This window comes from Spirilliplanes yamanashiensis, from assembly GCF_016863475.1.
Classification (GTDB): domain Bacteria; phylum Actinomycetota; class Actinomycetes; order Mycobacteriales; family Micromonosporaceae; genus Spirilliplanes; species Spirilliplanes yamanashiensis.
The window spans coordinates 56,306-112,325 of sequence record NZ_BOOY01000026.1 but is presented as its reverse complement, the minus strand read 5'-3'; the positions used below and the strand labels follow the sequence as shown (position 1 = coordinate 112,325).

The following is a 56,020-nucleotide window of genomic DNA, read 5'->3' as shown; positions in this document are numbered from 1 at the left end:
GCGCCCTCGTGGACCTCACCGATCTTGTACGTGATGCCGGTGTAGAACAGGATCCGCTCAGTGGTGGTGGTCTTGCCGGCATCGATGTGCGCCATGATGCCGATGTTGCGTACCTTGGCGAGCGCGTCTGCGGCGGCCACGTCAATCCCTACTTTTCGTCGTCGTCTTCGTCGGGGTTACCAGCGGTAGTGCGCGAACGCCCGGTTGGACTCCGCCATCTTGTGCGTGTCCTCGCGCCGCTTGACGGCGGCACCGAGGCCGTTGCTCGCGTCGAGCAGCTCGTTCTGCAGGCGCTCGATCATGGTCTTCTCGCGGCGCGCCTTCGAGTACGTGACGAGCCAGCGCAGGCCCAGCGTGGTGGCCCGGGCGGGACGCACCTCGACCGGCACCTGGTAGGTCGCGCCACCGACGCGGCGGCTGCGGACCTCGAGGGTCGGCTTCACGTTGTCCATCGCACGCTTGAGCGTGACCACCGGGTCGGTGCCGCTCTTCTCGCGGCAGCCCTCGAGGGCCGCGTACACGATGCGCTGAGCGAGCTGACGCTTGCCACCCAGGAGGATCTTGTTCACCAGCTGGGTCACCAGCGGCGAGTTGTACACCGGGTCGGCGACCACTGCGTGGCGCTGCGCGGGGCCCTTGCGAGGCATGTCAGCTCTTCTCCTTCTTCGCACCGTAACGGCTGCGAGCCTGCTTGCGGTTGCGGACACCCTGGGTGTCGAGCGAACCGCGAACGATCTTGTAGCGAACGCCCGGGAGGTCCTTCACCCGGCCGCCACGCACGAGCACGATCGAGTGCTCCTGCAGGTTGTGGCCGACACCGGGGATGTACGCGGTCACCTCGATCTGGCTGCTGAGCTTGACACGAGCGACCTTGCGCAGGGCCGAGTTCGGCTTCTTCGGGGTGGTGGTGTACACGCGCGTGCACACGCCGCGCCGCTGAGGGCTTCCCTTCAGCGCCGGCGTCTTGGTCTTGCTCGTCTTCGCCTGGCGGCCCTTACGGACCAGCTGCTGGATCGTGGGCACCGGGTTTCTCCGCTCCCTTCGGCCGCCGGGTCTCGGCGGCCGCACCGTCTCATCGTTACCGAGTCACCGCTCGGGTGACCTGTTTTCGTGCATGTCCGCGCAGTCAGGGGGACCGCCGCCGACACCCGCGGTCGGGCGTGTCGCCCGGCTCACGGTCCCGCCGCACGCTCACGCGTGCCGCGGGCTTGGTCTGTGTCCGTGGTGCCGCCCGGTCACCGTGACCGGCTCGAGCGCACGCACGAGTTGCCCGGGCAAGCCCAGGCACGAGGGGAAAGACTACCCACCGGAGGCACGCAGGTCAAAACGACCCCCAATACACCGGGCCGACCACCCTGCTCACCACGTATGGACATCTTCAACGACAAGTGTACCCGGCCCCGCGCGGCGCATCCCCCGCGCCCCGGCACCCGGGCGCTCAGCTCAGCTGGACCAGCGCCGTGAGGCCCAGCGACAGCAGCGTGAGCAGCAGTCCGGCGGCTCCACAGACGATCGCCGCCAGGGCCGGACCGCGCCCGGTGAACCGGATCGTGCCGGTGCCGGCGGCCCGCCGGATCTGCCGCCGCGCGCCCACGCCGAGGCCCAGCCCGGCCAGGCTGACGGCGCCCGCGAGCAGGGCGAACGCGCCGGCCGCGATGAGCCCCCAGCCGTCGGACGCCCCGGCGACGCCGAAGCACAGCACCAGGGTGGACGCCAGCACGCCGCCGATGCCGGCGACGAGGCCGCCGATCGCGTACCCCGACGTGACCGGCGGAACCTCCAGCTCGACCAGCCCGAACGGGGTGCCCGGCACGGCGGACACCGACCGCGGCCGCCACCGCTCGTCGGCGGCGGGCGGCCGCGCGGGAGCCGGCTGCACGGGCGGGACGGCGGGCGGGCCCGCCGGGTCCACGGAGTACGGCCCGGGCGGCGAGTGGTAGCCCTCCGGCGCCGGGGCGGGATCCGCCGACAGCGGCCGCGCCTCTGGCTGCTCCGTCACGGACGCCCCTCCCCCGGACCCACACGCGCCGCCGGCGGCGGCAAGATCGCCAGACTAGTCGACGTCGGTGCCGAAGTCCGTCCCTGCCGGGGTGCCCGCCCAGTCGAGCAGCCCGGCGATGGCCGCCACCACCACGGCCGCCAGTGCCAGCGCCAGCCCGATCCAGGCCAGCCGCTCGCCGCGGCGGATGGTCGCGCCGCCGGTGAGGAAACCGCCCGCGGCGTACGCCTCACGGCGGGCCTGGCGGCCCAGCAGCAGCGCGAGCGTGGCCGGCACCACCCCGCCGACGAACGGCCCGGTGAGCACGGCGATGACGCCCAGCGCGTAGACCGCCGAGGCCTTCGTGGAGCGCACCGGCTCGGGATCGAGCGGGTGCCGGCCCGGCGCCGCGGCCATCGGCGGGATCGTCTCCACGTACCCCATCATGCCCGAAGGGCGGCCGCGCACGCGCGACCGCCCTTCGAGAACAGCAGACCCTTAGCGGTACGACCCGAAGTCGAAGTCGTCCAGCGGCACAGCCTGCCCGCTGGCCGGCCCGAAGCCGTAGTCGGTCTCGGGGTACCCGGTCATCGAGTACACCTTGGCCTTGGCCTCCTCGGTCGGCTCCACCCGGATGTTGCGGTACTTGCTGATGCCCGTACCGGCCGGGATGAGCTTGCCGATGATGACGTTCTCCTTGAGGCCCACCAGCGAGTCGCTGCGCGAGTTGATCGCAGCGTCGGTGAGCACCCGGGTCGTCTCCTGGAAGGAGGCGGCCGAGAGCCAGGAGTCCGTGGCCAGCGAGGCCTTGGTGATACCCATCAGGACCGGGCGACCGGCGGCGGGCTCGCCACCCTCGCCGACGAGCCGGCGGTTCTCCGACTCGAACAGCGCGCGGTCGACCAGCACACCCGGCAGGAACTCCGTGGAGCCCGAGTCGATGACCGTCACCCGCTTGAGCATCTGGCGGATGATGATCTCGATGTGCTTGTCGTGGATGAGCACACCCTGCGAGCGGTAGACCTCCTGGACCTCGCTCGTGAGGTGCACCTGCACCGCGCGCGGGCCCATGATGCGCAGCAGCTCGTGCGGGTCGATGGTGCCCTCGGTGAGCTTCTCGCCGACCTCGACGTGGTCGCCGTCGTGGGCACGCAGGCGGACGCGCTTCGAGATCTTGTCGTACACGATCTCGTCGCTGCCGTCGTCCGGCACGACCACGATCTTGCGGGAGCGCTCGCCGTCCTCGATGCGGACGCGGCCGGGGGTGTCGGCGATGGGCGCCTTGCCCTTCGGCACGCGGGCCTCGAAGATCTCCTGGACACGCGGCAGACCCTGGGTGATGTCCTCACCCGCGACGCCACCGGTGTGGAAGGTACGCATCGTCAGCTGCGTGCCCGGCTCACCGATCGACTGGGCCGCGATGATGCCGACGGCCTCGCCGACGTCCACCGTCTTGCCGGTCGGCAGCGAACGGCCGTAGCAGGCCGCGCAGACGCCCAGCTTCGACTCGCAGGTGAGCACGCTGCGGACGCGGACCGTGTCGACCCCGGCGGCGACGATCTTGTCGACCAGGATCGAGTTGAGGTCCGAGCCGCGCTCGACGACCACGTTGCCGGCCTGGTCGCGGATGTCGTCCGCGATCGTCCGGGCGTGGACGCCGGTCTCGGCGTGCTCGTGCACCTGCAGGACGCTGCCGCCCTCCGGGATCTCGCCGACCTGCATCGGGATCGCCCGGTCGGTGCCGCAGTCCTCCTCGCGGATGATGACGTCCTGCGAGACGTCCACCAGACGCCGGGTCAGGTAACCCGAGTCGGCGGTCCGCAGGGCGGTGTCCGCGAGGCCCTTGCGGGCGCCGTGGGTGGAGATAAAGTACTCCAGGACGGTCAGGCCCTCGCGGTACGAGGACGTGATCGGCCGCGGGATGATCTCACCCTTGGGGTTGGCCACGAGGCCACGGATCGCCGCGATCTGGCGGAGCTGGAGCAGGTTGCCTCGCGCGCCGGAGTTGATCATGACCCAGAGCGGGTTCTCCTGCGGGAGGGCGGTCTCCATCTCCTTGGCGACCTCGTTCGTCGCCTTGGTCCAGATCTCGATGAGCTCGCCGCGGCGCTCCTCACCGGTCATCAGACCGCGCTGGTACTGCTTGTCGATCCGGTCCGCCTCGATCTGGTAGCGGGCGAGGATCTCCGGCTTGCGCGGCGGGCCGATGACGTCGCCCATGCCGATCGTCACACCGGACCAGGTGGCCCAGTGGAAGCCGGCCTCCTTGAGCGCGTCCAGCGTGGCGGCCAGGGCCACCTTCGGGAAACGCTCGGCGAGGTCGTTGACGATCTGCGAGAGCTGGCCCTTGCGGATCTCGTAGTTCACGTACCGGTAGCCCGGCGGGAGGGTTTCGTTGAACAGGACCCGGCCCAGCGTGGTCTCGACCAGCAGCGGCTCGCCCGGCGTCCAGCCCTCGGGCGCCTCCCACGGCGTCTTGCCGGGGCCGTTGTCGACCTCGACGACGTCGTGCATGCGGATCTTCACCGGCGACTGGATGTGCAGCTCACCGTTGTCGAACGCCATCTGCGCCTCGGCGTCCGACGAGAACACCCGGCCCTCGCCCTTGCCACCCGCGGTCAGGTGGGTCAGGTAGTACAGGCCGATGACCATGTCCTGGGTGGGCATGGTGACGGGCTTGCCGTCCGACGGCTTGAGGATGTTGTTCGACGACAGCATGAGGATGCGCGCCTCGGCCTGCGCCTCGGCGGACAGCGGCACGTGCACCGCCATCTGGTCACCGTCGAAGTCCGCGTTGAACGCGGTGCAGACGAGCGGGTGGATCTGGATCGCCTTGCCCTCGACCAGCTGCGGCTCGAAGGCCTGGATGCCCAGGCGGTGCAGGGTGGGCGCGCGGTTCAGCAGCACCGGGTGCTCGCTGATGACCTCTTCGAGGACGTCCCACACGACCGGCCGCTGACGCTCGACCATCCGCTTGGCGCTCTTGATGTTCTGCGCGTGGTTCAGGTCCACCAGGCGCTTCATCACGAACGGCTTGAACAGCTCCAGCGCCATCTGCTTCGGCAGGCCGCACTGGTGCAGCTTGAGCCGGGGGCCGACGACGATGACGGAACGGCCGGAGTAGTCGACGCGCTTGCCGAGCAGGTTCTGCCGGAAGCGGCCCTGCTTGCCCTTGAGCATGTCGGACAGCGACTTCAGCGGGCGGTTGCCCGGGCCGGTGACCGGCCGGCCGCGGCGGCCGTTGTCGAACAGCGCGTCGACGGCCTCCTGCAGCATCCGCTTCTCGTTGTTGACGATGATCTCGGGCGCGCCCAGGTCGATCAGGCGCTTGAGCCGGTTGTTCCGGTTGATCACGCGGCGGTACAGGTCGTTCAGGTCGCTCGTGGCGAAGCGGCCACCGTCGAGCTGCACCATCGGGCGCAGGTCCGGCGGGATGACCGGGACGCAGTCGAGCACCATGCCGAGCGGCGAGTTGCGCGTGTTCAGGAACGCCGCGACGACCTTCAGCCGCTTGAGCGCCCGGATCTTGCGCTGGCCCTTGCCGCTGCGGATGATCTCGCGCAGGTTCTCGGCCTCGGCGTCCAGGTCCATGTTCGCCAGCAGGGCCTTGATGGCCTCGGCGCCCATGCCACCGGTGAAGTACTCGCCGAACCGGTCGCGCAGCTCGCGGTACAGCAGCTCGTCGGTGACCAGCTGCTTGCTGTCGAGCTTGCGGAACGTGTCGAGCACCTCGTCGAGGCGGTCGATCTCGCGCTGCGCCTTGTCGCGGATCTGGCGCATCTCGCGCTCGCCGGCCTCCTTGACCTTGCGGCGCACGTCGGCCTTCGCACCCTCGGCCTCGAGCTCGGCCAGGTCCTGCTCCAGCTTGGCGGCGCGCTTCTCGATCTCGGAGTCGCGGGCGTTCTCGGCCTGCCGCTTCTCGGCGAAGATCTCGTTCTCGATCGTGGACAGGTCGCGGTGACGCGCCTCGGCGTCGACGCTCGTGACCACGTACGAGGCGAAGTAGATGATCTTCTCGAGGTCCTTGGGCGCCAGGTCGAGCAGGTAGCCCAGCCGGCTCGGCACACCCTTGAAGTACCAGATGTGCGTGACGGACGCCGCCAGCTCGATGTGGCCCATGCGCTCACGGCGGACCTTGGACCGGGTCACCTCGACGCCGCAGCGCTCACAGATGATGCCCTTGAACCGGACCCGCTTGTACTTGCCGCAGTAGCACTCCCAGTCCCGCTGAGGACCGAAGATCTTCTCGCAGAAGAGCCCGTCCTTCTCCGGCTTGAGCGTGCGGTAGTTGATCGTCTCGGGCTTCTTGACCTCGCCATGGGACCACTGTCGGATGTCGTCCGCGGTCGCCAGGCCGATGCGCAACTCGTCGAAGAAGTTGACGTCGAGCACTTGGTCTATCCCTCGTGTTTCTTTGCTCGGTGGGGTTCGATGACCGGCGGCGGCGTCCGGGGCGGCTCAACCGCCCCGGACGCCTTCCGTCAGATCTCTTCGACGCTGCTGACGCCCTCGTTCGGGCGGCGGGACAGGTCGATGCCGAGTTCCTCCGCGGCCCGGAAGACCTCGTCGTCGGTCTCGCGCATCTCCAGGGCCACGCCGTCGCTGGACAGCACCTCGACGTTGAGGCACAGCGACTGCAGCTCCTTGAGCAGCACCTTGAACGACTCCGGGATTCCCGGCTCCGGGATGTTCTCGCCCTTGACGATGGCCTCGTAGACCTTCACGCGGCCCAGCACGTCGTCGGACTTGATGGTCAGCAGCTCCTGCAGCGCGTAGGCCGCGCCGTAGGCCTGCATGGCCCAGCACTCCATCTCGCCGAACCGCTGGCCACCGAACTGCGCCTTACCACCCAGCGGCTGCTGCGTGATCATCGAGTACGGGCCGGTCGACCGAGCGTGGATCTTGTCGTCGACCAGGTGGTTCAGCTTCAGGATGTACACGTAGCCGACAGCGATCGGGTCGGGCAGCGGCTCGCCGGAGCGGCCGTCGAACAGCTGCGCCTTGCCGTCGCGGTTGACCAGCCGCTTGCCGTCACGGTTGACCAGGGTCGACTCCAGCAGACCCTTGATCTCGTCCTCGCGGGCGCCGTCGAAGACCGGCGTGCCGACGTTGCTGTCGGCCGGCGACTCGTGGGCGTCGATCGCCCGCAGCGCCCGCTTCCACTCCTCGTCGTCGCCCTCGACCGACCAGCCCGTCTTGGCGATCCACCCGAGGTGGGTCTCCAGGACCTGGCCGATGTTCATCCGGCTCGGCACGCCGAGCGGGTTGAGCACGATGTCGACGGGGGTGCCGTCCTCGAGGAACGGCATGTCCTCGACGGGGAGGATCTTCGAGATGACGCCCTTGTTGCCGTGGCGGCCGGCGAGCTTGTCGCCGTCCTGGATCTTGCGCTTCTGGGCGACGTACACCCGGACCAGCTCGTTGACGCCCGGCGGTAGCTCGTCGCCGTCCTCACGCGAGAACGTGCGGACGCCGATGACCGTGCCGGTCTCGCCGTGCGGCACCTTCAGGGAGGTGTCGCGGACCTCGCGGGCCTTCTCGCCGAAGATGGCGCGCAGCAGGCGCTCCTCCGGCGTCAGCTCGGTCTCGCCCTTCGGCGTGACCTTGCCGACCAGGATGTCGCCGGGGACGACCTCGGCGCCGATCCGGATGATGCCCCGCTCGTCCAGGTCCGCCAGCATCTCCTCGCTGACGTTCGGGATGTCGCGGGTGATCTCCTCCGGGCCGAGCTTCGTGTCGCGGGCGTCGACCTCGTGCTCCTCGATGTGGATCGAGGTGAGGACGTCCTGCTGCACGAGGCGCTGCGACAGGATGATCGCGTCCTCGTAGTTGTGGCCCTCCCAGCACATGAACGCGACGAGCAGGTTGCGGCCGAGGGCCATCTCCCCCTCGTCGGTGCACGGGCCGTCGGCGATGACCTGGCCGGCCTCGACCCGGTCACCCTCGAACACGACCGGCTTCTGGTTGACGCAGGAGCCGGCGTTGGAGCGGCGGAACTTGTGCAGCAGGTACGTGCGGCGGTGGCCGTCGTCCTGGTGCACCGTCACGTAGTCGGCGCACAGGTCCTCGACCACGCCACCGACCTCGGCGACGACGACGTCACCGGCGTCGACCGCGGCGCGGTACTCCATGCCCGTGCCGACGAGCGGGGCCTCGGCCTTGACCAGCGGCACCGCCTGACGCTGCATGTTGGCGCCCATGAGCGCGCGGTTGGCGTCGTCGTGCTCGAGGAACGGGATCATCGCGGTCGCGACGGAGGTCATCTGCCGCGGCGAGACGTCCATGTAGTCGACCTCGGTGCCGGGCACGTAGTCGACCTCACCGCCCTTCCGCCGGACGAGGACGCGGTCCTCGGCGTAGGTGCCGTCGCTCTTGAGCGGAGCGTTGGCCTGCGCCTTGATGAACCGGTCCTCCTCGTCCGCCGTCAGGTAGTCGATCTGGTCGGTGACCCGGCCGTTCTCGACCTTCAGGTACGGCGTCTCGATGAAGCCGAACGGGTTGACCCGCCCGTACGTCGACAGGGCGCCGATGAGGCCGATGTTCGGGCCTTCCGGCGTCTCGATCGGGCACATGCGGCCGTAGTGCGACGGGTGCACGTCGCGCACCTCGAAGCCGGCCCGCTCACGCGACAGACCACCCGGGCCGAGCGCCGACAGGCGGCGACGGTGGGTCAGACCCGCGAGCGGGTTGGTCTGGTCCATGAACTGCGACAGCTGCGACGTGCCGAAGAACTCCTTGATCGCCGCCACGACGGGACGGATGTTGATCAGGGTCTGCGGCGTGATCGCCTCGACGTCCTGGGTCGTCATGCGCTCGCGGACGACGCGCTCCATCCGGGACAGGCCCACGCGGACCTGGTTCTGGATGAGCTCGCCGACGCTGCGCAGGCGACGGTTGCCGAAGTGGTCGATGTCGTCCGCCTCGTAGCCCTCCTCACCGGCGTGCAGCCGGCAGAGGTAGTCCACGGTCTTGACGATGTCTTCCTCGGTCAGCGTGCCCCGGACGATCGGGACGTCGATGTCGAGCTTCTTGTTGAACTTGTACCGGCCGACCTTGGCGACGTCGTACCTCTTCGGGTTGAAGAAGAGGTTGTCGAGCAGGGTCTGGGCGTTCTCGCGCGTCGGCGGCTCGCCAGGGCGCAGCTTGCGGTAGATGTCGAGCAGCGCCTCGTCCTGGCCGCCGATGTGGTCCTTCTCGAGCGTGGTCATCAGCAGCTCGGACCAGCCGAACCGCTCGCGGATCTGGTCCGCGGACCAGCCGATGGCCTTGAGCAGGACCGTCACGGCCTGACGGCGCTTGCGGTCGATGCGGACACCGACGGTGTCGCGCTTGTCGATGTCGAACTCCAGCCAGGCACCCCGGCTCGGGATGACCTTGACGCTGGAGAGGTCGCGGTCGGAGGTCTTGTCCGGCTCCTTGGAGAAGTACACGCCCGGCGAGCGGACGAGCTGGCTGACCACGACGCGCTCGGTGCCGTTGATGATGAAGGTGCCCTTGGGCGTCATCATCGGGAAGTCACCCATGAACACCGTCTGGCTCTTGATCTCGCCGGTGGTGTTGTTGGTGAACTCCGCCGTCACGAACAGCGGGGCGCAGTAGGTCAGGTCCTTCTCCTTGCACTCCTCGATCGAGGCCTTGACCTCGTCGAAGCGGGGTGCCGAGAAGGACAGCGACATGGTGCCGGAGAAGTCCTCAATGGGACTGATCTCGTCGAGGATCTCCGCGAGACCGGAGCGAGCGTGCGGGTCGTCCGCCGACCGGGTCTGCCACGCATCGTTGCCGACCAGCCAGTCGAATGACTCCGTCTGGATGGCGAGGAGGTTGGGAACCTCAAGATGCTCGGCGATCCTGCCGAAAGAGATTCGACGGGGAGCGAATGCGCTCGACGTGGTCTTCGCAGGGCGGGAAGCTGCCAAGATGCGTCCTTCCGAGGACCGGTAGTGCGAGATGCGACTGGTGCGCGTGCACTCCAATGAACCCCCCAGAAGTACGCCCACAGGGGCGTTTCCAGCAGGGCTCAAGACGGAAGGCAGCGCAAACAAGCAGTCTAGCCGGTAGGCTAGCCGCTGTCCAGTCTCACCGCAGGGCTCCGCGGAACGTGTCCCCTCCAGGCACCCGGCCGGTGCTGTGCGGGACCGCTCGAAACGCGGCCTACCTCGGTGTCACTGCGGATCGTGATGGCCTCATTACCCGCAGGACGGCTGTCGCAAGCGCGGAAGTCTTGCAGGAATCAGCGTGGCTGACGCCGGACGGACAGTCAAGGGCTGTGCCGCGGGTCGGACAGCTCATACACATTCCGGACACGACGAAGGGCGGGACCCGTGCGGGTCCCGCCCTCCGAAAGGGTGTACCTAGATCACTTGAGGGTGACCTTGGCGCCTTCGCCCTCGAGCTTGGCCTTGGCGGCCTCGGCCTTCTCCTTGTTGACCTTCTCCAGGATGGCCTTCGGCGCGCCCTCGACGGCGTCCTTGGCCTCCTTGAGGCCCAGGCCGGTCAGCTCACGCACGACCTTGATGACCTGGATCTTCTTGCCACCGTCGCTCTCGAGGACGACGTCGAACTCGTCCTGCTCGACAGCGGCCTCGGGGGCAGCGCCACCCGCGGCGGGGCCGGCGGCGACGGCGACCGGCGCGGCGGCCTTCACGTCGAAGACGTCCTCGAACTGCTTCACGAACTCCGACAGCTCGATCAGCGTCATCTCCTTGAACGCGTCGAGCAGCTCGTCGGTGCTGAGCTTCGCCATGTCTGGCGTCCTTTCCTACTGCTTAGCTGGTGAAAAACGTCGGTCTTCGGTGCGTGACGGCCGTCAGGCCGCGGCCGCACCGTCCTGCTGCTCGCGCTTCTCCTGCAGGGCAGCCGCCAGGCGGGCGGTCTGCGTGAGCGGCGCCTGGAACGTGGCCGCGGCCTTGCTCAGGTTCGCCTTCATCGCGCCGGCCAGCTTGGCCAGCAGCACCTCACGGGACTCGAGGTCGGCAAGCTTGCTGACCTCCTCCTTGGTGAGGCCCTTGCCCTCGAAGACGCCGCCCTTGATGACGAGCGCGGGGTGGGCCTTCGCGAAATCGCGCAGGCTCTTCGCCGCCTCGACAACGTCGCCGCCGACGAACGCGAACGCGGTAGGACCGGCGAAGAGCGCATCGTCCAGGCTGAGGCCCGCGTCGGCCGCCGCACGCTTCGCGAGCGTGTTCTTGGCGACCGAGTAGGTGGTCTCCTTGCCGAGCTTGACCCGCAGCTCAGTGATCTGCGAGACCGTGAGCCCGCGGTACTCGGTCAACACGGTGGCTCCCGAGTCACGGAAGTGCTCGGTGAGCTCGGCGACGGCAGTGGCCTTGTCGGCCCGGACCGGCTTGTCCGCCATGTCCCTCCTTCCTCGTTGCTCCGCCGCTGATGCGGCACCACACACGAGAAACGCCCCGGCGCAGGGCGCACGGGGCGGGACACGGCCGGAGCCGCGAGACGCTTGCCGTTCACATCCTGCGCGGGCCGCCCGCTCGTGGCGGGACCTTCGACTGCACCGGGGTGCAGCGACCAGCGGTCTCTGGGTGGAACTTCGCGTTGAAGAGTACGCGACGCCGGGCGCCCCACCAAATCAGGCCCGGCGGCGGCGCAGCCAGGCGTAGCCGGCGATCACCGCCGCCGCCCACGCCACCGCGTGCGCCGTCAGCAGGCCCACCTCCGCCGCGGTCGGGCCGGTGTCCGTCAGGGCGCGGGCCGCCGGCATCAGCGGGGGCACCAGCCACGGCGCGATCGACCCGCGCAGGCCCAGCACGATGCCGAGCACCCCGCCCGTGACCAGCACCGCCACGCCCGGCAGGACGCCGCGGGTGACCGCCCGGCACGCCAGCGCGCCCAGGGCCACCCCGGCCGCCAGGGCCAGCAGGTGCGCCCAGACGCCCAGCGCGAGGCCGACCGCCAGGGGCGGCTCGGCGCCGCGGGGGGTCCGCATGCCGCCCGTCACCCACGGGGCCGCCATCGCGATCGCCGCCGTCACCAGGCCGGCCGCCAGGGCCGCCAGCAGGCCGGCCGTCCACTCGCGGCGCTCGCCCAGGGTGACGCGGGCCAGGTGGCGCTGGACGTCGGGTTCGGCGTCCAGCAGCAGTTTGCTCTGCCAGGCCAGCACCGGGAACAGCACCGCCGCGGAGACGCCGTAGCCCTCGGCCACGCCGGCCTGGCCGCCGCCGTACAGGACGCCCAGGACCACCAGGGCGGCGATCAGCGGCACGGCCGCGCGGCCGCCCCGGACGAAGGCCGTCAGCCGCATCGCGACGAGCGCGCTCACCCGCGTACCCCCAGGATCGTGTGGCCCTCGGCCCGCAGGCGGGCGACGGTCTCGCCGGCCGCGGCGCGCTCCACGCCGATCTCGACGACCACCGTGTCGGCGGCGGGGCCGGAGGCGTGGATCTCGCCGTCGGCGAGGGTCCAGCGGGTGGCGCCCGGCAGGGCCGCGATCTCGCCGCGGTGGTCGCTGACCAGGACCGCGCCGCCGGCCGCGGTCACCTCGGCCACGATCTCGGGGACGAGGACGCGGGCGCCCGCGTCGAGGCCCTCCCACGGTTCGTCGAGCACCAGCAGGCCGGGCGGCGCCAGGACGGCCTGGGCCAGGCCCACCTTCTGCGCGGTGCCCTTCGACAGCGCCGCCAGGCGGGTGTCCAGGTACGGGGTCAGCCCCAGCCGCTCCGCCCACGCCGCGACGGCGTGCGCGGGGGCGCGCCGGACCGCCGCCGCGCGGGCCAGGTACTGGCGGGCGGTGAACGGCTGCCCGGCCGGGAACCGCTCGGGCACCCAGCCGACCACCGCCGGCCGGTCGGTCACCCGGCCGCGGACCGGGCGCAGCACCCCCGCCGCCAGCTGCAGCAGGGTGGACTTGCCGACGCCGTTGCGGCCCAGCAGCACCACCGTCGAGCCGGGCTCGGCGGCCACGGCGGCGCCGCGCAGCACCCAGTCGGCGCGCCGCCCGTAGCGGAACCAGACATCCTCGAGCCGCACGGCCCACCCCCGGAGAACGACCACGCCCCCGGCACCGGACGGTGTCGGGGGCGTGCGCGGAACGGACCGATCAGGCCTCGACGGCCTCGCCGGTGAAGTTCTTGACCACGTTCGGGTCGACCGGGACGCCCGGGCCCATCGTGGTGGCCACGGTGACCTTCTTGAGGTACTTGCCCTTGGCCGCGGACGGCTTGACGCGCAGGATCTCGTCGAGCACCGCCGCGTAGTTCTCGATCAGCTTGTCCTCGGAGAACGAGGCCTTGCCGATGATCAGGTGCAGGTTGGAGTGCTTGTCCACCCGGAAGGTGATCTTGCCGCCCTTGATCTCGTTGACCGCCTTGGTGACGTCCATGGTCACCGTGCCGGTCTTCGGGTTCGGCATCAGGCCACGCGGGCCGAGGATGCGGGCGATGCGGCCGATCTTGGCCATCTGGTCCGGGGTGGCGATGGCGGCGTCGAAGTCGAGCCAGCCCTCCTGGATCCGGGCGACCAGCTCGTCGGTGCCGACCTCGTCGGCGCCGGCCGCGACGGCCTCCTCGGCCTTCGCGCCCTGCGCGAACACGATCACGCGGGCGGTCTTGCCGGTGCCGTGCGGCAGGTTGACCGTGCCGCGGACCATCTGGTCCGCCTTGCGCGGGTCGACGCCCAGCCGCATCGCGACCTCGACGGTCGCGTCGAACTTGGTGCCGCTGCCCGCCTTGGCGAGCTTGATCGCCTCGGCCGGGCCGTAGAGCTTCGACTTGTCGATCTGCTCGGCGGCCTTCTTGTACGCCTTGCTGTGTGCCATTGCGGTTCGTACTCCTGTGGTTGATGGCGGACCCGGACTGGGCCCTCCCACGACGTGAATCAGATCTTGGCGACCTGATTGAAGTTCAGCTCGACCGGGGTCTCCCGGCCGAAGATGGAGACCAGCACCTTCAGCTTCTGCTGGTCGGCGTTGATCTCGCTGATGCTCGCCGGCAGCGACGCGAACGCGCCGTCGGTGACGGTGACCGAGTCGCCGACCTCGAAGTCGAGCACCTTGACCTCGGGCTTCGCCTTCTTCTGCTCGGTCTCGACCGCCGGGGCCAGCCACTTCAGCACCTCGTCGAGCGACAGCGGCGCCGGGCGGTCGGCCCGGTCCGTCGCGCCGACGAAGCCGGTGACGCCCGGGGTGTTGCGCACGCAGGAGTAGGACTCCGGCGTCAGGTCCATGCGGACCAGGATGTAGCCCGGGAAGACCTTGTTCTGCACCTGCAGGCGCTTGCCGTTCTTGACCTCGACCTCTTCGCGGGTCGGGACCTCGACCTGGAAGATGAACTCCTCCATGTCGAGGCTCGTGATGCGGGTCTCGAGGTTCGTCTTGACCTTGTTCTCGTAACCGGCGTACGAGTGCACCACGTACCAGTCGCCCGGGGCGAAGCGCAGCTTCTGCCGCAGCTCCTGCACCGGGTCGTAGTCCTCGTCGGCCTCGGGCGCGACCTCGTCGGCCGGCTCGCCGGCCTCGGTGGTGTCAGCCGCCTCGGGCTCTTCGCTCGCTGCCTCGACCGACTCCGTGACCTCCGCCGTGGTGACCGCGGACAGGCCCTCGGTCGGCTCGGCGGTCTCGTCGTACTCAGGCACGCTCGCTCACTTCCGTCACTGATCAGTTACCGAAGACCCACAGGACGCCCTTGGCGAACGCGTAGTCCAGACCCACCACGATGGCCGTGATGACGGAGAGGAACGAGACCACGACCGCGGTGTAGGTCAGCAGCTCCTTGCGCGTGGGCCAGATGACCTTACGCAGCTCGGCCACGACCTCGCGGAAGAACCGCCCGATGCGGCCGAAGAAGCCCACACCCTCGCGGCGCTTCTTCTTGTCGGTCTCGGGCTCGGACTCGGCCAGCGCGACGCCGCCGTCCTTGCCGCGAGCCGGCTCGTCCTCGACGATCTCGACAACCTCGTCGTCGGGGCGCTCGTCCGCGGAGTCGTCCGCGGGTCGATTCCTCTCGGCCATCTCGCCCTCTTCCGTCATCGGTGGTCGATCGCGTCTTGGTGTCTTTTCCTGGCCTGCCGGCCGCCGCCACGGTACGGGCGCGGCCCGCGGGCCGACGCAACACACCGGCGCGGCGCCGGTCAGGCCTGAGGCGCAGGGGTGACAGGACTTGAACCTGCAGCCTGCGGTTTTGGAGACCGCTGCTCTGCCAATTGAGCTACACCCCTGTGCGGGACGGCGACCCTGCCCATGCTCGAGCAGGGGTCACTTGCCCCACGGCCGACCAGTGTACGGGTACAACGGCCGGTCCTGCCAACCGCCCCCCGCGCCCCGGTCAGCGCTTGCGGATCACCGCCCTCGCCTGCGCGAGGACCTTCTCGCCGTGGCAGGTCGCGGTGATGTCGAGGCGGGTCAGGCCCTCCTCGCCGGCGTCCCGCTCCCGGGCGCTGACCTCGATCACGGTGCCCTCGTCGTCGTCCGGCACCACGACCGGCCGGGCGAACCGGACCCCGTACTCGACCACCGCGTCCGGCGCCCCGGCCCAGTGCGTGACCGCCCGGCCGACCAGCGCCATCGTGAACATGCCGTGCGCGATCACGCCCGGCAGGCCGACCTTGGCGGCAACCCGGTCGCTCCAGTGGATCGGGTTGAGGTCGCCCGACGCCCCGGCGTAACGGACCAGGTCCGCCCGCGTGACCCGGTAGCTCTGCGGCTCCATGCTCACCCCTCCCCCCGCACGACCAGCTTCGACCACACCGTCACGACCGGCTCGCCGGCGGCCGTGGAGACCTCCGTGCGGGTCGTCACGAAGTCGTGGCCGCCGCGCGACGTCGCGTCCTCCAGCGTGTTGACGCACACCAGCTCGTCACCGGCCACGACCGGCCGGGTGTACGCGAACCGCTGCTCGCCGTGCACCACCCGGCTGTAGTCGATGCCGAGCGCCGGGTCGTCGATGATCTGCCGGCTGGCCGCCATCGTCAGGACGATGGGGAACGTCGGCGGCGCCACCACGTCCGCGTGGCCGGCCGCCCGGGCCGCCGCCGGGTCGTGGTACTCGGCGTCGTCGGCGCCGATCGCCGCCGCGAACTCGCGGATCTTCTCGCGGCCGACCTGATAGGGCTCGGTCGGCGGGTACGTGCGGCCGACGAAGGAGGGGTCCAGAGGCATGCGGCGAAAATACAACGTGCCGGTGAGCCCCTCGCGGGGTCACCGGCACGTGTGTGGTTCGAAGGCGCGCGGCCGCTGGGTCAGCGGGTCTCGCGGTGCAGGGTGTGCTTGCCGTCCCGGGGGCAGAACTTCTTCAGCTCGATGCGGTCCGGGTCGTTACGGCGGTTCTTACGCGTGATGTAGTTGCGCTCCTTGCACTCCACACACGCCAAAGTGATCTTCGGACGGACGTCGGTCGCCTTGGCCACGGCGGGGTGCCTTTCTGACTAACGGGGTAGGTACGGCGTACCAGCGTAGACGCTGAACGCGCTGGGACGCAAAACGCGCCTGGTAGCGGTGGCCGGACTTGAACCGGCGACACAGCGATTATGAGCCGCTTGCTCTGCCATCTGAGCTACACCGCCGCGCCCCGGGATAGGACCGGGTTGGAGCCCCCTTACGGAATCGAACCGTAGACCTTCTCCTTACCATGGAGACGCTCTGCCGACTGAGCTAAGGGGGCGCACGCGATCTTCTTGCGTGATGCGCAGGAGTAGCTTACATGGTGTCGCAGACGGGGTGAAATCAGTATCCCCAAGTCTTTGTTTCCGCAGCTCAGACCTCGTGGCTACGGCACGGCGCGCAGCCGGCGGATCTCCCCCGTCGGGGTGTGCTCCGCCTCGGTCCGCAGCCCGAACCACGCCTCCAGGCGCTCGAACGGCAGCGGCCGGCTGAACAGGAAGCCCTGCCCCACCTCGCAGCGCAACTCCTTGAGCAGCTCCAGCGTCCGCTCGCTCTCCACGCCCTCGGCGACCACGCTGAGCCCGAACTCCCGCGCCAGCGCGATCACCGCCCGCACCATCGCCAGGTCGCCCGCGCTGGTCGCCATGCCCTGGACGCACGACCCGTCGATCTTGACCTCCTGCACGGGCAGCCGGTGCAGGTACGACAGCGACGACCGCCCCGACCCGAAGTCGTCGACGCTCAGCCGCACCCCGATCTGGCGCAGCCGCACCACCGTCGGCAACGCCCGCTCGATCTCCCCGACCAGCCCCGACTCGGCCACCTCGAACGTCACCTGGCCCGGCGCCACCCCGTACTCCCCGAGCAGCTGCTCGACCAGCTCCGGGAACAGCGGGTCCGCCAGCGTCCGGCTCGACAGGTTCACCGAGATCGCCAGCGGCCGGTCCGCCCCGGCCCAGTCCCGGCACCGCCGCAGCCCCTCGCGCAGCACGAACTGCGTCAGGCGGCCCAGCTGCCCGGTGTGCTCGGCGACGGCCACGAAGTCCTCGGGGTCGACCCAGCCGTGCGCGGGGTGGTTCCACCGCGCCAGGCACTCCACCCCGACGAGCCGCCGGTCGGCCAGCGTCACCTTCGGCTGGAAGTGCACCTCCAGCTCGCCGGCCTCCAGGGCGTGCCGGAGGTCGGCGGCCAGCCCGGACCGGCGCACGGCGCGCGACTCCAGCGCCGGGTGGAACATCTGCACGCCGCCGGGGACGGCCTTGGCGGCGGTGGCGGCGAGATCGGCGTGCTGCAGCAGCGCCTCGGCGTCACCGTCGCGGCCGGACTGCACCGCCACCCCGACGACCGTGTCGACGTCCAGGGTGAGCGAGCCGAGCACCATCGGGGCGTGCAGGGCCAGGCGCAGGTCGGCCGCGATGCGCACGGCGTCCTCGGCGCTGTCCGCCCGCTCCGTGACGACGAACTTGTCGCCGCCCAGCCGGCCGACGAGCGCACCGGCGGCGGCCGCGGCCTTGAGCCGGCTGCCGACCTCGACGAGGACGCTGTCGCCCGCGGCGTGCCCCATCGACTCGTTGACGTCGCGCATCCCGTCGACGTCGAAGACCAGGACGACGACCACCTCGCCGGGCGCGCCGACGGCCGTCGCGGCGGCCAGCGCGTCCAGGATCCGCTTGCGGTTGGGCAGGCCGGTCAGCCGGTCGTGGTACGCGTCGAAGCGCAGCCGCTCCATCAGCCGGGAGTTCTCCACCGCCACGGCGGCGTGCGCGGCGACGGTCTCCAGCACCTGCACGTCGGCCACGCCGAAGGAGTTGTCGCCGCCGATGCGGTTGACCACCTCCAGCGTGCCGATCACCGTCGACCCCGACCGCAGCGGGACCACGATGACGTCCTTGATCTTGGCCTCGCGCAGCGCGGGACGCAGGTCGGCGTCGGTGTTGGACCGCGGGCTCACCACCACGCTGCGGTGGGACTCCTCGACCCGGGCGCGGACGCTGCGCGGCGTGTAGGACAGGTCGAGCAGGCCGGCGTCGTCGATGCGCGACGTCAGCAGCACCTCGGGGTAGCGCCCGCGGGCGGGCATCCACAGCGTGGCGTACTCGGACTGGATGAGCGCGCGCAGCCGCACCAGCAACTGGTCGATCAGCGACGTGCTCTGGCCGGCCTCACTGATGACCCGGGTGAGGTTGTAGACGTCGGCCAGGGTGCGGTGCTGGCGGAAGAACTCCGCATAGGACCGGTACACCGAGACGCCCGCCGCCACGAGCACCGCCAGCAGGATCGCGGCCCACGGCGTCGACACCAGGGTGATGAGGAAGATCAGGCCGATGGCGGCGTTGGCGATGCAGGCCAGCAGACCCGGCACCGAGGCGCGGGCGGTCTGCTCGCCCGCCCTGCGGCCCTGCAGCAGCCCGATCACGCCGACGACCGCGATGGCGGTGACCAGTGTGTACGTGAGCGCGCCGATGAGCAGCACGCCCCAGGTGGCCGGGCCGACGCCCTCGATCGGCGGCAACGCCTTGATGACGACGCAGGCGAGCGCCGCGGCCGCCGACGACTTGGCGATGTTGAACCAGACCTTGGCCACCGACAGCCGGCGGCGCAGCTGGGTCAGCAGCGTCGCCAGCGTGACCATCAGGACGACGGTCACCGGCGGCAGGAAGTAGAAGGCCAGGACGAGGGGCACCTCGTTGACCGTGATGAGGAACCCCTGGCGCCCGACCACGAGGCGCAGCGCGCCGAATGTGGACCCGACGAACACCGCGAAGACGATGAGGGCGATCGGCCAGCGGTACAGCAGCCGGCTGTCGGACACCGCCAGGGCAGCGGTGAGGACGATCGCGAGGACGGCCAGCGGGCCCGTGATGAGCCACGCCAGATCGGGCGAACGGCGTGGTTGGCCGGCTTGCCTGTCCATGCGGCGCGCTCCTCGCTGATGCCCCTTTCCGGCGCTCAGCGCCCCTGGGCTAGTTCCACTCGAAGTCGATGCGGCTCGGAGCGTTCGGCGCCTTCGGCTTGACCGGCTTCGGCGGGTTGACGGCGGGCGCGGGCGACGTCGTCTCGACCACGACGGGTGCGGGAGCAGGAGTCTGCTCGTCCGTTCCGGCCCATGCGGTGGCGCCGATGCCGCCCATGACGGCGACGACGAACGCGAAGCCGATGATCCGGCTCAGCTTCTTAGCTCGCATGGCTTCAATTCCCCTGGATGAGTGACGGACGAATGGGGGGTTCCATGATGGTGCCACACCCGTTCGCCGCCCGACATGGTCGACAGCGGCCCCAGCGGGGGCTCGCGCGAAATGATGGCCGAAAGTACGAGATCGCGCTAGCACCTAGTGGTCCGGGATGCGGGTCGCGCGTCCGAATTAAGCCTGTTTTGCGGTGATCTAACGCTCCGTCGCGTCAGGTGAGCTTGACGTCAGGCTGTCCTGACGTATGCTCGCGCTATGACGTCGCCCGACAGCGTGGAGCGAGAACACACCCTGCGGACCGCCACCGCGCGCTACGAGGAACTGCGGCTGCGCGACGCACTGTCCAGTCCCGAGGACGACGATCCGGCCGGCGCGCCGCCGCCCACCGTGCAGGAGTCGCTCGAACTGCTGGCGCTCGGCGAGGTGATCGCGCGCAAGGCGACGTACGGGCGGCAGCTGGCCGTGCGGTCGGCGCGGCGGGCCGGGGCGTCGTGGACGCAGATCGGGGCGGCGCTCGGCACGACGAAGCAGTCGGCCTGGGAGGCGCACAACCGGTGGATCGACGAGCAGGCCCGGGACGCCGGCCCGGGGCACGAGGGGCTCGGCGCCGCGGAGGTGCGGGCGGCGCGCGACCTGGCGGACGGGGACTGAGCGCCGCCCGCCGGGCGAGGGGCGGCGGTCAGGCCGCCAGGGCCGTCTCCACGTCGTCGTAGAGGGCCATGTAGCGGGTGAGGCCGACCGTCTCCACGAGCTTGCGGAGGAAGGTGTTGGCGCTCGCCAGCCGCACCCAGCCGCCGGAACTCGTCGCCACCAGGTACGCCGTGATCAGCGCGCTGAGGCCCATGGAGTCGCAGAAGCGCAGGTCGGAAAGGTCGACCACGATGCGCGGCGCGGGGCGGGACACGAGGTCGTCGAGCGCCCCGCGGAGGGTCTCGGCGGTGTCGGCGTCGAGCTCCCCGGTGAGGTGCAGGACGGCTATGTCGGTCTGGTGGTCCGTGACGGTGGCGTGCATGATCGCTTCCCTGTGTCGTCGGGACCGTTCACGCTACGGCGGACTTGATCCACTCGGTCGGACAAATCGTGCGACACGGCGGTGGCTACGGCTCCAGGCGGGCCGCGCGGGCGTGCAGGTAGCGCTGCTGCGGCGGGTTCGCCGAGCGCGCCGCCGCCGTCAGGTACGCCGCCCGCGCCGCCGCCGGGTCGCCCGCCTCCTCGAGCAGGTGCGCGCGAACGGCGTGCCACCGGTGGTCGTCCGCGATGCGGTCGTCGGCGGCCAGGGCGTCCAGCAGGGTCAGGCCGTGCGCCGGCCCGTGCACCATCGCGGCCGCGACCGCGTGGTTGAGCCGCACCACCGGGTTGTCGTCGATGCGCAGCAGCACCTCGTACAGAGCCAGGATCTGGACCCAGTCGGTGGCCGCGGCCGCGGGCGCCTCGTCGTGCACGGCGGCGATCGCGGCCTGGATCTGGTACGGCCCGACGTCGCCGCGCGGCAGGGCCGCGCTGACCAGCGCCACCCCCTCGGCGATCGCCGCCGCGTCCCACCGGCCGCGGTCCTGCTCGGCCATCGGGATCAGCGTGCCGTCGACGCCGGTACGGGCGGGCCGGCGCGCGTCCGTGAGCAGCATCAGCGCCAGCAGCCCCTGCACCTCGCCGTCGTGCGGCAGCAGCGCGTGCACCGTCCGGGTGAGCCGGATCGCCTCCGCCGTCAGCTCCACCCGGTGCAGCGACGGCCCGGACGTGGCCGCGTAGCCCTCGTTGAAGATCAGGTAAAGCACGCGCAGCACCGCGCCCAGCCGCTCGGCCCGCTCCGCCGGCGGCGGCATCCGGAACGGCACCCCGCTGTCGCGGATGGCCTGCTTGGCCCGGGTGATCCGGCGCGTCATCGTGCCCTCCGGCACCAGGAACGCCCGCGCGATCTCCGCCGTGCTCAGGCCGCCGACGGCGCGCAGCGTCAGCGCCACCTGCGACGCCGGCGACAACGCCGGGTGGCAGCACAGGAACAGCAGCACCAGCGTGTCGTCGCCCGGCGGGGCCGGCGGCTGCTCCGGCGCCGCCGCCCACGCCGCCGCCCACGCCGCCTCCCGCTGCCGCCGCGCCTGCTCGCTGCGCAGCAGGTCGGTGAGCCGGCGCGACGCGACCGTGATCAGCCACGCCCGCGGGTCGTCGGGCGGCTCCCGCCACCGCAGCGCCGCCGCCAGCAACGCCTCCTGCACCGCGTCCTCGGCCAGGTCGAAGTGGCCGAACCGCCGCACGACGGCGCCGAGCACCTGCGGCGCCAGGCGGCGCAGCAGGTCCTCGTCGGTGGCCCCGTGGCTCAGTGCAGGTCCTCGACGCCGTCGAGCACCGGCCGCACGTCGACGTACTCCCCCTCGGCGTCCGGGTTCACGAACCGCGCCGCGATCTCCGTCGCCCGGTCGAAGCCGGTGACGTCGACGATCGTGTAGCCGGCGAGGACCTCCTGCGACTCCGCGTACGGCCCGTCGGTCACCACCGGCAGCCCGCCCTTGAGCTGCACCCGTCGCGCGTGCACCGGCGCGGTCAGCCCGTTGGCGTCCACCAGCTCGCCGGACTCCACCAGCTCCTGGTGGATGCGCCCCATCAGCTCGTGCATCGCCGCGATCTGCTCGGGCGACATCGGCGGCTTCGGCGACGGCCGGCCCGACAGCATGTCGTAGTCCTGCTGCGACCCGTACAGCATGATCATGTACTTCATAGTCTGTCCCTCCCGCTCCGGCGCCGGCCGTGTCCGGCGCCGCTCACCGGGAACGTCGGCGCCGGCCGGCCCGTCCGGACATCCTCCCGCGCATTCTTCGGGGAACCCCCGGTTCGGCGGTAGCGTCCTACCCCTCATGCCGCGGTCCGCCCTGCTGCTCTGCGCCCTGCTCCTGGCCGGGTGCTCCGCCGCTCCCCTCCCGCCGTCCGTCGCCGCCCCGTCGTCCGCGCCCGTCGTGGTGCCCGACCTCGTCGGCCTCGACCCGGCCCTGGTCGACAAGACCGTCGCCGCGGCCGGGGTCGTCGCGATCCTCGACCACGTCGCCGACTCGCTGATCTCCCCCGGCACCGTCGTCGGCGTCGTCCCGCCCCCGGGCACGGCCGTGCCGCTGGGCAGCACCGTGACCGTCCAGATCGCCGGGGACCCGGGCGGGAGCCTCGAGGAGCTGGCCGCCGCCGACCGCGGCGACATCGTCGGGGTCACCGCCGACCCCGACGGGACGCTGGTGGTGGCGGCCGTCGTGGGCAGGCCGCTGTCGGCGGTGCGCCCGGCGCTCGAGGGGCGCGCGTACCGGGTGGTGCGGTGCGCCAACTCCTACGCGGTCCTCGGGCGGGTCGCCGCCGAGGTGAGCCGCCGCGCCGACCTGGTGTCGTCGTCCGCCGGGTTCAGCGTCGCGATCGACCCGGCCGCCTGCGCGGTGCGGGTCGGCGGGGACGTGCCGCGGGCGGTGGCCGAAGCGCTGCGGGCCCAGTACGGGGCCGACGTGGTGGTGGCGCCCGGCCCGGCCGCCCGGCGCGCCAGCTCCTGACCCGCCGCCGCGTCGCGTCCCCGGCCAACCGACGCAGCCGGACCCGCCGCACAGAATATTTTTGGCCGTTCCGGGCCCCGGGTTCATCCGGTCGGCCCTCCGGTGCGTATTTGCTCACACCACCACGTGTTCTCCGCGGGCCCGCCAGGGCGGCCGTGGGACACGCGACCTTCAGGAGGTCCCATGCGCGCCGTTCGTCGACTTCTCTGGGTGCGGCGCCTGTCCGGCGTCGTCGCCGCCTCGGCCGGGCTCGCCCTGCTCGCCCCCGACGCCGCCTGGGCCGAGCCCAACGTCCCGGTGCCACCGAGCGAGCTGATCACCGACCGGGCCGCCGGGGCCCTCACGGCCGCCGACAAGGACCTCGTCGTCAAGGTCCGGCTGGCCGGGCTGTGGGAGATCCCCGCCGGCGAGATGGCGCAGGAGAAGTCGAACGACGAGCGGATCCGGGAGATCGGCCGCGAGATCGCCGACCAGCACCGGCAACTCGACAAGTTCGCCCGCGACGCCGCGAAGAAGCTGAAGATCGCGCTGCCCGACGAGCCGAACGAGGACCAGCAGGGCTGGCTGGACGAGATGGAGGCGGCCGAGGGCGAGGAGTTCGACCAGATCTACATCGACCGGCTGCGGTCGGCGCACGGCAAGATCTTCCCCGCCATCGCGACCGTCCGCGCGAGCACCCGCAACGACACCGTGCGCAAGCTGGCCCAGCGGTCCAACCAGTTCGTCGCCACGCACCTGACGCTGCTGGAGGACAGCGGCATCGTCGACTTCAAGTCCCTGCCGACCGCGCCGCCGCCGAACGCCCCCACGGGCGCGCCGGCCCTGCCGGTGGCGAGCGTGACCACCCCGGGCGTCCTGTCGTCGACGAACCTGCCCGTGCTGCTCATCGTGCTGGTCGGCGGGCTGGCCGCGGGCGGGTTCGCGACCAGCCGGTTCCTGGCGAGCCGCCGAAGGACCGCGCGCCACTGGTGACATCGCGTCGCATGTGGACGGCGGCGGCCACCCGGACCGGGTGACCGCCGCCGTTCCTCGTCAGCTGGAGACGACCAGGGCGCCGATGTCCCGGGCCAGCTTCGGCATGTCGTGCCCGCCGGCCTCCCGGTTGCTCAGCACGGCCACGACCACGCCGTCGTCCGGGTAGATGTGCAGGAACGACTGGGTGCCCTCGTTCGAGCCGTCCTTCCACACCATCCGGCGGCCCGCGGCGTCGTCGTCCGCCCGCCAGCCCATGCGGTAGCCCCGTCCGCCGTTGCCCCACAGCTCGCGCAGCGACGCCTCCGTGAGGATGTCGCCCGAGCGGACCTTCTCCCCGAACGCCGCCAGGTCGCGCACCGACGACTCCATGCCGCCGCCGCACACCTTCTCGGTGCGGTCCGGCCGCTCGATCTCCTCGTTGTCGTCGTTGTAGATCTTCGACCGCCGGGCCTGCCTGTCGGTCAGCCGCTCCGCGTTCAGCGTGCCCAGGCCGAACGGCCGGTTCAACCGCTCCTCCAGCAACGTGTACGTGTCGTCACCGGTCGCCTCCTCCAGCGCCGCGCACAGGACCGTGTAGCCGTGGGTGCTGTAGTTGTACGTGCCCGGAACGCACACCAGCGCGTCGTCCCAGAAGTCCTCCGCCGAGTCGCGGGACGTCGCGTAGGGCTTGTCGTCGCCGAAGCCGCCGCCCTGCCGGTAGTGCTGCACGCAGCCCCGGCTGCGCGCCAGCTGGCCGATCGTGTGCGTGTGGTGTTTCGGGATGTCGGTGATGTGGGCCGACGTGCGGTCGGCGAGCGCGACCTCGCCCTGCTCGACGAGCCGCATGGTCAGCACACCGGCCACCGCCTTGCTCACCGAGGCGATGCCGAGCACGTGGTCGGCGTCGAGCCACGTCTCGCCGTCGGCGTCGACGTCGGCGTTGCCGAAGCCGCGCAGGTAGCTGAACCGACCGTCCTCCATCACGGCGACGCTGATGCCCGGCACGTCCGTGGCCTCCAGCTCGGCCTTCACCAGCTTGTCGACCTTGCCGCGCAGCGGCCACTGCGGCCGGGCGCTGTTCTGCCGCCAGATCCCCGCGTACCGGGTGCCGGCCGCGGTCTCGTACCGCTCGTACGAGACGGGCCGGAAGCCCTCGTCGGAGGACCGGTTGATCCAGTTCCAGAAGTCCCTCTTCGTCAGGTCGCGCTGCACCCGCCACCTGCGGCCGTCGGTGTTCTCCACCCAGATGCCGGAGTACCGCTGCCCGGCCGACGTGCGCACCGAGTCGAACGCGAACAGCCGGTGGTCGGACTCCAGCTCGTCCGCCTTGCGCTGGAAGTCGGCCTCGCTCAGGCCACGCCACTCCGCCCAGCGCACACCCGTCGGGTTCCGCACCCAGACGCCCGCGTACCGGACGCCCTCGTCCGTGGCGTACTGCTGGATCGCCACCGGCATCCGACCGGCGGCCCGCTGCTGCTCGAACCAGCTCTCCCACTCGGCGTCGGTCAGGTCGTGGCGCACCGCGGAGGCGAGATTCTCCTTGTTCTCGATCCAGATGGCCGCGTACCGGCGCTTGCCGTCGACCTCGTACACCTCGATGTCGACCTGCCGCAGCCCGGCCTCCCGTGCGTCGGCCTGCCGCTGCTCGTACGCCGCCTCGGTCATGTCGGTGCGCAACCACCACGTCCGGCCGTCGGTGTTGCGCTGGAACGTCGCCCCGCCCCGCCAGCCACCGACGGTGTCGACCTCGACGTCGACGGGCAGGAGCCCGCGCTCCTTGTAGTCGGCCAGCTCGGTCTCGAACTCCGCCGGCGTCTCGTCCCGCATCTGCCCGGACGTCACCGAGACCGGATCGAAGACGTCCAGCGGCAACCCGGGATGGGCGGCGGCGGGCCCGCCGGCGGACCCGATCACTGTTCCGAGCGTGCTGGTCAGCACGACGGCGAGGCACGCGCCGAGCGCCCGCCTCCGTCCGCCGCGAGAGTGGTGCGTCATCGGACTCCTTCAGGTCTCCCGAACCGGCATGTACGGGGTCGCCGGTCGGTTCTCGTGCGGGGCCTCGCGGGCCGTGCCGAGGGCAGCGGCCCCGTCGGGTGCTGCCGGCCTTGCCGGCCGTCCCCGTCAGGGATCGCCGACGTCGGTGACGGTAGGGGACGCTTCGGGGTTGTCCTAATGGGAGGGTGGTGAGCGCGCACCATTGGGCGAGTGGTTCGCGCCAACGGGCGGCGGTTGGGTGCCACGTTTGTCCAGGCGCTGTTTCCGGCGGGGCGTCACCCCTCACCTGGTGGCTCGACGCCTTCGCCAGGCTCCAGAAACTGGACGACGTCGTCCCCGGGTTCGCACTACGGTCGGCGGTGATCCGGATCGGCCTGACTCGACACGCGGGGTTCACATGACGGTCTTCGGCTGCCGGACCTGCGGAGCCGCTCTGACGGTTCCGTTGTCCCGGGTGGCGCTCCCCGTCCACACGCATCAGAAGTACGGCAACGGCCCAGGGTCGCTCGACCCGCTTCTGGAGCACGGGACGTTCGCGGTGGATCCCCTGCCGTCCGGTGCGCCGTGGCGCCTATGGCCCGAGCCGAGGCCCGACATCTCGGCAGGAACGGTCGGCCGCGTGCTGCTCGCTCCGGGGGACGTCCGCGGGGCGGCCCTCGACCCGGCGCTGGCCGATGACGTCGCATGCTGCGGCCTGAACGGCGACGAACCGAACATGGTCTGCACCACCTGCGGCACACCGGTCGCCACCCGGATCGACGACTGCGGCCTGTGGCAGGCGGTGTGGCTCGACCCGCTGTCCACCCACGTGATCGAAGACGGTCCCGGCCCGCATCCGGTGCTCGGCTGGACGGAGTTGCTCGACCAGCGGTCGGGCGTTCCGCCGTCACTCCCGGACGGCAGCTGGCACCCGATCTGGCCGGCCGCCGTCGCCGCCGCACTGGCGCACCTCCTGGCGGCCTCGGGCGGCGACCCGATCCTCATCCCGGACCACCGGGTCGCCGACGTCTTCCGCCACACCCTCGACAGTCTCGCCGTCCCGGCAGGCAGGCGGCCGGCGCGCTCCCTCGTCCTGGCCGGGCCGGGCCTTGCGGCCCCCGCCGACGACCTCGCCCTCGTCCCGGAACACCCGCAGACCGGCGAACAGTGGCCGGTGGCCCAGCCGGTGACGCCGATCCCGCTGGCCTGGGACGCGTGGCGACACCTCGCCACCCGACGCGACGCGAAGCCGGTCGGGCGGTCGGTCACGACCGCGCCCGAGGCGCTGCCGGCGCTGCTCCCCGGCCAACGACTCCGGCCGGACGGTGTCATCTTCTTCAGGGTTCTGGCCCGGCTACCCGAGGTCAGGCAGCCGTGGCTGCGTGCCATCTACGACCGCGGCCACCCCTTCCACTACACCTTCTTCTGACCGGGCGACACATCGACGGCACCAAAGAGGCGGAAGCCAGCACCTGAGCATCCCGCCGGCGAGAAGATCTGTTGGTGACGGCACTTTTGCGGCCAGGCCTGTGGGCAACCGCGGCGGTGCTCATGCTCGCCGCGTGCGACGCCAGTTCCCCGAATCCGGCACCTACCGGCTCGACGCCTTCTGCTGACCCGCCGGGCATCACGGTGTCCGCGCAACCGTCACCGACGTGCCCGGACGAGGAGATCACCTTCGGCACGGAACGGCGGCATCATGTCGTCACCCACGTCGCGTCGGCGCAAGTTCTTGCCCGTAACGGTGGGGTGCTCGACGCACCGTTGCGGTCGGTGCGCCCGTACGCCGCAGAGGTGTCCGCCGACGGGGCGGTGCCTGAGTTCCGGGTGTATCGGGACTTCGCCGCCCGACGCGATCCTTCGGAACCCGCTGTGCCGCCCCTGGGCGAGGTCTTCACACCGCCCGAGGACACCACAACGATGCAGGGGCCCGGCCGGATCGTGCACTACGCCGGGGTGCAGGCGCTCGAGGCACCGTTCTCGTACCGCTGTGGCTCCGTGACCGCGCACGGGGTCGTTCGGTCGTGGGCGATACCGGTGTCCGGGGTGCTGGACTGCACCACGCCACGCCGGTACCAGGGGAACAGGATGGCCGAAGAGGCTGCACGGATCGGGTGTGACGTGCGGGCTGACTGACCGCCTTGGTTTGTCGATCTGGAGCAGGTCCGCTCCGCGATGCGCGGGTCAACCGCAGGCGGGATGTTGGGCGCAGACGCCATCTCGGGGTTGCTACTCACCATTCCCCTGAACGCGGGAGACGCCTTTGGCGCCTGCTCGAGAGAACGGGCGGCGTGCCCGTTCATGCGGCGGGCATCGGTGCAGGGCAGCCGGAAACAGCGAAGGCCCCTGTCCAACGTTCCCGCTGGTCAAGGGCCCTGCCTCACCCTGGTGGCGGGTAGAGGATTCGAACCTCTGTAGCTTTCGCGACGGATTTACAGTCCGCTCCCATTGGCCGCTCGGGCAACCCGCCAGGGCACCGCACCGCGATCGCTCGCGGCAGCGGAAGCCAGGATAGCCGTACGCCAGGCCACTTCCGCAACCGGGTACCGTCGGCATGTCGAGGGGTCGTGGTGGCCCCGTTTGTCTCATCCGTCCGGGAGCGCGATCATGCCAGCCCAGCCCAGCTTCGACGTCGTCAGCAAGGTGGATCGGCAGGAGGTGGACAACGCGCTCCGGCAGGCCGAGAAGGAGCTGGGGACGCGGTTCGACTTCCGGGGGACCGGGGCGACCATCGCGTGGGCCGGCGAGGAGGCGGTGAGCCTGTCCGCGGAGACCGAGGAGCGGGTGCTGGCCGCGCTGGACGTGTTCAAGGAGAAGCTGGTCAAGCGGAACATCTCGCTGAAGTCGCTGGACGCCGGGGAGGCCCGGGCGTCGGGCAAGGTTTACAAGATCGACTGCAAGGTCGTGCAGGGGATCGACACCGACAAGGCGAAGCAGATCAGCAAGGCCATCCGCGACGAGGGGCCGAAGGGTGTGCAGGCGCAGATCCAGGGCGACCAGCTGCGGGTGACCGCCAAGAAGAAGGACGACCTGCAGGCCGTCATCACGCTGCTCAAGCAGGGGGACTTCGGGATCGCCCTGCAGTTCACCAACTACCGCTGAGGGCGAACAGCCGGTCCTGATCGTGGGACCGGCTACGGCTCTTGAGCTGGGACAATTGGTCAACATGTCGTCGAAACGCCGTGCCGCCGTCGGCCTGGTTGCCGTCCTTGTCGGCGCGTCCGTGACGTGCTCGGACGGCGAGGGAGCACGTCCGCCCGCCGCGGCCCGGCACCGGCCTTCCGGCTACCGGGGCAAGCGTGACGCCGCCGCTGCCCGCAAGCTCGGCGCCTGCGCCACGGGTGCTACTGACCGCACCAGCTGTCAGCCGAGGCGAGCTGGCCCGGGTGGTGTTCTCTCACAGCGACGGTGCGCCTGGCCGGGAGACGACCCTTCGACGAACGGCGCGTGCTCGCGTGGAGTACCAGATCCGGGGTGCCTGCACGTCGAGCCGCCCGGACCGTGTCGTGGAGTTCGACATCCGGACCGCGAAGGCGGGCGGCGCCGACAGTTCGATCGCCAGTGGCGAGATCCCGTGCGACGGCCGGGAAGTCGTGAACGGTCTTTCGACACTGCCTTTGTCGGTGCCGGTCACCGTCAGCATCACCGGCCTCAGCGACGTGACCTACGGCTACGCCATCGTTGCGCCGCAAGCCTGACTCGGTCACACGGACGACGCGGCCTCACGGCCCGGCGACGGCCCAGAAGTCCTAGGCCCTGCGCGGTCGGGAGAGGACCCGGTCGCAGAGATGGCCGGAGTCAAGTGGTCATTCCTTGGGGGCGCTATCATCGCCGCGTGGCGATTGATGGTGGTCCGGGGTTGAGTCCTGCCGTGGCGCTGTTCCGGTCACTCGGGGAGCCGGCCCGGCTGGCGATCCTCCAGCGGCTGGCGGCCGGGGAGGCGCGGGTGGTGGACCTGACCGGTGAGCTGGGGCTGGCGCAGTCGACGGTGTCGAAGCATCTTGCCTGCCTGCGGGACTGCGGACTGGTCGGCTACCGGGCCGAGGGGCGGCAGTCGTTCTACGCGCTGGCGCGGCCCGAGCTGCTCGACCTGCTGCGGTCGGCGGAGCGGGTGCTGGCCGCGACCGGGGACGCCGTCGCCCTGTGCCCCGTCTACGGGGATGCCGCGGCGGTGGGGTCGTGAGCATATTGACGCCCGGGCGGCGGGCCGTGTTGTCGCGGCGCAGTCTGTGGCTGGCGTACGCGACCGCCGGGTACAACCTGGTCGAAGGGGTGGTCGCCCTCGCGGCGGGGGCCGCGGCGTCGTCGAGTGCGCTGGTCGGGTTCGGGCTGGACTCGTTCGTGGAGGTGTCCAGTGCGGGGGTGCTGATCTGGCAGTTCCGCTCCCCCGTGCCGGAGGCCCGGGAGCGGTTGGCGTTGCGGCTCATCGGCCTGTCGTTCTTCGCGCTGGCCGCGTGGGTGACGGTCGACGCGGGGCGCTCGCTGCTCGCCGGGGGTGACGCCGGGGCCAGCCCGGTCGGCATCGGGCTCGCCGTCGCGTCGCTGATCGTCATGCCCCTGTTGGTACGCGCCAAGCGGCGCACCGGGCGGGAGCTGGGGTCGGCCACCGTCATGGCGGACTCCACGCAGACCATGTTGTGCACGTACCTGTCCGCCGTGCTGCTGGCCGGGCTCGTGCTCAACGCGCTGTGGGGGTGGTCGTGGGCGGACCCGGTCGCCGCGCTGGTCATCGCGGGCGTGGCGGTCAAGGAGGGGCTCGCGGCCTGGCGCGGGGAGCACTGCGACGACTGCGCGCCCGCGGGGGCGCCGGCGGGCGCCGGGTGCGCCGACGGCTGCTGCGCCGGCCCGGAGGCGCCGGCGGCGGAGGCGTAGAGCGGCGGGGCAGCGGGGGCGCGCGGGGCGGGGCCGCGCGGGCTACGGCATGATCCGGGGCGTGGACGACCGCGGGGAGCTGGGCATGACGACGACCGGGCAGGCGGACGTGGTGCCGCTGCGGCAGGCGGTGCGGGCCTGGTTCGCCATCTCGTTGCAGACGTTCGGCGGGCCGGCCGGGCAGATCGCCGTCATGCAGCGGCACCTCGTCGACGAGCGGCGGTGGATCGGGCAGAGCCGGTTCCTGCACGCGCTCAACTACTGCATGCTGCTGCCCGGGCCGGAGGCGCAGCAGCTCGCCATCTACGTCGGCTGGCTGCTCAACGGGCTGCGCGGCGGGCTGATCGCCGGGACGCTGTTCGTGCTGCCCGGGCTGGTGTCGCTGCTGGCGCTGTCCGCCGTGTACGTGGGCTACGGCGACACCACCGTCGTCACCGCCGTGTTCGCCGGGCTGGCGCCCGCCGTGGTCGCCATCGTCGCGCAGGCCGTGTGGCGGGTCGGCCGGCGGGCGCTGGTCAGCCCGGTGCTGGTGGCGTTCGCGGTGGGGGCGTTCGTGGCGCTCGCCGCGTTCGCCGTGCCGTTCCCCGTGGTGATCGCCGCGGCCGCGCTGGCCGGGTGGGCGGTGCACCGGTGGCGGCCCGCGCCGGCCGGCGGGCACGAGGCCCGCGACGACGGGCCGGCGCCGCTGATCTCCGACGACGCGCTGCACCACGAGCGGCCGTCCGCGCGGCGGGCCGCCACGATCCTCACCGTCGGGCTGGTCGCCTGGTTCGCGCCGGTCGCCCTGGTCGCCGCCACCACCGGCGTCGGCAGCGTGTACACCCAGCAGGGGTTGTTCTTCTCCGGCACGGCCGTCGTGACGTTCGGCGGGGCGTACGCCGTGCTCGCCTTCGTGGCGCAGCGGGCCGTCGAGGACTACGGGTGGCTCAGCGCCGGCGACATGGTGCGGGGGCTGGCGCTCGCCGAGACGACGCCCGGGCCGCTCATCATGGTGGTGCAGTTCGTGGCGTTCCTCGGGGCGTTCCACAACCCCGGCCCGCTCGACCCGTGGGTCGCCGGCGTCGTCGCGTCGCTGCTGACCACCTGGGTGACGTTCGTGCCGTGCTTCCTGTTCATCCTGCTCGGCGCCCCGTACGTGGAGCGGCTGCGCGGCAACCGCGCCCTGTCGGCCGCCCTCACCGGCATCACCGCGGCCGTCGTCGGCGTCATCGCGAACCTGGGGCTGTACTTCGCGGTGCACACCCTGTTCGGGACCAGCCGGGCCGTGACGGCCGGGCCGCTGCGGCTGGAGCTGCCGGACGTCACCACGGTGCGGCCGGTGCCGGTCGCCATCGCCGTCGTCGCCCTGGTGCTGATCTTCCCGCTGCGCTGGCCGGTGCTGCGGGTGCTCGGCGTGTGCGCCGCGCTCGGGCTCGTCGCCGCGCTGGCCGGGCTGCCGGTCACTTGACGCGGGACGGCCCGCCGCCCCCGAGGACGCGGGGCGGCGGGCCGGGCTCAGCGGGTCAGATCGGCAGCCAGAGCGCCAGGACGTTCGCCGGCTCCCAGCCGGGCAGCGACGTGTGGGCCTGGCGGCACTGGTAGCGCGCGCCGTTGTAGGTGACGACCTGGCCGGTCGTGTACCCCACGTACGCGGCCCACGCCTGGCCGGTCGCCGGCGGCGGGGTGGTCGTGGTCGGCGGCTGCGTCGGCGGGCGCGTGGTCGGCGGGGCCGTCGTCGGGGCCGTCGTCGGCGGCTGTGTCGGCTGCGTCGGCGGGGTGGTCGGCGGGGTGGTCGGCGGGCGCGTCGTGGGGGCCGTCGTCACCGGCGGGGTCGTGCCCGGGGTGCAGGCGTTGTCCGCGGTCACGTTGTCGGTGTGGGTGGTGCCCGACGAGCGGTACGCGGCGACGCGGGACGCGGCCTGGGCCGGCGTCAGCGCCTCCTTCTTGACGTGCAGGACGTAGTCGATCGACTCCTGCCACGTGCTGGTGGCGCCCGGGGTGCGGCCGGTCAGGTCGATGAACCACTGGTTGAAGTCGATCGACATGTTCTGGCGCGGGTACACCTTGCCGCTGTGCGTGCCGACGAGCTGGCCGTCGATGTAGTACTTGATCTCGCCGTTCGCGACGGTCGCCATGACGTCACGCCAGCCCGCGATCGAGCGGGTCTGCTGCGAGTGCTGGTTGTCCGCCACCCACGGGTCCGCCTGGTACGTGTACCAGGACGTCTGGAAGTTCGTGGCCGACGAGGTGCCCCAGCCGCCGTTCGGCAGGTACTCCGAGAAGTCCAGCTCGCTGTAGATCGGGTCGAACGCGTAGCGCAGCGGGCTGATCGTGTAGAACGTCTGGTTCACGATGTCGCCGTCGGGGCCGCTGACCGGCGCGTCCGCGAACTTGATGCGGGCCATGTACGTGCCCTCGAAGAAGCGGCGGCTCGACTGGCTGAACTCCGCGTGCGTGGTGCCGCCGGCGGTGCCGTTCGTGGTGGAACGCAGCTGCACGACCTTCTGGCCGTCGACCGTCGGGAACGACACGTTGTCGCGCGACCAGGTGGCGCCGGGCACGCCGGGGCCGCCGGCCTGGCCGCGGATCGACCAGCCGCGCTGGCCGAGGGCGGGGTCACCGTTCGACGAGTAGTTGAAGTCGTCGAACAGCGTGCCGCAGGCGACGGCGGCGCTGGACGGGAGCGCGGCCGAGATGCCGAAGGCGGTGAGGGCGGCGGCTGACGCGACGACCACGCCACCGAGGGCGGTCTTGCGGGCCTTGGGGGAAAGCCCCATGAGGGCGGTCTCCTTCGCGTGAGGGCGGTGCGGCGCTCGCGGGCCACCGTCCATGTTGACCAGTGGTCCGCTTATCAGTGATACAGGTAAATTCCTCCACGCCACTGGTCTGCGTCAAGGTCCGCCCGTACCCCCAATGTTTTGGTGGTCCTTATTTCTTCCCTGTCGTCACGGGGAGGCCATCGGCCCTGCACGGAACGTACACACCAGGTTCCGGACTCGACAGGGACGAGCCGCGTGACGAGACTGGAGGAGCGGCATGGACCACTGGTCAGTTTTTCGCCGCTCGAAGTTGACCACTACGGGGAGGCGGGGCGGCGTGCGGCGAGCCGAGGTGCGCGACCGGCTGCGGGAACTCATCGACGCCCGTGAGCCCGGCGACGCCATGCCGTCCGAGCGCACCCTCAGCGAGGACTTCGGCGTCTCCCGGCCCACCGTGCGCGCCGCCATCGACGAGCTCACCCGCGACGGCCTGCTCATCCGCCAGCACGGCCGCGGCACCTTCACCAACCCGCGCAAGATCTCCCAGCAGCTCGCCGAGACGTCCGGCGGGTTCGCCGTCCCGCCCGCCGAGGGCGACTGGGTCAGCCAGGTGCTCGAGTGCCGCATCGAACCGGCCGGGGCGCGCATCGGCCAGCGCCTCCAGGTCTCCCCCGCCGACGGCGTGCTGTACGTGTCCCGGCTGCGCATCGTCGACGGCGCCCCCATGGCCATCGAACGCATCCGCATCCCCGCCGCCGCCGTCCCCGGCATCACGCCCGCCGAGTTCGAGTCCGGCAGCCTCTACCGCCGGCTGCGCGAGCGCTACGGCATCGAGGCCACCGACGCCGTGCAGACCACCGAGCCGACCGTCACCGACGCCACCGAGGCGCACCTGCTCGGCGTGCCCCTGCACTCCCCCGCCCTGCTGTTCGAGCGCACCACCCGCGACGGCGCCGGCCGCGTCCTCGAATACACCCGGTCGATCTACCGCGGCGACCGCTACCGCATCACGACCCACCTGAAGCTGGGCCCGCAGTCCGGCTAAACCGGCCGTGCACCACCCGGTCCGGGCGCACCACCGTCACCGTGCCCCGGCGGCCGCGCAGCTCCCCCGCGTCGTCCACCACCGTCCGGCAGCCCGGCGCCGCCGCGCCCACCGCCAGCCGCACCGCTCCCGGGAAACCCGCCGCCACCGGCGCCGGGTCGCACCCGTGGCCGATCACCGCCCACCGGTAGCCCACCACCTCGTCCAGGCGCTGCAGCGCGCCGCCGTCCACCCGTACCACCGGGTTGGGAAACAGCCGGACCCGCACGGCGCGGGAGCCGCCGACACGGCCCAGCACCGGGCCCAGCGCGCGCAGCACCGCCCGCTGCGCCCACGACACCGCCGGCCGGCGCGTCTGCACCACCCGGCCGACCCGCAACGCCAGCGCCGTCGTCCGCGCGACGTCCGGGCGGCGCTCCCGCTCGTAACCGTCCAGGTCCGCGCCCTGCGCCAGCCGCCACGCCAGCGCCACCGCGTCCCGCAGCCCCATGCCCAGGCCCGCCCCCGCGAACGGCGGCATCGCGTGCGCCGCGTCCCCCGCCAGCACCACCCGGCCGGACCGCCACGGCCGCGCCAGCCGCGCATGGAACGTGAACACCGCCGACCGCCGCACCGTCAGCGCCGACGGCTCCACCCACGGCGCCACCAGCGCCGGCACGATCGCCTCCGGGTCGTCGCCCGGCAGCAGCATCCACTCCCACCGCCACCGCCCCGGCCGCGACATCGCCACCGCCGGGCGCGCCGGATCCAGCACGAACGCCACCTCCGGCACCCCGTCCGCGGCCCCCGTCACCCCCGGCCCCGGCCGGTCCGTCGCCGCGTCCACCACCAGCCACGGCTGCGCGAACGAACTGCCCTCGAACGCGATCCCCGCCGCCGCCCGCGTCGCCGACCCCACCCCGTCGCAGCCCACCAGCCACCGCGCCGTGAGCGCCCGGCCGTCCGCCAGCCCCACCACGACCGCGTCCGCCCGCTGCTCCACGGCCCGCACCGCGCCGGTCACCGCCGACACCGACGGCATCGCGGCCAGCGCCGCCCGCAACCCCGCCTCCAGCTGCGGCTGATCGATCAGCGCCACCTGCGGATGGCCGTACGCCCGCGCGGTCGGCCGCATCAGTACCAACGGCCGCCGGTCCGGGCCGAGCGCCCCGTTGCGGCCCACCGGGGTTGCCCACGACGCCTGCGGCGCCATCCCGGGTACGAGGCTCAGCGCCCGCAACCCCTCCGCGTCGAGGACCGCCGCCCGCGGCTTCGGGTACGGCACGCCGTCCGGCTCGACGACGACGGTCCGGACGCCCTGCGCCCCCAGCAACCCGGCGAGCAGCCCACCGACGGGGCCGAGCCCGGCCACGACGACGTCGGCGTCCAGCTCCGTCACGACCGCCCCGCCAGCCATGCGGCGATCACGCCGTAGTCCGGCACGGTCAGGCCGGTGCGCGGGTCGACGCGGTGCAGGAGCGCCCGGCCGGGGTGGTGCGAGGCGACCCAGGCCCGGTCGGCGGCCGTGATCTCGTCGTCGGCCCAGACGAAATCGCGCCCGCCGGCCCACGCCACGAGCGTCCTCGTCTTCCAGTGGACGGGGCCCGGTTCGTCCTCGTCCGGCCAGTCCGCGACCACCGGCAGCGCGGGTAGCCCCAGCAGTGGGGCGATCACCTCGTTGGCGTCGGTGTGCCAGGTGGTCGCCCAGACCAGCTCGCAGGGCAGCGCCGCGAGCCGGGCGCCGTGGGCGGGGTCGAGGCGGGCGAGCAGGGGGTTGCCGGGTGGCGCGGGGCGGTGCAGGCGGGGCGTGCCGCCGAAGGGCAGCAGCGGGCCGTCGACGTCCAGGAAGAGCACCGGGCGGGCGGCGGGGCCGGGCATGGCGGCAGCCTAGCGGCAGGGCCGTGCGGTGGAGGGCCGGCGGCGGGGGCGGTTAGGGTCGGTAGGGCTCCCACTCGTTACCAGTCGACTGTTCCGGAGGTAGTTCCTCGTGTCCGTGCTGCGGCCGTACCGGCGGGTCTGGGGGTTGCCCGGCGGGCCCGTGCTGCTGGTCGTCGGGGTGGTGGCGCGGCTCGGCATCGGGATGACGCCGCTGGCGTTGCTGCTGCTCGTCAAGGACGCCACCGGCAGTTACGCGGCGGCCGGGGCGGCCGGCGGGGCGTACGCGATCGCCGGGGCCGTCATCAGCCCGGCCGGCGGGCGGCTCGCCGACCGGCTCGGGGCGGCGCCCGTGCTCGTCGGGACGGCGCTCGTGCACCCCGTCGCGCTGCTCGCCATCGTGCCCGCCGCCCAGGGCGGGCGGGGCGCGCTGCTCGCCGCCGCCGCGGCCGCCGGGGCGACGTACCCGCCGCTCACCGCGGCGCTGCGGCGGGCCTGGAACCGGCTCACCGAGCCCGGCACGCCCACCGCCGGGCTGCGGCCGGCCGCCATGGCGGCGGAGACGGCGCTGTTCGAGCTGGTGTTCGTGTGCGGGCCGATGATCGTCGCGCTGCTGCTCGCCGTGGCCGGCGGGCCCGCGGCGGCGCTCGTGGCGTCGGCGGCGGTGACGCTCGGCGGGACGCTGTGGGTCGCCCGTACCCCCGTCATGCGCAGCGTGACCCACCGCGAGCCCGGCCGGCACACCCGCGGCCTCGGGCCGCTCGTCACGCCCGGGTTCGCGCCGCTGCTGCTGTGCGTCGCCGGGCTCGGCGCGGCCTTCGGGACCGCCGGCATCGTGGTGCCCGCGTACGCCGCCGAGCACGGCGGCGGCGACAGCCTCGCCGGGATCCTGCTCGGCGTGTGGGCCGTGGGCAGCGCCGTCGCCGGGGTCGCGTACGGGCTGCGGCCGCCCGCCGCGGCCCTGAGCCGGCAGTTCCCGCTGGGGCTGGCGGCGGTGGCGGGCAGCTTCGGGGTGCTGGCGTTCATGCCGAACCCGCTGCTGCTCGGCGTCGCCCTCGTCATCGGCGGCGCCACCATCGCGCCGACGCTGACCGTCGGCAACAGCCTCATCGGGCGGATCGCGCCGCCGTCGATGCTGAACGAGGCGTTCACGTGGAGCGTCACCGTGTCCATCGCGGCCAGCGCGGCCGGCGGGGCCGTCGCCGGGCTGATCGTGGACCGGCCGGGCGGGGCGCCGTGGGGGTTCGCGATGGCCGCGGGCGGGCTGCTGCTGGCCGCCGCGGTGGCGGCGAGCCCGTGGATCTCCCGGGCGGACGCCGCTGCGGTGCGGTCGGAGACGGCGGCGGCGGACGCGGCGGCGCAGTCGCCGGCGGCCCGGCCGGCGGGCCCCCCGGCGGCGGCCCCACCGGCCTGAGCCCCGGCCCCGCCTGGGCCCGGCGCGAGACCCGGCCCGGCGTGAGGGCTCAGCCCGGCGTGAGGGCTCAGCCCGGCGTGAGGGCTCAGCCCGGCGTGAGGGCCCGGCCCGGCGTGAGGGCCCGGCCCGGTCGCGGGTGCGGTCAGGCAGACGGCGGCGGCCCCGCACGTCGTCGTGCGGGGCCGCCGTCGCTGTGGGTGCGGGTCGGCCGCACGCCGGTCACCGGACGAACTGGACCGGGCCGCGCGGGCCCGTCGCCGCCAGCTTTTCCAGGCGGGCGACGCGGTCCTCCATGCGCGGGTGCGTCGAGAAGAGGGACGCGAGGCCGCCGCCGCGGAACGGGTTGGCGATCATCAGGTGGGCGGCGCTGGTCAGCTGGCCCTCGGCCGGCAGGGGCAGCCGCGACGCGCCAAGGTGGATCTTGCGCAGGGCGCTCGCCAGGGCCAGCGGGTCGCCCGTGAGGGCCGCGCCGGAGGCGTCCGCCTGGAACTCGCGGTTGCGGCTGATCGCCAGCTGGATGATCGACGCGGCCAGCGGGCCGAGGATCAGCATGAGCAGCAGGGCCGCCGGGTTCGGGCTGTCCTCGTCGTCGCCGCCGAGCGGCAGGAACAGCGCCAGCTGGGCGACCATCGTCACGATGCCGGCCAGGGCGCCCGCGACGCTGGAGATGAGGATGTCGCGGTTGTAGACGTGGGACAGCTCGTGGCCGATGACGCCGCGCAGCTCGCGCTCGTCGAGCAGCTGGGTGATGCCGGTGGTGACGGCGACCGCCGCGTGCTGCGGGTCGCGGCCCGTGGCGAACGCGTTGGGCTGCAGGGTGGGGCTCACGTAGAGGCGGGGCATCGGCTGGCCTGCCTCGGCGGACAGCTCCCGGACCATGCGGTACAGCGCGGGGAACTGCGCCTCGCTGACTGGCTGCGCCCGCATCGCGCGCAGGGCCAGCCTGTCCGAGAAGAAGTAGCTGACGCCGTTCATGACCAGCGACACGACGACGGCGAGCACGAGGCCGCCGCTGCCGCCGAGCCAGTAACCGACCGCCAGGATCATGCCGGTGAGCAGACCCAGCAGGGCGGCCGTCTTGAGACCGTTGTGGTGGCTGTGCACGTTGACTCCTTCGCACTGCGGGCCTGGTGGGCCCGCATTCCACTCAACAACGCCACCCTGCGGGTTCATCCGGCGGGCGCTGTGAGATGGCTGGGAAGGGCGCCTACCGCCAGGGGTTCACGGCGTCGAAGACCAGCTGGGGTACGAAGCCGGCGACGACCGCGACGGCGGTGACGACGACGAGCGCGGCGACCACGACCCGCGGCACGGCGGGAAGGCCGGAGGCGGCGTCGGACGGCGCGGCCACGGCGGTCTCCGGGGTGTCCGCGGTTTCCGGGGTCGCGTACAGCAGGGCGATGACCCGGACGTAGTACGCCAGCGCGACCACCGCGTTCGCCGCCACGATGACGGCGACCCACACCAGGTCCTCGTCGACGAGGTGCTGGACGACGGTGACCTTCGCGAACAGGCCGGCCAGGCCCGGCGGCAGGCCCGCCAGGCCGGTGAGGGCCAGCACCAGTGCCGCCCCGATCCACGGGTGGCGGCGGGCGGCGCCCCGGTACGCGGACAGCGGGCCGCCGGAGGCGCCGGCCGGGCGCAGGGCCACCACGGCCGCGAACGCGACGATCTCCAGCAGGACGAAGAACGTGGCGTAGCCCAGCATGGACGCCTGCCACGGCGCCACGATGACGAAGCCGGCCTGGGCGATGGACGACCAGGCGAGCAGGCGCACCATGCGGTCCTGGCGCAGCGCGACGAGGTTGCCGACGGTCATCGTGGCGATGCCGAGGGCCAGCAGCGTCCAGCGGGCCTCGGGCAGGCGCAGGGCGACGGCGACCAGGGCGGCGACGCCGCCGAGCTTGGACGCCGTGGACAAGTAAGCGGCGACGGGCAGCGGGGCGCCGTCGTAGGTGGCGGGGGCCCAGGCGTGCAGCGGGACGGCGGCGACCTTGAACGCGAGGCCCGCGGCGAGCAGCACCGCGCCGACGGTGAGCAGTTCCGGCACGAGCGGCGGGGCGGCGAGGGCGCGCAGGAAGACGGTGCCGGTGGCGGCGTACAGCAGGGCGGCGCCGAGCAGGGCGATCGCCGTGGACACGATGCTCACCAGCAGGAACGTGACGGCGGAGCGGGCGCCGGCGGGTGAGCCGGGGCGGCGCAGGCCGACGAGGATGTACAGCGGCAGGGTCAGCGTCTCCAGGCCGACGATGAGGGTGACGAGGTCGCCGGCGTAGGCGGTGACGACGCCGCCGGTCATGGCGCAGGTGAGCAGGAAGCAGAACTCGCCGGCCGGGGCGTCGCCGCGGCGCAGCATCGGGGCGGACAGCGCCAGCACCGCCACGGTGAGGATCGCGAACAGCACCGCGACCAGCGCGGCGGTGGGCCGCGACTCCCACGAGCAGTCGGTACCCGGGGCGCCGTTGCAGAAGGTGGCGCGCACGCGGGTGTCCGCGTCGGCCAGGGCGGGCGACACCGCGACCACGGCGACCGCCGCGGCGGCGACCGACACGGCGCCCGCCACCGCGGCGCTCAGCACCAGCCGGGGCAGGAACAGGTCGGCGACGAGCACCAGCACCGCCGTGAGCGCGGCCAGGTAGCCGGGCAGCAGCGCCACGTGGTCGATGGTCTGGCTCATCGGGCGGCTCCCGTCAGCGCGTCGACGGCACCGGACGCCATGTCGACCACGAGGCCCGGCGCGAGGCCGAGCACGAGCGCGAGCAGCACCAGCGGCGCCCACGCCACCCATTCGGCGCGCGTGATCCCGGCCAGCGGCGGGGTCGCCGCGGGGCCGTGCGTGACCAGGCGCAGCAGCCGCAGGAAGTACGCGGCGGTCAGGGCGGCGCCGACGGCGGCGAGCACGCCGAGCGTCGTCCACAGCGGACCGCCCACCTGCACGGCGGCGACGACGGCGAACGCCTCGCCCCAGAACCCGGCCAGGCCGGGCAGACCGAGCGACGCGACCGCGGCGAAGCCGAGCAGGCCGGCCAGCCGGGGCGCGGTCTCCCGCAGGCCGCCCAGCTCGGCCAGCTCGCCGGTGTGCGCGCGGTCCTTGATCGCCCCGGCGAGGAAGAACAGCAGGCCGGTGATGACGCCGTGCGCGACGTTGCCGATGAGGGCCGCCTCGATGCCGGCGGCGGTGCCGGTGGCGATGCCCAGCAGCACGAAGCCCATGTGGCCGACGCTGGAGTAGGCGATGAGCCGCTTCAGCTCGGTCTGCGCCAGGCACACCAGGGAGCCGACGATGATCGCGGCGACCGCCAGCACCCCCAGCACGGGGGCGAGCCGCTCGGCGCCGTCCGGGGCGGTGCCCAGGCCCACCCGGATCAGCCCGTACGTGCCCATCTTCAGCAGCACGCCGGCCAGCATCACGCTGCCCACCGTGGGGGCCTGGGTGTGCGCGTCGGGCAGCCAGGTGTGCAGCGGCCACAGCGGGCTCTTCACGGCGAACGCCAGCGCGAACAGCGCGAACACCAGCACGCCGCCGTCGAAGTTGGCGCTGGTGAGCTGCAGGGTGCCCGCCCCGCTGCCCGCCGCCAGCACGCCGAGCAGCAGCAGCACCGACCCGGCCAGCGTGTACAGGACGAACTTGCGGGCCGCCCGGCGCCGCCGCGCGCCGCCCCAGACGGCGATCACCGCGTACATGGGCAGCAGGGTGATCTCGAAGAAGACGAAGAACAGCAGCAGGTCGAGGGCGAGGAAGACGCCCAGGACGCCGGTCTGGAGGGCGAGCAGCAGCGCGACCAGCTTGCGGCCCGCGCCCGGTTCGGGCACGTGCTTCAGGGTGTACGCGCAGCACAGCAGCGTCAGCAGCGCGGTGAGCACGACCAGCGGGTACGACACCCCGTCGACGCCCAGGTGGAACCGCAGGTCCAGGTCGGGCACCCACGGCACGTCGACCGAGTGCCACGGCCGGACGTCGTAGCCCTCGACGCCGTAGCCGGACCACGCCCCGCCCGGCCGGTAGAGCGCGGCCGCCGCGACGAGGGTGACGGCGGCGACGGCGACGCCGAGCAGCCGGGCGGCCCGGTCGAGCCGGGCGGGCAGCAGGCCGACCGCGGCGGCCCCGGCGGCGGGCACGGCGAGCACCGCGATCAGCAGCGCGTTCACGCCACACCTCCCACGACGGCGGCGACGACGGCGACGAGCAGGGCGCCGGCCAGGGCGGCGGCGACGGCGCGCGGTACGGCCGCCGCGTGCGCCCGGCCGAGCAGCACGCCCAGCCGGGTGGCGCCCGCCCCGGTGGCCTCGACGGCGCCGTCGACGACCCGCTCGTCGGCGCGGCGGGCGAACCGGGCCAGGGCGTGGGCGGGGCGCACGACCAGCAGGTCCTGGGCGTCGTCGATGCGGAACGCGCCGGCGAACAGCGGGCGCAGCCGGCCCAGCGCGGCGGCCGGGTCGGCGGCGGGCGCGGCGCGCCACCGCCACCACGCCGCGGCCGCGCCCAGCGCGAGCAGCCCGAGCGCGAGGACGCCGTTGACGTCGAGGTGCGCCTCGACCAGGCCCAGCTCGGCGGTGAACGCCGGCACGAACGCGAGCAGCCCCACCACGGCCGCCGCGATGGTCAGCAGGCCGACCGGCCAGCGCATCAGGGCGGGCGGGTCGTGCGGCTCGCCGTGGGCCGCCGGCTCGTGCGGCGGCGCGGCGCCCGGGAAGGGCGGCGGCGCGTACGGCTCGCCGGTGCGCCGGGCGCCGAAGAACGTGCGCAGCAGCAGGCGGGTCGCGTACCACGCGGTGATCGCCACCCCCAGCAGCGCCGCCAGCCAGACGACCAGGCCGGCCCAGGCGGGCCCGGGCCCGTGGCCGTCGCGGGCGGCGGCGGCCGCGACCAGGACCGTGTCCTTGCTCCAGAAGCCCGCCAGCGGCGGCAGCCCGGCCAGCGCGCCGAGGCCTACCACCATCGCCGTGAACGTGGCCGGCATCGCGGTGCGCAGCCCGCCCATCGCCGACATCAGGTTCGTGCCGACGGCGTGGATCACCGCGCCCGCGGCGAGGAACAGCAGCGCCTTGAACGCGGCGTGGGTGAGCAGGTGGAACAGCGCCGCCGACGTCGAGCCGGCCGCCAGCGCCGCCGTCATGTAGCCGATCTGGGAGACCGTCGACCAGGCCAGCACGCGCTTGATGTCGTCCTGCGCGGTCGCGGCCAGCGCGCCCAGCAGGATCGTCACCGCCGCCACGACCGCCAGCACCGCCAGGGTGGCCGGCGACTCCGCGAACAGCGGGTGCAGGCGGGCCACCACGTACACGCCCGCGGCGACCATCGTGGCCGCGTGGATCAGCGCCGACACCGGGGTCGGGCCGGCCATCGCGTCGGGCAGCCAGGTGTGCAGCGGGAACTGGGCGCTCTTGCCCGCCACCCCGCACAGCAGCAGCAGCAGGCCGGTGGTCAGCAGCACCGGGCCGTGGTCGGCGGCGAGCACCTCGCCGACGCGGAAGCTGCCCGCCGACACCCCCAGCACCGCGATGCCGAGCAGGAAGCCGACGTCGCCGGCCCGGGTCACCAGGAACGCCTTCACCGCCGAGCCGGGCGCCTCCGGCAGCCGCCGGTCGTGGCCGATCAGCAGGTACGAGCAGAGGCCCATGACCTCCCAGCCGACCAGCAGCAGGATCAGGTCGTCCGCGAACACCACGATCAGCATGGCGGCGGTGAACAGGCTGACCTGGGCGGCGTACGGGGCGTACCGGTCGTCGTCGTGCAGGTACGCCACCGAGTACACCTGCACGGCCAGCGCCACCACCGTCACGGCGAGGGCCACGTACGCGGCCGTCAGCGAGGGCCGCAGCGCGATGTCGACGGTCAGGCCGCCGAACTGGGCCCACCGCCACGCCAGCGCGCCCGGCCGGTCGCTCGGCAGCGCGTTCGGCAGCAGCGCCAGCGCCGCCGCCAGCGCCACGGCCGCGCCGCCGACGCCGAGCAGCGCCGCGGGCCGCCGGGCGCCCTGCGGCAGCAGCAGGCCGAGCAGGCCCGCCACCAGGGGTACGACGATCAGCAGCGGCGTCGAGACGTCGGGGCTCACCGGGCGCCCTCCGGCTCGGCGTCCAGGTCCAGGTCGTCCACGACCACGGTGTCCCGCAGCCGGTACAGCTGGAGGATCACCGCCAGGCCCACGCCCACCTCCGCCGCGGCGATCACCACCACGAACAGGGCGAACACCCCGCCGGTGTGGGTCAGCCCGGCGTCGCGGACCGCCGCGCGCACGGTGGTGTCCGCGGTGACCAGCACGATGTTGACGGCGTTCAGCATCAGCTCGACCGCCATCAGCACCAGCACCGCGTTGCGGCGGCGCAGCACCCCGTAGACGCCCAGGCCGAACAGCAGCGCGGCCACCACGAACGGCACGACCGGGCGGATCACCGGGCCCGCTCCTTCGCGTCCTTCGCGCCGATGTCCGGGCGGGACACCACGATCGCGCCGATCAGCGCGGCCAGCAGCAGCACGGACACCACCTCGAACGGCAGCACCCACGACCCGAAGATCCGGTCGCCCATCAGCCCGGCCGTGCCCGGCTCGGCCACCTCGACCGCCCGCCACCCGTACGCGGACACGAACAGCGCCGCCAGCCCCAGCCCCGACCCGGCGCCCACGAGCGCGGCGGGCCACGCGGCCCGGTCCAGGTCGTCGGCCGGGCCGATCGGCGCGCGGGTCAGCATCACCGCGAACAGCAGCAGGATCACCACCGCGCCCACGTAGATCAGCACCTGCACCCAGGCGACCAGCTCGGCGCCCAGCACGAGATACAGCCCGGCGATCGCGCCCAGGCACACCACCAGGTGCAGGCCCGCCCGGACCAGGTGCCGGGTGGTGACCACGAGCGCGCCCGCGCCCACCGCCACCGCCCCCAGCGCGAGCAGCAGCACGTCGGCTCCGCTCATGCGCCGCGCTCCGGCCCGGCGTCGGGGTCCCGGGGCTCCCGGGCCTCCGGGGACTCGGGCTTCGGGGCCTCGGGCTCGGCGCTCGCGGGCGGGGCCGCGGGCGGCTGCTCGGCGGGCGTCGCGCCGTGGGCGGCCTCGACGGGCGTGCCCGCGGCGGCAGCCGCCGGGCCGGTGGCGGGCGGGGTCGCGGCGGCGGGGCCGGCGGCGGCCGGCGGGGGCTGGGACGTCGGGGCCTGCGCCGGGTGGGGAGGGGCAGCGGCCGGCGGCGCCTCCGCGGCCTGGGCCCCGGCGGGCGTCGCCGGGCGAGCCGGGGACGTGGCGGGGCGGCGTACTCCTGCGCTCTTCGCGGGGGTGGCCGCCCCCGGGCCCGCCGCCTTCTTCGCGGCCGCGGTCTCCTCCTTGGCCGGCTCGCCCATCGGGTCGTGCGCGGGCGGCGGCGGGACGGTCTGCATCCACTCGCCGAGGCGGGGCTTCTCGTGCAGCAGGTCGCGCAGGTCCAGCTCGGAGTACTCGAACTCGGGCGTCCAGTAGAGGGCGTCGAACGGGCACACCTCGATGCAGATGCCGCAGTACATGCACAGCGAGAAGTCGATGGCGAACCGGTCGAGGACGTTGCGCTGGCGGGGGCGCGCCGCCCCCGGGACGACCACGTCCTCCTTGTGCGAGTCGATGTAGATGCACCAGTCGGGGCACTCGCGGGCGCACAGCATGCACGACGTGCAGTTCTGCTCCGACAGGGCGATGACGCCGCGGGACCGGGGCGGCAGGTCGGGTTCGACGTCGGGGTACTGCTGCGTGGTGGAGCGGCGGGTCATCGTCTTCAACGTGACCGCCAGCCCCTTGGCCAGCCCTTCTCCCGGAACGTTCACGCGGCATATCCTGCCCCGTCGCGCGTCCGCGCGCGAGGACACCCCCGGACCTGCTTGACGTTGACGTAGCGTCAGGGTTTCTGATGATGGGGTGCTCACCATCTCCGAGCTGGCCAACCTGGCCGGCGTCACGCCGCGCGCGATCCGGCACTACCACCGGGTCGGGGTGCTGCCCGAGCCGCCGCGGCGCGGCAACGGGTACCGCAGCTACGGGCCCGCGGACCTGATCCGGCTGACGCAGATCCGGCGGATGCAGGACGTCGGCCTGAGCCTCGCCGAGATCGGGCGGCTGGTCGGCGAGCCCGCGTCGGACACCCGGTCGGCGCTGCTGGCGCTCGACGAGGAGCTGGGCCGCCAGCAGGCCGAGCTGCTGCGGCGGCGGGAGGCCATCGCGGCCGTGCTGGCCGGGCCCGGCGACCTGGCGCTGCCCCACGAACTGGCCGTGCTGCTGGAACGGGCCGCCGCCATGGGCATCCCGGCCGAGGCGGTGGCCGTGGAGCGGGACGCGCTGGCGCTGCTGGTCGCGCTGTACCCGGAGCGGGTGCCCGGCCTCGTGGAGCTGTACGCGCAGGCGATGGGCGACGAGCGGATGGTCGAGCTGGGACTGCGGTTCACCGCGCTGGCCGACACGCCCCCCGACGACCCGGCCGTCGACGCCCTCGCCGCCGACCTGGCCGCGCACCTGCGGCACCGGGGCACCCCCGGCCCGGCCCAGGACTGGCGGGTGGACGTGATGGCCACGTTCTTCTCGGAGGCGCTGACGCCCGCGCAACAGCGCTGCGGCGAACTGATCGGGAAGGAGCTGGGATGAGGGTGCTGCGGCTGCTGTGGGTGGCGGTCCGGTTCGAGGCGGCGCTGTGGCGCTCGCTGTGGCTGTTCGTCACCGGGCGGCGCGACGGCCGGCGCGACGGCGTCACCACCGTCGGCTACCACAAGGCGGGGACCGGGCTGTTCGTCATGCTCGTCGTCGGCAGCGCCGTCGAGGTGCCCGCGCTGCACTTCATCATCCCGTGGCGGCCGGTGCAGCTCGCCCTGCTCGTGCTGGGCATCTGGGGCGTCACGTTCTCGCTCGGCCTGTGGGTGGCGTACGTGGTGCGGCCCTACCTGGTCTCGGCCGACGGGGTGCGGCTGCGGCACGGCACCTTCACCGACCTGCGGCTCTCGTGGGGGCAGATCGCCCACGTGCAGCCGCGCGACGTCCGCACCTGGGAACGCAACGGCTTCGGCACCGCCATCACCGTCGAGGGCGGCCGGCTCGCGTACGTGGTGCAGGCCGAGACGAACGTGGCGCTGATCCTCACCACGCCGATCACCGTGGACGGCAAGGAGGTCACCGAGGTGCACGTCGGCGCCGACGACCCCCAGGCCCTCGTCGCCGCGCTCGTGGCGGGGCACCGCGTCGCCCAGCTCACGTGAGCGGCGGCAACATCTCCACCCCGAGCTGCTGCAACACCTGGAACAGCTCGTTGACGCTCCACGCGTCCGCGATGCGCCCGTCGGCGTCGAAGCGCAGGAACGTCGCCCCCGAGAAGCTCACCGTGCGCCCGGTCGCCGGCACCGGCCCGAACGGGCCCGCCTGGGTGCCGGCCGCCCGCCACCGCACCGCCGCGCTGCCCTCGGCCGCCACGACCTCGATGATCTTGTAGCGCAGGTCGGGGAACGAGGCGCGGCGGTCCCGGTGGAACGCCAGCACCGCCTCCGGGCCCGCCCCCTGCAACCCCGGGCACCCCGGCGCCACCAGCTCGAGCACCGACCCCTCGGCGCCCGCGTTCCACACGTCCGCCACGAACCGGCGCGCCGCCCGCTCCTCAGAGCGCAACCCGCACCGCCACCGTCAGCACCAGCTGCCCGAGCGCCACCGGCACGAGCACCAGCCAGCACAACCGCTGCAACTGGTCCTCGCGCAGCCGCGGGTAACTGACCCGCAGCCAGATCACCACGAACGCCACCGCGAACACCTTCAGCAGCGTCCACAGCCAGCCCAGCTGCTCCTCGTACGGGCCGTGCCAGCCCCCCAGGAACAGCACCGTCGTCAGCGCCGCGATCACCACGATGCCCACGTACTCGGCGAGCAGGAAGAACGCGAACCGCAGCCCCGAATACTCCGTCATGTAGCCGAACACCAGCTCCGAGTCGGCGATCGGCATGTCGAACGGGGGCCGCCGGATCTCCGCCAGCCCCGCCAGGAAGAACACCACCATCGCCGGCGCCTGCCACAGCAGCCACCACGGCCGCCACGCCTCCACGATGCCGCTCAGGCTCAGCGTCCCCGCCGCCATCGCCACGCTCGCCGCGCTCAGCACCAGCGGCAGCTCGTACCCCAGCAGCTGCGCCGCCCCGCGCAGCCCGCCGAGCAGGCTGTACTTGTTCGCCGACGCCCACGCCGACATCAGCACCGCCACCACGCCCACGCCCAGCAGGGCGAGGACGAAGAACAACCCGATGTCGAGACCCTGCGCGACCAGGCCGCCGGGCCCGAGCGGGATGGCGAGCAGAACCAGCAGGTACGGCATGAGCGCCACAATCGGCGCGAGCTGGAACACCGGCTTGTCGGCGTCCCGCGGCGTCACGTCCTCTTTCTGCACGAACTTGACGCCGTCGGCGACGAGCTGCGCCCAGCCGTGGAACGCACCGGCGTACATGGGTCCGAGCCGGCCCTGCATGTGCGCCATGACCTTGTGCTCCGCCTGCCCGACCAGCAACGGCAGGGTGAGGAACGCGACGACGACGGCGACGACCCGGATCGCCAGATCGAGCCAGACGGGCATCTCAGACCTCCCCGTCGGGGCGCGGGGCGGCGGCCGGGTCGGTGTCCGCCGCCGACGGGTTGGAGGTGGGGCTGGGCTTCGGCTCGGCCGGGGGTTCGACCTTGTCCGGGGCGGCCGGGCCTGCGGTGGCCGGGCCTGCCGTGGCCGCGCCTGCCGCCGCCGGGCGGGGTGGGCGGGGCGGGCGGTCGGTCGGGGTCGGGCGGGGGCCGCGGGCCGGGCGGGACGGGGCGGCGGTCTCGGGGAGGGTGCCCGCCAGGGGGCCCCACTCGTTCGGGTCGGGCACGCCCGGCGGGCGGACCGCGGCCCGCTTCGGGGCGGTGCCCTCGGACTCGCCCGGTTCCTTCGCGCCCGGCCACGCCTTCACCACGCGCGACGCCAGGACGAACTCCTTGCGCAGCGGGTGCCCCTCGAAGCCGTCCGGCAGCAGCAGCGGCCGCAGCCCCGGGTGCCGGGCGAAGTCGATGCCGAACATCTCGTGCGTCTCGCGCTCGTGCCAGTCCGCGCCCGGGAACAATTCCACCACCGACTCCAGCGTCGGCTCGTCGCGCGGCACCCGGGTGCGCAGCAGCACGCCGTGCCGCCGCCGGGTCGACCACAGGTGGACGACGACGGAGAAGCCGTCGGCCAGCTCGTCGACGGCCGACAGCCAGTCGAAGAAGTCGCAGGACAGCACGCCGGCCTCGCGGGCGCCGGCGACCGCCCGGTACCACTTCGCCCGGGGCACGTCGACGGTCGCGCGGGCGTACCCACCGCCGCCCGACACCTCGGCGGTCACGTCGCCGCCGAGCAGGGCCACCATCCGCTCGCCGACCTCTTCGGGCGTCATGCGCACGATCCTAGGGGTCGCCCCGCGGGCCCGGCCCTACCCCGGGATGTCCCAGGCCGACGCCTGCAGCGTGATCGTCCCGTCCTGGGCGGTCGCCGACACCACGAGCAGCACCATTTTCCAGGTGGTGGCGGCGCTGCGGGCCGCGTCCAGGGAGGTGGTGAGGCAGTAGACCTGCCCCCGGCGGACCGGGTGCTCCGCGGTCGACAGCGGCCGGGTGCGGATCTGGTCGGCGCACTCGGTCGGGGTGACGGCCTCCGACTCGACCTCGCTGCCGCGCACCCCCTCGCTCATGGCGAGGGTCCCGGACCGGATGCCGCACGGGTCGTAGTACCGGATCTCGGCGGTGCCGGAGGGCACCTGGACGCGCGGCTCGTCGAGGTCGACGTAGACGGTGTCGCTGCACGCGGAGGGGATGCGCAGCGTCTCGGCCGTGTACTTGACGGCGTACCGGGTCTGGGCGTTCAGGGTGGGCTGGGCGTCGGGGTCGAGGGCGGGGTCGGTGGGCTCGGCCGGGAGGTCGGCGGGGGGTTCGGCCGGCGGGCCGGTCGGCGCCGGTGCGGCCTCGGTCGGGGCCGGCGGCGGGGCGGCGGTGGCGGCGGCCAGGGCGTCGAGGCGGGCGACCGCGTCGCCCGCGCGGTCGGCCGCGCGCCAGGACAGGACGGCGGAACCCGCGGCCAGCAGCAGCGCCAGCACGGCGAGAAGGCCAGTGACGCGCCCGCCACGCCGCCGCCCCGCGGACGACGCAGAAGCAGGCGGCGCGGGAGTGGGCGGCGGCGCGGAGCCGGGCGGCGGGTCGAAGGCCCGCGGCCCGGCGGAAGACGGCGGCCCGGAAACCGGCGGCGGCGCGGAGCCGGGCGGCGGGCCGAAGGCCCGCGGTCCGGCGGAAGACGGCGGCCCCGAGACCGGCGGCGGCCCCGAAACCGGCGGCCCGGAAGGCGGCGCCGGGACCGATGCGCGGCCCTCGTGGCTCGGGTCGCGGGGTGGGGGTGGGGTGGGGCCGAACGCGGTGGGGTGGGGTTGGTGCGGGTCGTGTGCGGTCACGGCGCATCCGGGTTTCTGTCGCTGGTGCGGCGGCGAGGGGCCCGGCACGGTAGCGGCCGGCGGGGGTCGCCGGGCTGTCGTGTTGCCGTCACGGGTGGTGCCGCCCGGCGCCCCTGATCCGGGGACACTATGGCGCTGCCCGATCCACGACCATTCCCCGCAGGGGGCACGGTGACCTCGACCCGTCCGTCCGCCGATCCTGATGCCGCCGCCGGCGCCCGCACCGGCCCGAGAAGGCTCGATCTCAGCACGCGTGCCACGGTCGTCGGCACGGTGGCCGGCGTGCTCAGCCTGGGGGTGGCCGTGGCCGCGTGGCAGTGGCCGCGGTCGCCCGGGCCGGAGCCGCAGGCGTCGGCGACGGCGCCGGAGCCCACGACCGGGCCGCAGCATGTTCCTCCCACCGGGGGACCCACGGGCGGGGGAACGCCGGCCCCGGTGGAGTACCTGGCCGGGACGGCGCCGGAGTCGGGGGCGGCGCACCTGGTGCCGTTGCCGCGGGCGGTGCGCGCCGACGCCGCCTACGCGCGGCGGGCGCTGGTGATCGGGTGCCCGTCGAACGAGACGGGCGACCAGGAGCGGTCGGTGACGTTCGCGCTGCGCGGCCGGTACGCCCGCTTCGACGCGCAGGTGCACCCGTACTACCCGCCGGGGGCCGACGCCCGGTCGGTGACGTTCGTGACCGTGTTCGCCGGCGTCCGCGACCGGGACGCGACCCTGACCACGGCGGAGGCAGGCGCGCAGAAGCGGGCCGCGCCCGGGTCGCCGCTGCCGGTCGCCGCGGACGTGGAGGGGGCCGAGACGGTGACGCTGCGCGTGCAGTGCGACGACCCCGGTGGGGTCGTCGCACTGACCGACGCGCGCGTCACGCCCGCGTAGGGCGCGGGTGGGTCAGAAGACCCGGGGGTACGTGGCGGGCCGCCAGCCGCTGCCGACCCGCAGCCCGTCCTTGCCGAACAGCGTGCCGTCGGCGGACGTGTCGCCCGTGGACGGGAACGCCAGCAGCACGCCGTCCGACTTGTGGGCGACGATGTCGGCCCGGCCGTCGGCGTTGACGTCGCCGACGAGCAGGCGCGGGTACGCCGCCGCCGTGAAGCCGGGCGCGTAGTTGGTGCCGGGCCCGGTGAACAGGCGCCCGCCGGCCGACAGGTCGCCCGTGGACGGCCAGGCGCGCATCGCGCCGTCCGCGAACACCGCGACGATGTCGGTGCGGCCCTCGCCGGTGAGGTCGCCGGTGAGGATGCGCGGGATGCGGGCGGTGGTCCAGCCGGAGCCGACGTCGACCTTGGCGGCGGGGAACAGGGTGCCGTCGGCCGACAGGTCGCCGGTGGAGCGCCACAGGTGCAGCTTGCCGTCCTTGGCCTGGCCGAGGACGTCGGCGCGGCCGTCGCCGTCGACGTCGCCGGTGGTGACGCGCGGGTACGCGTCCAGGGTCAGGCCCAGCTGCTTCACGGAACGCTCGGCGGCGAACATGCGGCCGTCGGCGCTCAGGTCGCCGGTGGAGCTCCACACCCGCAGGTTGCCGTCGGCGTAGTTGGCGCCGATGTCGGTGCGGCCGTCGCCGTCGAAGTCGCCGGTGAGGATGCGCACGACGGCCGCCGTCGTCCAGCCGGAGCCGACCTTGCGGCTCGGGCCGGGGAACAGCGCCGCGGTGGTGGAGAACGAGCCGCTGGACCGCCAGGCGATCAGGTCGCCGTTGGCCATGTTGCGCATGATGTCGGTCTTGCCGTCGCCGGTGAAGTCGCCGAGGACGATGCGCGGCACGTTGGTCTGCGTCCAGCCGCTGCCGACGAGGAACGGCTCGCCGGTGAACAGCGTGCCGGCCGGGGGCAGCGCGGTGGTGCCGCGCCAGCCGTGCAGCTGGCCCTCGACGTTCTGGTGGATGATGTCGGCGCCGCAGTCGCCGGTGAAGTCGGGCAGCGGCGCGCCCAGGCCGGCCGCGTCGACGACGCCGCCGACGGCGTTGCAGGTGCTGGTGGCGGTCGCGGCGATCCAGGCGGCGAGGTCGTCCACCCGGGTCTCGACGGTGGGGGCGTCGGTGCCGTCGACGCCGTGGCAGCCCTGCTGGCCGGACGAGTGGTGCAGCGCGACCAGCTCGGCGCCGGCGCCCGCGCCGCGGACGGCGGGCCCGCCGGCGTCGCCCATGCACACGAGCGTCGCGCCGGACTCGCCGGCGACCTCGACCGTGCCCGCGGCGACCACGCCGACGGCGGCGGTGGCGCCGTGCAGCCGGTCCGGCACCCAGGCGGTGGCGGTGCGGCCGAAGCCGAGCAGGCGCAGGCTCTCGCCGGCCTGCGGGGCCGCGGTGGCGACCGGCACGGGCGTGACGCCCCGGGCGCGGGCGGCCAGGCGGACGAGCACCACGTCGCGGTCCGGGTGCGGGACGACGCGGGTGGCGGCCAGCACGTGACCGGCGGCGGTGCTGCCGTCGGTGCGGCCGACGGTGACGGTGGTGGGCTGCGCCGGGGCGCCGGCCTGGACGCCCACGCCGAAGCACGCCTTGGCCGTGACGACCCACTGCGGCGCGACCAGGGCGCCGGAGCAGCCGCGGCCGGGCAGCTCGCCGACCACGATCCGCGCCGCGAACCGGTAGGCGTCGTTCGCGCCCTCGTCGGAGCCGACGACGGCACCCGCCGCGGTGGCCCCCAGCATCGTCGCCGCGACGGCGGCGGTCAGCCCGAGCGCGGTCGTCGTCCGCGCACGCCAGACTCGTCGTTTCATCTGCCCGCTCTTCTCCCCCGTGGACGAGCCGGAGGTCTCCGGCTCGACAGAACTCGATGGATGGTATCGACGGCGGCCGCGGCCCGCTGTCCCGTCGCCGGGCGGGTGCGGCAGGATTCGCCGCAACCTTCGGGGTCCCCGGCGCGTGTCGTCGGCATGGCCCTGACCACGGACTTGCACCCACCACCGGAGACGACGCGCGCCGTGCCGGATTTCGACGAGTTGTACGCGGCCCACTACGCCGATCTCACCGTGCAGTTGTTCGCGTACTTCGGGGATCGGCAGGAGGCGCAGGACGTCGTGCAGGAGGCGTTCTGCCGGGCGCTGGCCCGCTGGTCGTCGGTGTCGCGGTACGACGACCCGGTGGCGTGGGTGCGGCGGGTCGCCTGGAACCTGGCCGTGAGCCGGTGGCGGCGTGCCCGCACCGCGCTGGGTTTCCTGCGCCGGCAGCGGGTGGCGGAGCCGCAGGTGGACGGGCCGAGCCCGGAGCGGGTCGCGCTGGTGCGCGCGCTCGCCACGCTGCCGGGGGTGCAGCGCCGCGCGATGGTGCTGCACTACCTGGCCGATCTGACCGTCGCGGAGATCGCGCAGCGCGAGGGGGTGGCCGAGGGCACCGTGAAGTCCTGGCTGCACCGTGGCCGCGCCGCGCTCGCCGTCCAGCTCCGCCCGACCGGCACGGAGGTGTCCCGTGGCTGACCAGCTCACCGACGACCAGCTCGCCGACCTGTTCGCGGGCCTGCGGGCCGACACCGTGGCGGCGGTGCTGCCGCCGGGCGCCGACGCGGCCCGGCACACGGTGCGGCGCCGCCGGCAGGCGCGGGCCGCCGTGACGGGCGGCCTGGCGGTGGCGGCCGTGGCGGGGGTCGTGGGCGTCGCCGTCGCGGGGACGCCGGCCGCGCCGCCGGCGGAACCGACCGGGCCGCTGCCCACCGCCGACCGGTCCGCCCTGCGGGACCTGGCGGAGTCGGTGCTCCCGCCCGACGCCCGGTCGGCGGCGGCGTGGTCGTTCTCCCTCGGCGACGAGACGTCCAACACGGCCGGGGAGCTGCCGGCCGGCAGCTACCGGATGGTGGTGGCGTGCGCCGGCGACGGCGGCACCGACGTGCTGGTGCGGTGGACGCCGCGCGGCGAGGACAACCTGTTCGACCCGGAGCGGGCCGTGGTCGTGGCGACCGGCGAGACCGCGTGCGCGGCGGCGCCGTCGCCGGCCACCCTGCGGTTCGTCACCCCGCGCGACGGCGAGGTGATGGTGTCGGTGGAGGCGGTCGACGGCGCCGCGGGCCGGGCGGGCTTCGCGTACCGCATCGTGCCCGCCCGGTGACGGCTCAGCCCAGGCCGGGCAGGCGGCCGTTGCGGAACAGGTCGACGAACTCCTGGTGGTCGGCGCGGGCGCGGGCCCCGTACTCGTGGGCGAAGCCGACCAGGTGGTCGACGAACCCGGCCTCGTCCTTCTCGACCTCGGCGACGATGGCCTCCTCGGTGGAGAAGTCGACGAGGTCGTGGCTGGACTCGTCGTCGGCGACGGAGTGCATCCGGGCGACGGCGACGCCGAGGTCGTGGACGACGCCGGTCAGCTCGGCCGGCTCGTTCACGTCCGCCCAGTCGAGGTCGGCGGCGTACGGGGACACCTCGGCGACGAGCTGCCCGACGCCGTCGAGCTCGGTGAAGCCCAGCCACGGGTCGGCGTAGGCCTGCAGGGCGCGCTGCGACTCGGCGGTGCGGTGGCCCTGGTGGCGGAAGTAGGAGCGGACCCGGTCGTCGTCGATGTGCCGGGCCACGGACGGCACCTGCGCCTGCTTCATGTAGATGACGACGTCGTTCTCCAGCGCCTGGGTGTGGCCCTCCAGCAGCAGGTTGTACGAGGGCAGCCCGGCGGAGCCGATGCCGACGCCCTTGCGCAGCACGATGTCCTTGATGTGGGTCTCGACGGGGCGCACGGTGCCGGCCGCGGGCAGCGTGCCCAGGTACTGCTCGAACGCGGCGGTGACCGCGGCGCGCCCGTCGGCGTCGACCTCGAAGACGCCGTCGCCGAGGCTGAACCGGCGCTCGTAGTCGTCGACGGTGGTCTGGGTCGACAGCAGGTCGACGCGGGTGTTGAGCCGGGCCCGCTGGAGCACCTGGCGCAGCACCCCGTCGGCGGTGTCGAGGGTGATGGAGCCGATGGTGTCGTCGCCGTCGCGGGCGATGCCGCGCAGCTCGCCCAGGTACGCCCGGGTGAACGTGGTGACGAGCTCGCCGATGACGTCGTCGGACAGCGCCTTGGCGTACCCGATGAGGGCGACGCTGGCGGCGAAGCGCCGCAGGTCCCAGGTGAACGGGCCGACGTACGCCTCGTCGAAGTCGTTGACGTTGAAGACGAGCTGGCCGGAGGCGTTCATGTAGGTGCCGAAGTTCTCGGCGTGCAGGTCGCCGTGGATCCACACCCGGCCGGTCTGCGGGGTGAGGAACGAGTCGTCGGCGTACGCGCCGGTCATGTCGGCGTAGAACAGGGCGGCGCTGCCCCGGTAGAACGCGAACGGCGACGCGGCCATCTTGCGGAACTTGCGGCGGAACGAGGCCGGGTCGAGCGCCATCAGCTCGCCGAACTCGCGGGTCAGGACGTCGGCGATGAGGCCGGCGCGCTCGTTCGAGGTCATGGTCCGCAGGCTAGACCTCGGGGGCGAATCAGCGTGGCGGCTTCACGACTCCGGCGGTGAGGGAGGCGGCGTCGCGCGGGACGGCCGGCGGGGCGACGGGCGCGGCGAGCGGGTCGGGCCGGGACACGCCGCCGATGCCGGACTGCTCGGCGGCGATCTTCTCCTGCAGGCGCAGGATGCCGTGCAGCAGCGCCTCGGGCCGCGGCGGGCAGCCGGGCACGTACACGTCGACGGGGATGAGCTGGTCGACGCCCTTGGTGACCGAGTAGGAGTCCCAGTAGGGGCCGCCGCAGTTGGAGCAGGAGCCGAAGCTGATGACGTACTTGGGCTCGGGCATCTGGTCGTAGAGGCGCTTGATGGCGGGCGCCATCTTGTCGGTG

At 73.2% G+C, this 56,020-nt stretch carries 56 protein-coding genes, 4 tRNA genes and 1 pseudogene (2 of these 61 cut by a window edge); 17 read left to right on the top strand and 44 right to left on the bottom strand.

What is annotated here, in order from left to right:
• The 22 genes from fusA to Sya03_RS17265 all read right to left on the bottom strand — a co-directional run.
• A protein-coding gene (gene fusA / locus Sya03_RS17370) for an elongation factor G (RefSeq protein ID WP_203939354.1) crosses the window boundary here: on the bottom strand, window positions 1–140 show its start. It extends 1,957 nt beyond the left edge of the window; 140 of the gene's 2,097 nt are visible here — the first part of the coding sequence; its start codon is at window positions 138–140; its stop codon lies beyond the left edge, outside the window.
• 36 nt (window positions 141–176) lie between these two features.
• On the bottom strand, window positions 177–647 hold the full coding sequence (rpsG, locus tag Sya03_RS17365; RefSeq protein ID WP_203939353.1) for a 30S ribosomal protein S7: 471 nt from the start codon (window positions 645–647) through the stop codon (window positions 177–179).
• A 1-nt stretch (window position 648) separates the two neighbouring features.
• Window positions 649–1,023, bottom strand: coding sequence for a 30S ribosomal protein S12 (gene rpsL, locus Sya03_RS17360; RefSeq protein WP_014440718.1), 375 nt, complete (start codon window positions 1,021–1,023; stop codon window positions 649–651).
• Between the two features lie 415 nt (window positions 1,024–1,438).
• Window positions 1,439–1,999: a hypothetical protein gene (locus Sya03_RS17355; RefSeq protein WP_239107624.1), complete on the bottom strand. Its 561-nt coding sequence runs from the start codon at window positions 1,997–1,999 to the stop codon at window positions 1,439–1,441.
• A 54-nt stretch (window positions 2,000–2,053) separates the two neighbouring features.
• The gene (locus Sya03_RS17350; protein WP_203939565.1) at window positions 2,054–2,422 is read right to left on the bottom strand and encodes a hypothetical protein; all 369 of its coding nucleotides are present in this window, start codon (window positions 2,420–2,422) and stop codon (window positions 2,054–2,056) included.
• A 54-nt stretch (window positions 2,423–2,476) separates the two neighbouring features.
• Complete coding sequence (locus tag Sya03_RS17345) at window positions 2,477–6,370, bottom strand: DNA-directed RNA polymerase subunit beta' (protein ID WP_203939352.1); 3,894 nt, start codon at window positions 6,368–6,370, stop codon at window positions 2,477–2,479.
• An 89-nt stretch (window positions 6,371–6,459) separates the two neighbouring features.
• Window positions 6,460–9,894 carry a DNA-directed RNA polymerase subunit beta gene (gene rpoB / locus Sya03_RS17340; protein ID WP_203939351.1) on the bottom strand — a complete coding sequence of 1,145 codons (3,435 nt, stop codon included), beginning with the start codon at window positions 9,892–9,894 and terminating at the stop codon, window positions 6,460–6,462.
• Window positions 9,895–10,334: 440 nt separating this feature from the next.
• Window positions 10,335–10,721, bottom strand: a complete 387-nt coding sequence (gene rplL, locus Sya03_RS17335) for a 50S ribosomal protein L7/L12 (RefSeq protein WP_203939350.1) — start codon at window positions 10,719–10,721, stop codon at window positions 10,335–10,337.
• A 63-nt stretch (window positions 10,722–10,784) separates the two neighbouring features.
• Window positions 10,785–11,333, bottom strand: a complete 549-nt coding sequence (gene rplJ, locus Sya03_RS17330; RefSeq protein ID WP_203939349.1) for a 50S ribosomal protein L10 — start codon at window positions 11,331–11,333, stop codon at window positions 10,785–10,787.
• Window positions 11,334–11,564: 231 nt separating this feature from the next.
• Window positions 11,565–12,254 (bottom strand): hypothetical protein, encoded by a 690-nt coding sequence (locus Sya03_RS17325; protein WP_203939348.1) that lies wholly within the window; start codon window positions 12,252–12,254, stop codon window positions 11,565–11,567.
• The gene (locus Sya03_RS17320) at window positions 12,251–12,961 is read right to left on the bottom strand and encodes an ABC transporter ATP-binding protein (protein ID WP_203939347.1); all 711 of its coding nucleotides are present in this window, start codon (window positions 12,959–12,961) and stop codon (window positions 12,251–12,253) included. The genes Sya03_RS17325 and Sya03_RS17320 overlap by 4 nt, the downstream gene beginning before the upstream one ends.
• Before the next feature lie 70 nt (window positions 12,962–13,031).
• Entirely contained in the window at window positions 13,032–13,748 is a 717-nt protein-coding gene (gene rplA, locus Sya03_RS17315; RefSeq protein ID WP_203939346.1) for a 50S ribosomal protein L1, read from the bottom strand.
• Between the two features lie 59 nt (window positions 13,749–13,807).
• The gene (gene nusG, locus Sya03_RS17310) at window positions 13,808–14,563 is read right to left on the bottom strand and encodes a transcription termination/antitermination protein NusG (RefSeq protein WP_203939345.1); all 756 of its coding nucleotides are present in this window, start codon (window positions 14,561–14,563) and stop codon (window positions 13,808–13,810) included.
• A gap of 22 nt (window positions 14,564–14,585) precedes the next feature.
• On the bottom strand, window positions 14,586–14,939 hold the full coding sequence (gene secE, locus Sya03_RS17305) for a preprotein translocase subunit SecE (RefSeq protein ID WP_203939564.1): 354 nt from the start codon (window positions 14,937–14,939) through the stop codon (window positions 14,586–14,588).
• Window positions 14,940–15,072: 133 nt separating this feature from the next.
• A tRNA-Trp gene (locus tag Sya03_RS17300) sits at window positions 15,073–15,145 on the bottom strand.
• A 107-nt stretch (window positions 15,146–15,252) separates the two neighbouring features.
• Window positions 15,253–15,636 (bottom strand): MaoC family dehydratase, encoded by a 384-nt coding sequence (locus Sya03_RS17295; RefSeq protein ID WP_370871949.1) that lies wholly within the window; start codon window positions 15,634–15,636, stop codon window positions 15,253–15,255.
• 2 nt (window positions 15,637–15,638) lie between these two features.
• Window positions 15,639–16,085: a MaoC family dehydratase N-terminal domain-containing protein gene (locus tag Sya03_RS17290; RefSeq protein ID WP_203939343.1), complete on the bottom strand. Its 447-nt coding sequence runs from the start codon at window positions 16,083–16,085 to the stop codon at window positions 15,639–15,641.
• Window positions 16,086–16,165: 80 nt separating this feature from the next.
• On the bottom strand, window positions 16,166–16,333 hold the full coding sequence (rpmG, locus tag Sya03_RS17285) for a 50S ribosomal protein L33 (RefSeq protein ID WP_046567246.1): 168 nt from the start codon (window positions 16,331–16,333) through the stop codon (window positions 16,166–16,168).
• An 80-nt stretch (window positions 16,334–16,413) separates the two neighbouring features.
• Window positions 16,414–16,489 (bottom strand) — tRNA-Met (locus Sya03_RS17280).
• A 22-nt stretch (window positions 16,490–16,511) separates the two neighbouring features.
• A tRNA-Thr gene (locus Sya03_RS17275) sits at window positions 16,512–16,587 on the bottom strand.
• Between the two features lie 105 nt (window positions 16,588–16,692).
• Entirely contained in the window at window positions 16,693–19,221 is a 2,529-nt protein-coding gene (locus Sya03_RS17270; protein WP_203939342.1) for a putative bifunctional diguanylate cyclase/phosphodiesterase, read from the bottom strand.
• 49 nt (window positions 19,222–19,270) lie between these two features.
• A complete protein-coding gene (locus tag Sya03_RS17265; protein ID WP_203939341.1) occupies window positions 19,271–19,492 on the bottom strand; it encodes a hypothetical protein in 222 nt (73 codons plus the stop codon).
• Window positions 19,493–19,750: 258 nt separating this feature from the next.
• Between Sya03_RS17265 and Sya03_RS17260 the strand changes: the two genes are divergently transcribed.
• Entirely contained in the window at window positions 19,751–20,146 is a 396-nt protein-coding gene (locus Sya03_RS17260; RefSeq protein ID WP_203939340.1) for a hypothetical protein, read from the top strand.
• 28 nt (window positions 20,147–20,174) lie between these two features.
• Here Sya03_RS17260 and Sya03_RS17255 read toward each other — a convergent pair whose 3' ends face one another.
• From Sya03_RS17255 to Sya03_RS17245, 3 genes are all read right to left on the bottom strand, one after another.
• Complete coding sequence (locus Sya03_RS17255) at window positions 20,175–20,507, bottom strand: STAS domain-containing protein (RefSeq protein WP_203939339.1); 333 nt, start codon at window positions 20,505–20,507, stop codon at window positions 20,175–20,177.
• Between the two features lie 85 nt (window positions 20,508–20,592).
• Window positions 20,593–21,813: an RNA polymerase sigma factor gene (locus tag Sya03_RS17250; RefSeq protein WP_203939563.1), complete on the bottom strand. Its 1,221-nt coding sequence runs from the start codon at window positions 21,811–21,813 to the stop codon at window positions 20,593–20,595.
• Window positions 21,810–22,208, bottom strand: coding sequence for a YciI family protein (locus Sya03_RS17245; protein ID WP_203939338.1), 399 nt, complete (start codon window positions 22,206–22,208; stop codon window positions 21,810–21,812). The genes Sya03_RS17250 and Sya03_RS17245 overlap by 4 nt, the downstream gene beginning before the upstream one ends.
• 136 nt (window positions 22,209–22,344) lie before the next feature.
• Between Sya03_RS17245 and Sya03_RS17240 the strand changes: the two genes are divergently transcribed.
• Complete coding sequence (locus Sya03_RS17240) at window positions 22,345–23,016, top strand: PASTA domain-containing protein (RefSeq protein WP_203939337.1); 672 nt, start codon at window positions 22,345–22,347, stop codon at window positions 23,014–23,016.
• Window positions 23,017–23,199: 183 nt separating this feature from the next.
• Complete coding sequence (locus Sya03_RS17235) at window positions 23,200–23,988, top strand: DUF4142 domain-containing protein (RefSeq protein ID WP_203939336.1); 789 nt, start codon at window positions 23,200–23,202, stop codon at window positions 23,986–23,988.
• Window positions 23,989–24,048: 60 nt separating this feature from the next.
• On the opposite strand, the gene Sya03_RS17230 is transcribed toward Sya03_RS17235, so the two are convergent.
• Window positions 24,049–25,965 (bottom strand): serine hydrolase, encoded by a 1,917-nt coding sequence (locus tag Sya03_RS17230; protein WP_203939335.1) that lies wholly within the window; start codon window positions 25,963–25,965, stop codon window positions 24,049–24,051.
• A 397-nt stretch (window positions 25,966–26,362) separates the two neighbouring features.
• Here Sya03_RS17230 and Sya03_RS17225 point away from each other — a divergent pair, with 397 nt between their 5' ends.
• Both Sya03_RS17225 and Sya03_RS17220 read left to right on the top strand, forming a co-directional pair.
• On the top strand, window positions 26,363–27,373 hold the full coding sequence (locus tag Sya03_RS17225) for a hypothetical protein (RefSeq protein WP_203939334.1): 1,011 nt from the start codon (window positions 26,363–26,365) through the stop codon (window positions 27,371–27,373).
• Between the two features lie 74 nt (window positions 27,374–27,447).
• Window positions 27,448–28,080: a hypothetical protein gene (locus tag Sya03_RS17220; protein ID WP_203939333.1), complete on the top strand. Its 633-nt coding sequence runs from the start codon at window positions 27,448–27,450 to the stop codon at window positions 28,078–28,080.
• 250 nt (window positions 28,081–28,330) lie between these two features.
• Here the strand turns inward: Sya03_RS17220 and Sya03_RS17215 are convergent.
• Window positions 28,331–28,414: transfer RNA gene (locus Sya03_RS17215), tRNA-Tyr, on the bottom strand.
• 137 nt (window positions 28,415–28,551) lie between these two features.
• Between Sya03_RS17215 and Sya03_RS17210 the strand changes: the two genes are divergently transcribed.
• The 5 genes from Sya03_RS17210 to chrA all read left to right on the top strand — a co-directional run bounded on the left by Sya03_RS17210 (window position 28,552) and on the right by chrA (window position 32,263).
• Window positions 28,552–29,046, top strand: a complete 495-nt coding sequence (locus Sya03_RS17210; RefSeq protein ID WP_203939332.1) for a YajQ family cyclic di-GMP-binding protein — start codon at window positions 28,552–28,554, stop codon at window positions 29,044–29,046.
• Window positions 29,047–29,399: 353 nt separating this feature from the next.
• Entirely contained in the window at window positions 29,400–29,642 is a 243-nt protein-coding gene (locus Sya03_RS17205; protein WP_203939331.1) for a hypothetical protein, read from the top strand.
• 137 nt (window positions 29,643–29,779) lie between these two features.
• The gene (locus tag Sya03_RS17200) at window positions 29,780–30,127 is read left to right on the top strand and encodes an ArsR/SmtB family transcription factor (protein ID WP_203939330.1); all 348 of its coding nucleotides are present in this window, start codon (window positions 29,780–29,782) and stop codon (window positions 30,125–30,127) included.
• Window positions 30,124–30,816, top strand: a complete 693-nt coding sequence (locus Sya03_RS17195; protein ID WP_203939329.1) for a cation efflux transmembrane domain-containing protein — start codon at window positions 30,124–30,126, stop codon at window positions 30,814–30,816. Before Sya03_RS17200 ends, Sya03_RS17195 begins: the two co-directional genes overlap by 4 nt.
• Before the next feature lie 61 nt (window positions 30,817–30,877).
• Window positions 30,878–32,263 carry a chromate efflux transporter gene (gene chrA, locus Sya03_RS17190; RefSeq protein ID WP_239107622.1) on the top strand — a complete coding sequence of 462 codons (1,386 nt, stop codon included), beginning with the start codon at window positions 30,878–30,880 and terminating at the stop codon, window positions 32,261–32,263.
• A gap of 55 nt (window positions 32,264–32,318) precedes the next feature.
• Here chrA and Sya03_RS17185 read toward each other — a convergent pair whose 3' ends face one another.
• Entirely contained in the window at window positions 32,319–33,572 is a 1,254-nt protein-coding gene (locus Sya03_RS17185; RefSeq protein WP_203939328.1) for a carbohydrate-binding protein, read from the bottom strand.
• Window positions 33,573–33,891: 319 nt separating this feature from the next.
• On the opposite strand from Sya03_RS17185, the gene Sya03_RS17180 reads away from it, so the two are divergent.
• A complete protein-coding gene (locus Sya03_RS17180) occupies window positions 33,892–34,599 on the top strand; it encodes a GntR family transcriptional regulator (protein WP_203939327.1) in 708 nt (235 codons plus the stop codon).
• On the opposite strand, the gene Sya03_RS17175 is transcribed toward Sya03_RS17180, so the two are convergent.
• Together Sya03_RS17175 and Sya03_RS17170 are read right to left on the bottom strand one after the other, a co-directional pair.
• Window positions 34,562–35,977, bottom strand: a complete 1,416-nt coding sequence (locus tag Sya03_RS17175) for an FAD-dependent monooxygenase (protein WP_203939326.1) — start codon at window positions 35,975–35,977, stop codon at window positions 34,562–34,564. The genes Sya03_RS17180 and Sya03_RS17175 overlap by 38 nt on opposite strands.
• Entirely contained in the window at window positions 35,974–36,456 is a 483-nt protein-coding gene (locus Sya03_RS17170) for an HAD domain-containing protein (protein WP_203939325.1), read from the bottom strand. Before Sya03_RS17170 ends, Sya03_RS17175 begins: the two co-directional genes overlap by 4 nt.
• A gap of 109 nt (window positions 36,457–36,565) precedes the next feature.
• On the opposite strand from Sya03_RS17170, the gene Sya03_RS17165 reads away from it, so the two are divergent.
• Window positions 36,566–37,867, top strand: a complete 1,302-nt coding sequence (locus tag Sya03_RS17165) for an MFS transporter (protein ID WP_239107620.1) — start codon at window positions 36,566–36,568, stop codon at window positions 37,865–37,867.
• A 219-nt stretch (window positions 37,868–38,086) separates the two neighbouring features.
• Here Sya03_RS17165 and htpX read toward each other — a convergent pair whose 3' ends face one another.
• The 7 genes and pseudogenes from htpX to Sya03_RS17130 all read right to left on the bottom strand — a co-directional run.
• The gene (gene htpX, locus Sya03_RS17160; protein WP_275411455.1) at window positions 38,087–38,971 is read right to left on the bottom strand and encodes a zinc metalloprotease HtpX; all 885 of its coding nucleotides are present in this window, start codon (window positions 38,969–38,971) and stop codon (window positions 38,087–38,089) included.
• A gap of 103 nt (window positions 38,972–39,074) precedes the next feature.
• Window positions 39,075–40,544 carry an NADH-quinone oxidoreductase subunit N gene (locus Sya03_RS17155; protein ID WP_203939323.1) on the bottom strand — a complete coding sequence of 490 codons (1,470 nt, stop codon included), beginning with the start codon at window positions 40,542–40,544 and terminating at the stop codon, window positions 39,075–39,077.
• Window positions 40,541–42,016 carry a complex I subunit 4 family protein gene (locus Sya03_RS17150; protein ID WP_203939322.1) on the bottom strand — a complete coding sequence of 492 codons (1,476 nt, stop codon included), beginning with the start codon at window positions 42,014–42,016 and terminating at the stop codon, window positions 40,541–40,543. The genes Sya03_RS17155 and Sya03_RS17150 overlap by 4 nt, the downstream gene beginning before the upstream one ends.
• Entirely contained in the window at window positions 42,013–43,923 is a 1,911-nt protein-coding gene (locus tag Sya03_RS17145) for an NADH-quinone oxidoreductase subunit 5 family protein (protein ID WP_203939321.1), read from the bottom strand. Before Sya03_RS17145 ends, Sya03_RS17150 begins: the two co-directional genes overlap by 4 nt.
• The gene (gene nuoK / locus Sya03_RS17140) at window positions 43,920–44,258 is read right to left on the bottom strand and encodes an NADH-quinone oxidoreductase subunit NuoK (protein ID WP_203939561.1); all 339 of its coding nucleotides are present in this window, start codon (window positions 44,256–44,258) and stop codon (window positions 43,920–43,922) included. Before nuoK ends, Sya03_RS17145 begins: the two co-directional genes overlap by 4 nt.
• Entirely contained in the window at window positions 44,258–44,779 is a 522-nt protein-coding gene (locus Sya03_RS17135; RefSeq protein ID WP_203939320.1) for an NADH-quinone oxidoreductase subunit J family protein, read from the bottom strand. The genes nuoK and Sya03_RS17135 overlap by 1 nt, the downstream gene beginning before the upstream one ends.
• 188 nt (window positions 44,780–44,967) lie before the next feature.
• Window positions 44,968–45,690, bottom strand: a pseudogene (locus Sya03_RS17130) (NuoI/complex I 23 kDa subunit family protein); the annotation flags it as partial.
• 49 nt (window positions 45,691–45,739) lie between these two features.
• On the opposite strand from Sya03_RS17130, the gene Sya03_RS17125 reads away from it, so the two are divergent.
• Both Sya03_RS17125 and Sya03_RS17120 read left to right on the top strand, forming a co-directional pair.
• On the top strand, window positions 45,740–46,459 hold the full coding sequence (locus tag Sya03_RS17125) for a MerR family transcriptional regulator (RefSeq protein ID WP_203939319.1): 720 nt from the start codon (window positions 45,740–45,742) through the stop codon (window positions 46,457–46,459).
• Window positions 46,456–47,064 carry a hypothetical protein gene (locus Sya03_RS17120; RefSeq protein ID WP_203939318.1) on the top strand — a complete coding sequence of 203 codons (609 nt, stop codon included), beginning with the start codon at window positions 46,456–46,458 and terminating at the stop codon, window positions 47,062–47,064. The genes Sya03_RS17125 and Sya03_RS17120 overlap by 4 nt, the downstream gene beginning before the upstream one ends.
• On the opposite strand, the gene Sya03_RS17115 is transcribed toward Sya03_RS17120, so the two are convergent.
• From Sya03_RS17115 to Sya03_RS17100, 4 genes are read right to left on the bottom strand one after another with little or no spacing between them, the layout of a single operon-like run.
• The gene (locus tag Sya03_RS17115) at window positions 47,057–47,467 is read right to left on the bottom strand and encodes an ester cyclase (RefSeq protein ID WP_203939317.1); all 411 of its coding nucleotides are present in this window, start codon (window positions 47,465–47,467) and stop codon (window positions 47,057–47,059) included. The two genes, Sya03_RS17120 and Sya03_RS17115, sit on opposite strands and share 8 nt — an antisense overlap.
• Window positions 47,457–48,416 (bottom strand): NADH-quinone oxidoreductase subunit NuoH, encoded by a 960-nt coding sequence (gene nuoH / locus Sya03_RS17110; RefSeq protein ID WP_203939316.1) that lies wholly within the window; start codon window positions 48,414–48,416, stop codon window positions 47,457–47,459. Before nuoH ends, Sya03_RS17115 begins: the two co-directional genes overlap by 11 nt.
• 1 nt (window position 48,417) lies before the next feature.
• Window positions 48,418–49,242: an NADH-quinone oxidoreductase subunit C gene (locus tag Sya03_RS17105; RefSeq protein WP_203939315.1), complete on the bottom strand. Its 825-nt coding sequence runs from the start codon at window positions 49,240–49,242 to the stop codon at window positions 48,418–48,420.
• Between the two features lie 36 nt (window positions 49,243–49,278).
• Window positions 49,279–49,938 (bottom strand): hypothetical protein, encoded by a 660-nt coding sequence (locus Sya03_RS17100; RefSeq protein WP_203939314.1) that lies wholly within the window; start codon window positions 49,936–49,938, stop codon window positions 49,279–49,281.
• Between the two features lie 519 nt (window positions 49,939–50,457).
• Here Sya03_RS17100 and Sya03_RS17095 point away from each other — a divergent pair.
• The gene (locus tag Sya03_RS17095; RefSeq protein ID WP_203939313.1) at window positions 50,458–51,162 is read left to right on the top strand and encodes a hypothetical protein; all 705 of its coding nucleotides are present in this window, start codon (window positions 50,458–50,460) and stop codon (window positions 51,160–51,162) included.
• A 12-nt stretch (window positions 51,163–51,174) separates the two neighbouring features.
• On the opposite strand, the gene Sya03_RS17090 is transcribed toward Sya03_RS17095, so the two are convergent.
• Window positions 51,175–53,004: an FG-GAP-like repeat-containing protein gene (locus tag Sya03_RS17090; RefSeq protein ID WP_203939312.1), complete on the bottom strand. Its 1,830-nt coding sequence runs from the start codon at window positions 53,002–53,004 to the stop codon at window positions 51,175–51,177.
• A 156-nt stretch (window positions 53,005–53,160) separates the two neighbouring features.
• Between Sya03_RS17090 and Sya03_RS17085 the strand changes: the two genes are divergently transcribed.
• Both Sya03_RS17085 and Sya03_RS17080 read left to right on the top strand, forming a co-directional pair.
• Window positions 53,161–53,700 carry an RNA polymerase sigma factor gene (locus Sya03_RS17085; protein WP_203939311.1) on the top strand — a complete coding sequence of 180 codons (540 nt, stop codon included), beginning with the start codon at window positions 53,161–53,163 and terminating at the stop codon, window positions 53,698–53,700.
• A complete protein-coding gene (locus tag Sya03_RS17080; protein ID WP_203939310.1) occupies window positions 53,693–54,325 on the top strand; it encodes a DUF6023 family protein in 633 nt (210 codons plus the stop codon). Before Sya03_RS17085 ends, Sya03_RS17080 begins: the two co-directional genes overlap by 8 nt.
• Window positions 54,326–54,329: 4 nt before the next feature.
• Here Sya03_RS17080 and Sya03_RS17075 read toward each other — a convergent pair whose 3' ends face one another.
• Window positions 54,330–55,640 (bottom strand): DUF2252 domain-containing protein, encoded by a 1,311-nt coding sequence (locus Sya03_RS17075; protein ID WP_203939309.1) that lies wholly within the window; start codon window positions 55,638–55,640, stop codon window positions 54,330–54,332.
• Between the two features lie 28 nt (window positions 55,641–55,668).
• Window positions 55,669–56,020 carry the 3' portion of an NADH-quinone oxidoreductase subunit B gene (locus Sya03_RS17070; protein ID WP_203939308.1) on the bottom strand. The gene runs 212 nt beyond the window's last position, so only the last 352 of its 564 coding nucleotides appear in the window; its start codon lies beyond the right edge, outside the window — the gene reads right to left on this strand; its stop codon occupies window positions 55,669–55,671.

Coding starts and splice junctions, on each gene's coding strand:
- rpsG (WP_203939353.1), bottom strand. CDS start 647: ATGCCTCGCAAGGGCCCCGCGCAGCGCCACGCAGTGGTCGCCGACCCG.
- Sya03_RS17350 (WP_203939565.1), bottom strand. CDS start 2,422: ATGGGGTACGTGGAGACGATCCCGCCGATGGCCGCGGCGCCGGGCCGG.
- rplL (WP_203939350.1), bottom strand. CDS start 10,721: ATGGCGAAGCTCAGCACCGACGAGCTGCTCGACGCGTTCAAGGAGATG.
- rplJ (WP_203939349.1), bottom strand. CDS start 11,333: ATGGCGGACAAGCCGGTCCGGGCCGACAAGGCCACTGCCGTCGCCGAG.
- rplA (WP_203939346.1), bottom strand. CDS start 13,748: ATGGCACACAGCAAGGCGTACAAGAAGGCCGCCGAGCAGATCGACAAG.
- secE (WP_203939564.1), bottom strand. CDS start 14,939: ATGGCCGAGAGGAATCGACCCGCGGACGACTCCGCGGACGAGCGCCCC.
- Sya03_RS17295 (WP_370871949.1), bottom strand. CDS start 15,636: ATGGAGCCGCAGAGCTACCGGGTCACGCGGGCGGACCTGGTCCGTTAC.
- Sya03_RS17290 (WP_203939343.1), bottom strand. CDS start 16,085: ATGCCTCTGGACCCCTCCTTCGTCGGCCGCACGTACCCGCCGACCGAG.
- Sya03_RS17270 (WP_203939342.1), bottom strand. CDS start 19,221: ATGGACAGGCAAGCCGGCCAACCACGCCGTTCGCCCGATCTGGCGTGG.
- Sya03_RS17265 (WP_203939341.1), bottom strand. CDS start 19,492: ATGCGAGCTAAGAAGCTGAGCCGGATCATCGGCTTCGCGTTCGTCGTC.
- Sya03_RS17260 (WP_203939340.1), top strand. CDS start 19,751: ATGACGTCGCCCGACAGCGTGGAGCGAGAACACACCCTGCGGACCGCC.
- Sya03_RS17255 (WP_203939339.1), bottom strand. CDS start 20,507: ATGCACGCCACCGTCACGGACCACCAGACCGACATAGCCGTCCTGCAC.
- Sya03_RS17245 (WP_203939338.1), bottom strand. CDS start 22,208: ATGAAGTACATGATCATGCTGTACGGGTCGCAGCAGGACTACGACATG.
- Sya03_RS17240 (WP_203939337.1), top strand. CDS start 22,345: ATGCCGCGGTCCGCCCTGCTGCTCTGCGCCCTGCTCCTGGCCGGGTGC.
- Sya03_RS17235 (WP_203939336.1), top strand. CDS start 23,200: ATGCGCGCCGTTCGTCGACTTCTCTGGGTGCGGCGCCTGTCCGGCGTC.
- Sya03_RS17230 (WP_203939335.1), bottom strand. CDS start 25,965: ATGACGCACCACTCTCGCGGCGGACGGAGGCGGGCGCTCGGCGCGTGC.
- Sya03_RS17225 (WP_203939334.1), top strand. CDS start 26,363: ATGACGGTCTTCGGCTGCCGGACCTGCGGAGCCGCTCTGACGGTTCCG.
- Sya03_RS17210 (WP_203939332.1), top strand. CDS start 28,552: ATGCCAGCCCAGCCCAGCTTCGACGTCGTCAGCAAGGTGGATCGGCAG.
- Sya03_RS17185 (WP_203939328.1), bottom strand. CDS start 33,572: ATGGGGCTTTCCCCCAAGGCCCGCAAGACCGCCCTCGGTGGCGTGGTC.
- Sya03_RS17170 (WP_203939325.1), bottom strand. CDS start 36,456: ATGCCCGGCCCCGCCGCCCGCCCGGTGCTCTTCCTGGACGTCGACGGC.
- Sya03_RS17155 (WP_203939323.1), bottom strand. CDS start 40,544: ATGAGCCAGACCATCGACCACGTGGCGCTGCTGCCCGGCTACCTGGCC.
- Sya03_RS17135 (WP_203939320.1), bottom strand. CDS start 44,779: ATGAGCGGAGCCGACGTGCTGCTGCTCGCGCTGGGGGCGGTGGCGGTG.
- Sya03_RS17120 (WP_203939318.1), top strand. CDS start 46,456: ATGAGGGTGCTGCGGCTGCTGTGGGTGGCGGTCCGGTTCGAGGCGGCG.
- nuoH (WP_203939316.1), bottom strand. CDS start 48,416: ATGCCCGTCTGGCTCGATCTGGCGATCCGGGTCGTCGCCGTCGTCGTC.
- Sya03_RS17105 (WP_203939315.1), bottom strand. CDS start 49,242: ATGACGCCCGAAGAGGTCGGCGAGCGGATGGTGGCCCTGCTCGGCGGC.
- Sya03_RS17090 (WP_203939312.1), bottom strand. CDS start 53,004: ATGAAACGACGAGTCTGGCGTGCGCGGACGACGACCGCGCTCGGGCTG.
- Sya03_RS17085 (WP_203939311.1), top strand. CDS start 53,161: ATGGCCCTGACCACGGACTTGCACCCACCACCGGAGACGACGCGCGCC.
- Sya03_RS17075 (WP_203939309.1), bottom strand. CDS start 55,640: ATGACCTCGAACGAGCGCGCCGGCCTCATCGCCGACGTCCTGACCCGC.